Source organism: Hymenobacter sedentarius (genome assembly GCF_001507645.1).
GTDB lineage: Bacteria > Bacteroidota > Bacteroidia > Cytophagales > Hymenobacteraceae > Hymenobacter > Hymenobacter sedentarius.
This window is the reverse complement of the sequence record NZ_CP013909.1, coordinates 629,067-686,737: the sequence shown is the minus strand read 5'-3', so window position 1 is coordinate 686,737 and position 57,671 is coordinate 629,067. Positions and strand designations below refer to the sequence as shown.

The 57,671-nt window shown below is 62.2% G+C and carries 42 protein-coding genes and 1 tRNA gene (2 of these 43 cut by a window edge); 20 read left to right on the top strand and 23 right to left on the bottom strand.

Going from position 1 to position 57,671, the window contains the following annotated elements:
- The 4 genes from AUC43_RS02865 to AUC43_RS02850 form a co-directional block, all read left to right on the top strand.
- Positions 1–758 carry the 3' portion of a UDP-2,3-diacylglucosamine diphosphatase gene (locus AUC43_RS02865; protein ID WP_068189712.1) on the top strand. 25 nt of this gene lie to the left of the window's left edge, so 758 of the gene's 783 nt are visible here — the last part of the coding sequence; its start codon lies beyond the left edge, outside the window; its stop codon occupies positions 756–758.
- 81 nt (positions 759–839) lie between these two features.
- Entirely contained in the window at positions 840–1,796 is a 957-nt protein-coding gene (locus tag AUC43_RS02860; protein WP_157780901.1) for a hypothetical protein, read from the top strand.
- A 110-nt stretch (positions 1,797–1,906) separates the two neighbouring features.
- Positions 1,907–3,073: a zinc-dependent alcohol dehydrogenase gene (locus AUC43_RS02855; protein WP_068189705.1), complete on the top strand. Its 1,167-nt coding sequence runs from the start codon at positions 1,907–1,909 to the stop codon at positions 3,071–3,073.
- Between the two features lie 176 nt (positions 3,074–3,249).
- A complete protein-coding gene (locus AUC43_RS02850) occupies positions 3,250–5,925 on the top strand; it encodes a S8 family serine peptidase (protein WP_099092868.1) in 2,676 nt (891 codons plus the stop codon).
- Positions 5,926–6,059: 134 nt separating this feature from the next.
- Here the strand turns inward: AUC43_RS02850 and AUC43_RS02845 are convergent, their stop codons facing one another.
- Complete coding sequence (locus AUC43_RS02845; protein ID WP_157780900.1) at positions 6,060–6,563, bottom strand: M57 family metalloprotease; 504 nt, start codon at positions 6,561–6,563, stop codon at positions 6,060–6,062.
- 272 nt (positions 6,564–6,835) lie between these two features.
- Positions 6,836–7,651 (bottom strand): M57 family metalloprotease, encoded by an 816-nt coding sequence (locus AUC43_RS02840; protein WP_068189695.1) that lies wholly within the window; start codon positions 7,649–7,651, stop codon positions 6,836–6,838.
- A gap of 378 nt (positions 7,652–8,029) precedes the next feature.
- Between AUC43_RS02840 and AUC43_RS02835 the strand changes: the two genes are divergently transcribed.
- Both AUC43_RS02835 and AUC43_RS02830 read left to right on the top strand, forming a co-directional pair.
- Positions 8,030–9,772, top strand: coding sequence for a PSP1 domain-containing protein (locus tag AUC43_RS02835; RefSeq protein WP_082684867.1), 1,743 nt, complete (start codon positions 8,030–8,032; stop codon positions 9,770–9,772).
- A gap of 131 nt (positions 9,773–9,903) precedes the next feature.
- Positions 9,904–10,395: a gliding motility lipoprotein GldH gene (locus AUC43_RS02830; RefSeq protein ID WP_068189693.1), complete on the top strand. Its 492-nt coding sequence runs from the start codon at positions 9,904–9,906 to the stop codon at positions 10,393–10,395.
- Between the two features lie 317 nt (positions 10,396–10,712).
- Here the strand turns inward: AUC43_RS02830 and AUC43_RS02825 are convergent, their stop codons facing one another.
- On the bottom strand, positions 10,713–10,907 hold the full coding sequence (locus AUC43_RS02825; RefSeq protein WP_068189689.1) for a cold-shock protein: 195 nt from the start codon (positions 10,905–10,907) through the stop codon (positions 10,713–10,715).
- 246 nt (positions 10,908–11,153) lie between these two features.
- On the opposite strand from AUC43_RS02825, the gene AUC43_RS02820 reads away from it, so the two are divergent.
- Complete coding sequence (locus AUC43_RS02820; protein ID WP_068189686.1) at positions 11,154–12,485, top strand: hypothetical protein; 1,332 nt, start codon at positions 11,154–11,156, stop codon at positions 12,483–12,485.
- A gap of 77 nt (positions 12,486–12,562) precedes the next feature.
- On the opposite strand, the gene AUC43_RS02815 is transcribed toward AUC43_RS02820, so the two are convergent.
- On the bottom strand, positions 12,563–14,938 hold the full coding sequence (locus AUC43_RS02815; RefSeq protein WP_068189683.1) for a M1 family metallopeptidase: 2,376 nt from the start codon (positions 14,936–14,938) through the stop codon (positions 12,563–12,565).
- Between the two features lie 333 nt (positions 14,939–15,271).
- On the opposite strand from AUC43_RS02815, the gene AUC43_RS02810 reads away from it, so the two are divergent.
- The 3 genes from AUC43_RS02810 (at position 15,272) to AUC43_RS02800 (ending at position 23,174) form a co-directional block, all read left to right on the top strand.
- Positions 15,272–15,868, top strand: coding sequence for a DinB family protein (locus tag AUC43_RS02810; RefSeq protein ID WP_068189680.1), 597 nt, complete (start codon positions 15,272–15,274; stop codon positions 15,866–15,868).
- 227 nt (positions 15,869–16,095) lie between these two features.
- Positions 16,096–22,323: an alpha-2-macroglobulin family protein gene (locus AUC43_RS02805; RefSeq protein WP_068189677.1), complete on the top strand. Its 6,228-nt coding sequence runs from the start codon at positions 16,096–16,098 to the stop codon at positions 22,321–22,323.
- Positions 22,324–22,454: 131 nt separating this feature from the next.
- The gene (locus AUC43_RS02800) at positions 22,455–23,174 is read left to right on the top strand and encodes a hypothetical protein (RefSeq protein ID WP_068189675.1); all 720 of its coding nucleotides are present in this window, start codon (positions 22,455–22,457) and stop codon (positions 23,172–23,174) included.
- Positions 23,175–23,345: 171 nt separating this feature from the next.
- Here AUC43_RS02800 and AUC43_RS02795 read toward each other — a convergent pair whose 3' ends face one another.
- The 7 genes from AUC43_RS02795 to AUC43_RS02760 form a co-directional block, all read right to left on the bottom strand.
- Positions 23,346–24,896 carry a family 43 glycosylhydrolase gene (locus tag AUC43_RS02795; RefSeq protein WP_068189672.1) on the bottom strand — a complete coding sequence of 517 codons (1,551 nt, stop codon included), beginning with the start codon at positions 24,894–24,896 and terminating at the stop codon, positions 23,346–23,348.
- A 674-nt stretch (positions 24,897–25,570) separates the two neighbouring features.
- Positions 25,571–25,969: a hypothetical protein gene (locus AUC43_RS02790; RefSeq protein ID WP_068189670.1), complete on the bottom strand. Its 399-nt coding sequence runs from the start codon at positions 25,967–25,969 to the stop codon at positions 25,571–25,573.
- Positions 25,970–26,124: 155 nt separating this feature from the next.
- Positions 26,125–27,777 (bottom strand): sensor histidine kinase, encoded by a 1,653-nt coding sequence (locus tag AUC43_RS02785; protein WP_082684864.1) that lies wholly within the window; start codon positions 27,775–27,777, stop codon positions 26,125–26,127.
- A gap of 42 nt (positions 27,778–27,819) precedes the next feature.
- On the bottom strand, positions 27,820–28,236 hold the full coding sequence (locus AUC43_RS02780; RefSeq protein WP_157780899.1) for a hypothetical protein: 417 nt from the start codon (positions 28,234–28,236) through the stop codon (positions 27,820–27,822).
- A 42-nt stretch (positions 28,237–28,278) separates the two neighbouring features.
- Positions 28,279–29,328, bottom strand: coding sequence for a hypothetical protein (locus AUC43_RS02775; protein WP_068189662.1), 1,050 nt, complete (start codon positions 29,326–29,328; stop codon positions 28,279–28,281).
- A gap of 349 nt (positions 29,329–29,677) precedes the next feature.
- Entirely contained in the window at positions 29,678–30,139 is a 462-nt protein-coding gene (locus AUC43_RS02765) for a DinB family protein (protein WP_068189657.1), read from the bottom strand.
- A 229-nt stretch (positions 30,140–30,368) separates the two neighbouring features.
- Entirely contained in the window at positions 30,369–31,487 is a 1,119-nt protein-coding gene (locus AUC43_RS02760) for a WG repeat-containing protein (protein ID WP_068189653.1), read from the bottom strand.
- Positions 31,488–31,529: 42 nt separating this feature from the next.
- Here AUC43_RS02760 and AUC43_RS20780 point away from each other — a divergent pair, with 42 nt between their 5' ends.
- Positions 31,530–32,018 (top strand): HNH endonuclease, encoded by a 489-nt coding sequence (locus tag AUC43_RS20780; RefSeq protein ID WP_068189650.1) that lies wholly within the window; start codon positions 31,530–31,532, stop codon positions 32,016–32,018.
- A gap of 27 nt (positions 32,019–32,045) precedes the next feature.
- Here AUC43_RS20780 and AUC43_RS02750 read toward each other — a convergent pair.
- Positions 32,046–32,119, bottom strand: a tRNA-Arg gene (locus AUC43_RS02750).
- 56 nt (positions 32,120–32,175) lie between these two features.
- Positions 32,176–33,504 carry a Pycsar system effector family protein gene (locus tag AUC43_RS02745; protein ID WP_233254095.1) on the bottom strand — a complete coding sequence of 443 codons (1,329 nt, stop codon included), beginning with the start codon at positions 33,502–33,504 and terminating at the stop codon, positions 32,176–32,178.
- A gap of 251 nt (positions 33,505–33,755) precedes the next feature.
- Between AUC43_RS02745 and AUC43_RS02740 the strand changes: the two genes are divergently transcribed.
- The 4 genes from AUC43_RS02740 to ppk1 all read left to right on the top strand — a co-directional run bounded on the left by AUC43_RS02740 (position 33,756) and on the right by ppk1 (position 42,282).
- Positions 33,756–37,688, top strand: coding sequence for a metallophosphoesterase (locus tag AUC43_RS02740; RefSeq protein ID WP_233254094.1), 3,933 nt, complete (start codon positions 33,756–33,758; stop codon positions 37,686–37,688).
- A gap of 385 nt (positions 37,689–38,073) precedes the next feature.
- Positions 38,074–39,342 carry a M43 family zinc metalloprotease gene (locus AUC43_RS02735; protein WP_068189644.1) on the top strand — a complete coding sequence of 423 codons (1,269 nt, stop codon included), beginning with the start codon at positions 38,074–38,076 and terminating at the stop codon, positions 39,340–39,342.
- 209 nt (positions 39,343–39,551) lie between these two features.
- Positions 39,552–40,046 (top strand): SixA phosphatase family protein, encoded by a 495-nt coding sequence (locus AUC43_RS02730; protein ID WP_068189640.1) that lies wholly within the window; start codon positions 39,552–39,554, stop codon positions 40,044–40,046.
- A 121-nt stretch (positions 40,047–40,167) separates the two neighbouring features.
- Positions 40,168–42,282 (top strand): polyphosphate kinase 1, encoded by a 2,115-nt coding sequence (gene ppk1 / locus AUC43_RS02725; protein ID WP_233254093.1) that lies wholly within the window; start codon positions 40,168–40,170, stop codon positions 42,280–42,282.
- A 218-nt stretch (positions 42,283–42,500) separates the two neighbouring features.
- On the opposite strand, the gene arsS is transcribed toward ppk1, so the two are convergent.
- From arsS to AUC43_RS02700, 5 genes are read right to left on the bottom strand one after another with little or no spacing between them, the layout of a single operon-like run.
- Positions 42,501–43,547 carry an arsenosugar biosynthesis radical SAM (seleno)protein ArsS gene (gene arsS / locus AUC43_RS02720; RefSeq protein WP_068189635.1) on the bottom strand — a complete coding sequence of 349 codons (1,047 nt, stop codon included), beginning with the start codon at positions 43,545–43,547 and terminating at the stop codon, positions 42,501–42,503.
- Between the two features lie 46 nt (positions 43,548–43,593).
- Positions 43,594–43,926 carry an arsenosugar biosynthesis-associated peroxidase-like protein gene (locus AUC43_RS02715; protein ID WP_068189631.1) on the bottom strand — a complete coding sequence of 111 codons (333 nt, stop codon included), beginning with the start codon at positions 43,924–43,926 and terminating at the stop codon, positions 43,594–43,596.
- Positions 43,927–43,983: 57 nt separating this feature from the next.
- Complete coding sequence (locus AUC43_RS02710) at positions 43,984–44,874, bottom strand: SDR family oxidoreductase (RefSeq protein WP_068189629.1); 891 nt, start codon at positions 44,872–44,874, stop codon at positions 43,984–43,986.
- Positions 44,867–45,871, bottom strand: coding sequence for an NAD-dependent epimerase/dehydratase family protein (locus AUC43_RS02705; protein ID WP_068189627.1), 1,005 nt, complete (start codon positions 45,869–45,871; stop codon positions 44,867–44,869). The genes AUC43_RS02710 and AUC43_RS02705 overlap by 8 nt, the downstream gene beginning before the upstream one ends.
- Entirely contained in the window at positions 45,871–46,563 is a 693-nt protein-coding gene (locus AUC43_RS02700) for a TIGR04283 family arsenosugar biosynthesis glycosyltransferase (RefSeq protein WP_068189624.1), read from the bottom strand. Before AUC43_RS02700 ends, AUC43_RS02705 begins: the two co-directional genes overlap by 1 nt.
- 268 nt (positions 46,564–46,831) lie before the next feature.
- Between AUC43_RS02700 and AUC43_RS02695 the strand changes: the two genes are divergently transcribed.
- Positions 46,832–47,638 carry a DUF547 domain-containing protein gene (locus AUC43_RS02695; RefSeq protein ID WP_082685249.1) on the top strand — a complete coding sequence of 269 codons (807 nt, stop codon included), beginning with the start codon at positions 46,832–46,834 and terminating at the stop codon, positions 47,636–47,638.
- Positions 47,628–48,332 (top strand): DUF6134 family protein, encoded by a 705-nt coding sequence (locus tag AUC43_RS02690; protein ID WP_233254092.1) that lies wholly within the window; start codon positions 47,628–47,630, stop codon positions 48,330–48,332. The genes AUC43_RS02695 and AUC43_RS02690 overlap by 11 nt, the downstream gene beginning before the upstream one ends.
- 48 nt (positions 48,333–48,380) lie before the next feature.
- Here AUC43_RS02690 and AUC43_RS02685 read toward each other — a convergent pair whose 3' ends face one another.
- From AUC43_RS02685 to AUC43_RS02675, 3 genes are all read right to left on the bottom strand, one after another.
- Entirely contained in the window at positions 48,381–49,481 is a 1,101-nt protein-coding gene (locus tag AUC43_RS02685) for a hypothetical protein (protein ID WP_157780898.1), read from the bottom strand.
- Between the two features lie 165 nt (positions 49,482–49,646).
- Positions 49,647–50,957: a GTPase HflX gene (gene hflX, locus AUC43_RS02680; protein WP_082684862.1), complete on the bottom strand. Its 1,311-nt coding sequence runs from the start codon at positions 50,955–50,957 to the stop codon at positions 49,647–49,649.
- A 60-nt stretch (positions 50,958–51,017) separates the two neighbouring features.
- Positions 51,018–51,314, bottom strand: coding sequence for a c-type cytochrome (locus AUC43_RS02675; protein ID WP_068189613.1), 297 nt, complete (start codon positions 51,312–51,314; stop codon positions 51,018–51,020).
- Positions 51,315–51,471: 157 nt separating this feature from the next.
- On the opposite strand from AUC43_RS02675, the gene AUC43_RS02670 reads away from it, so the two are divergent.
- Both AUC43_RS02670 and rfbC read left to right on the top strand, forming a co-directional pair.
- Complete coding sequence (locus AUC43_RS02670; protein ID WP_068189610.1) at positions 51,472–52,635, top strand: glycosyltransferase family 4 protein; 1,164 nt, start codon at positions 51,472–51,474, stop codon at positions 52,633–52,635.
- Entirely contained in the window at positions 52,635–53,183 is a 549-nt protein-coding gene (gene rfbC / locus AUC43_RS02665; RefSeq protein WP_068189605.1) for a dTDP-4-dehydrorhamnose 3,5-epimerase, read from the top strand. Before AUC43_RS02670 ends, rfbC begins: the two co-directional genes overlap by 1 nt.
- A gap of 102 nt (positions 53,184–53,285) precedes the next feature.
- On the opposite strand, the gene AUC43_RS02660 is transcribed toward rfbC, so the two are convergent.
- Complete coding sequence (locus AUC43_RS02660) at positions 53,286–54,584, bottom strand: UDP-N-acetylmuramoyl-tripeptide--D-alanyl-D-alanine ligase (protein WP_068198120.1); 1,299 nt, start codon at positions 54,582–54,584, stop codon at positions 53,286–53,288.
- Positions 54,585–54,690: 106 nt separating this feature from the next.
- Between AUC43_RS02660 and AUC43_RS02655 the strand changes: the two genes are divergently transcribed.
- A complete protein-coding gene (locus AUC43_RS02655) occupies positions 54,691–56,985 on the top strand; it encodes a T9SS type A sorting domain-containing protein (RefSeq protein WP_082684861.1) in 2,295 nt (764 codons plus the stop codon).
- A gap of 362 nt (positions 56,986–57,347) precedes the next feature.
- On the opposite strand, the gene AUC43_RS20775 is transcribed toward AUC43_RS02655, so the two are convergent.
- On the bottom strand, positions 57,348–57,671 hold the 3' portion of the coding sequence (locus AUC43_RS20775; protein ID WP_157780897.1) for a hypothetical protein. The gene runs 249 nt beyond the window's last position; only the last 324 of its 573 coding nucleotides appear in the window; its start codon lies off the right edge, out of view; its stop codon occupies positions 57,348–57,350.

The window sequence follows — 57,671 nt, the reverse complement described above, 5'->3', positions numbered from 1 at the left end:
ACCTGGCGCTACCGCCCGGCCGCCGGGTGTACTTCGCCTCCGACTTTCACCTGGGTGCCCCCAATGCTGCGGCGTCGCTGGAACGGGAGCGGCGCATCGTGCGCTGGCTGGACGAGGCAGCCCAGGATGCCGCGGCCATCTACCTACTGGGCGACATTTTCGACTTCTGGTTTGAGTACAAGCACGCCATTCCGCGCGGCTTCATTCGCCTGCAGGGCAAGCTGGCCGAGCTGACGGATGCCGGCTTGCCCGTGACCATCTTCACCGGCAACCACGACATGTGGATGTTTGGCTACTTCACCCAAGAAATGGGCATTCCGGTGCTGCGCCAGGAAGTGTCGCAGCGCATCGGCAACCAGCTCTTTCATATTGGCCATGGCGACGGGCTTGGGCCCAAAGACTACAGCTACAAGGCGCTGAAACAGGTGTTTACGTCCTCCACGGCGCAATGGCTCTTTGCGCGCCTGCATCCCAACTTTGGCATCGGCATGGCCAACAAGTGGAGCCGCCACAGCCGCCTGCAAAACGGCGAGGCCGACGCCAAATATTTTGGGGAAGAAGAGTGGCTGCTGCAATACTGCCGGGAAGTCGAAACCCTCACGCACCACGATTACTACGTGTTCGGCCACCGGCACTTACCCCTCGACATTGCCGTAGGCCCCGGCAGCCGCTACGTGAACCTGGGTGAATGGGTCAATTATTGCTCCTATGGCGTGTACGATGGCAATGAACTGGCCCTGCGGCATTTTGAGAAGTAAATGAATAGCAAAACGAACGTCATGCTGAGCTTGCCGAAGCACCTCGCCCGTGTAAGTAATTTGATTACTAGCGCGGTAGAGATGCTTCGACAAGCTCAGCATAACTGGTTTGCGGACGGGCGTTTAGCTCAATTTTTTTCCCTGCTGGTACTGAGCGTAACCGTGGCCCACGCTCAGGTCACGGTGCCATCCGCGGGTTCGGTCGCGCCGCCTTCTAAAGTGATAGTGGCCCCGGTGCAGGCCCCGGCCGCGCTGCCGGCTGAGGCGACGCCGCCTCCCGCCGCTGCGACTTGGAAGTTCGTGCGCCTCATCAAGCTGCCCAACCCTGGGGCTGCCTCGCTGGACCGGCGCGGCGCGCTTTACGTGGCCGATGCCGACAACAACCTGCGCCAATACGGCCCGGAAGGGCTGCCCCTGAACACTTACGCCCCCACGCAGCCCGGCCACGTGGCACAGGTTGAAGCCTGGAACGTAACCAGTACGCTCGTATTCAACGACGACCGGCAGCAGCTGATATTGCTCGACCGGTTCCTGGCGCCCATCACCGAGGTGCGGCTGGCCGACGTGCTCGATGGCACCGTGCGCACCGCCACCCTGGCCCCCGACAACCGCATCTGGCTGCTCGACGAAAGCAACCTCGTGCTGCGCGAATTCGACCCCAACACCCAGCGCCTCGTGCAGAATACACCGCTGGACTTGCTCATTGGCCGTTCCCGGCCCGATTTCCGCTTCCTGCGCCAGTACCAAAACAACACCTACCTGGTAGACCGCAACACCGGCATTTACGTGTTCGATAACCTGGGCACCTACAAGAAGAAAATCCCCTTCGTTGGGCTGAATATGGTGGGCTTTCGGGGCGACGAGCTGTATTATTTCAACGCGGGGGCGGTGCACTTTTTTCACCTCTACAACCTGACCGAGCGCCGCGTGGCCCTGCCGGCCGGCGTGGAGCCGGGCGGCGTGCGGCAAGTATTGGTGGGAGAGTCCTTTGCCTATATTTTCACAACGCTGGGAGTGGCAGTGTATCAATTGAAATAGCCTTGGCTAAGGCCCAGGTTAATTCGCGGGTAAAGCCAGTCGAAGTAACCTCTGGAAAAGGGGAGCGTTAGGTTAAGGAGTTCTTCCTCCTCATTTCTTACCCCATTTCCATGAAAGCACTCCGAATTCACGGCGCGAAAGATGTCCGCGTGGACACTGTAGACGACCCGGAAATCCTGGACGCCCGCGACGCCATTATCCGCGTCACCAGCACGGCCATTTGCGGGTCCGACCTGCACATCTACAACGGCAGCATCCCGCAGCCGCGGCCCATGACCCTGGGCCACGAATTCATGGGCATTGTGGAGGAAGTGGGCAAGGGCGTGGGCAACCTCAAGCGCGGCGACCGCGTGGTGGTGCCCTTTCCCATTGCCTGCGGGCATTGCCTGTTTTGCAACCACGACCTGCCGGGGCACTGCGAGAACTCCAACCCCGAACACTACGGCCCCGAAGGCGGCCTGATGACCGAAAAAGGCGGTGCCCTGTTCGGCTACACTGATTTGTATGGCGGCTACGACGGCGGCCAGGCCGAGTACGTGCGCGTGCCCTACGCCGATTTCGGCCCCCGCAAAGTGCCCGACAACCTCACCGACGAGCAGGTGCTTTTCCTCACCGATATCTTCCCCACCGGCTACACCGGCATCGATTGGGCCGGGGTGAAGGGCGGCGAGGTCATTGCCATTTTCGGCGCCGGCCCGGTGGGCCTGATGGCCGCCAAATCGGCCTGGCTGCGGGGCGCCAGCCGCGTCATCATCATCGACACCCAGCAGTACCGGCTCGACAAAGCCCGCCAAACCTCCAACGCCGAAACCATCCTCTGGGAAAGCCACCAGCAGGTGGTGGACGAAATCCGCAGCATGAGCCGCGGCTACGGGGCCGACGTGTGCGTGGAAGCCGTGGGCTTCGAGCCCGACCGCAGCCTGGGCGACCGCGCCAAAGCCGTCATCAACCTGGAAAAGGGTTCCGATAAAGTGCTGCTGGCCTGCATGAGTGCCGTGCGCCGGGGCGGCTTTGTGTCGGTGCTGGGCGTGTACTCTTCGCCCTTCGACAACTTCCCCATCCACCAGTTCTTCGACAAAGGCATCACGTTGAAGGGCGGCCAGGCCCCCGCTCACAAGCACATCGACCGCCTGTTGCAGCACGTGGCCAACGGCGACGTGCGCCTCGACGACATCATCTCGCACCGCCTGCCGTTGAGCCAGGCGGCTCACGGCTACGACATCTTCCGCAACAAAAAGGACAACTGCACCAAGGTGGTGCTCAAGCCCGGCGCGTAAGCGCATCACGGTTGAGAAACGCTAAAGAACCCGCCGTGTGCGGGTTCTTTTTTTATATTGAGGTATGGCGGTAAACCAGAATTAGCAGACGGTTCTGGTTATCTTTGGCAACGGGCGAATTGAGCTGCTTTTTCTACCCGAATTGAGCTGATTTTTCTACCAAAATACTTGCATACATGGGGTTAACACGACTTGGCCACACGGGCCTTGCCCGGCCGTGGAAGCGGCTGGCGCGCCACTGGCAGTGCATGGCCCTGTTGTTGCTGCCCGCGGTTTCGCTGCCGGCCCAAACCCTGACGCCCCCAGCTGGCCCCCAGGCCAAGCTGGCGCCCGGGCTGCAGGCTGCCGGGGCCCAGCGGGCGGCCCGGGCCGTGCGGGTGAGCGTGGCCGACCGGCCGGCTTTTCAGCAATGGGTGCAGCAGCAGCTGCCCGCGGTTCGGGTGTCGCAGCCCAGTGCTTCGGCCCGCACGCTGGCCGTGTCGGGGCTGAGCACTGCGACGCTGGTGCAGCTAGCCGCCTGCCCCTTCGTACAATTTGTGGACGTACCCGACCGCCAGGCGCACGAGGAGCGACAGCTCAATAATTCGGACTTGTCGGTGAACGCCATTGCGGCGGTGCAGGCGCGTTTTCCGCAGCTGGCCGGCCAGGGCATCGCGGTGTCGGTAAAAGAACAGCCGTTTGACCCGAACGACATCGATTTAAAAGGCCGGGTGATAAGCGCGGGCACGTTTCCCGGGCCGCCTTCCAGCCACGCCACCGCTATGGCCACCCTTATCGGGGGCGCCGGCAATTCGCACCCGCTGGGCCGGGGCGTGGCCCGCGAGGTCCGGCTGGCTACCTCCGATTTTGCCCGCCTGCTGCCCGACAACGGCACGCAGCTAACCCAAGCGGGCATATCGGTGCAAAACCACTCCTACGGCGTGGCCATCGAAAACTACTACGGCGTAGAAGCCCAGGAGTACGACCGCCAGGTGCGGCAGTTTCCCACGCTGCTGCACGTGTTTTCGTCGGGCAACGTGGGCACCCTGGCCAGCCCAACCGGCACATACGCCGGCATTGCCGGCGTAGCCAACGTCACGGGGCAGTTCAAGATGTCGAAAAATACCCTGACCGTGGGCGCCACCGACCCCTCGGGCCAGGTGGCGGCGCTCAGCTCGCGCGGGCCTGCCTACGACGGCCGCATCAAGCCCGAGCTGGTGGCCTACGGCGAAGGCGGCTCCTCCGAGTCGGCGGCGCTGGTGTCGGGCATGGGGGTGCTGTTGCAGCAAACCTACCGCGACCAGCACAGCGGCACGCTCCCGCCCGCCACCCTCGTCAAAGCCGTGCTGCTGAACAGCGCCGACGACCTGGGCCGACCCGAAGTAGACTTTGTGAGCGGCTTCGGGCAGGCCGATGCGCTGGGAGCCCTGGCGGCCATGCGCGGCAACCAGTTTTTTAACGGAGCCGTTGCGCAGGGCGCCGAGCAGGTCTTTACCCTCACCGTGCCTGCCGGCCAGCAGCTGAAAGCCACCCTCGTGTGGGCCGACCCGGATGCGGCCGCCAACGCGGCCCGCGCCCTCGTCAACGACCTGGACCTGGAGCTGGTGGCACCGGCCACCGGCCAGCACTGGCAGCCCTGGGTGCTCAGCGCCTACCCCCACGCCGACTCCCTGGCGCGCCCCGCCCGCCGCGGCGCCGACCACCTGAACAACGCCGAGCAAATTACCCTGACCGTGCCCGCCGCCGGCACCTACGAGCTGCACGTGCGCGGCTTTGCGGTACCCCAAGGCTCCCAGTCGTTCAGCTTGGCCTACGAGGTGAATCCGGTTGGGCTGGAATGGATAAGCCCGCAACGCGCGGGCAACGTGCGGCCGGGAGCTGCCAGCACAGTGCGCTGGCACTGGAGCGGCCCCGCTACCACCGCCCGCCTCGAGTACCGGCCGGTGGGCCAGGCCCAGTGGCGCGTGGCCAGCCCAACCGTGGTTTTGACTGACAACCACCTCGCCTGGACTGCGCCCGATACCGTGGCCTTGGCCCAACTGCGGTTGGTGGCTGGCAGCCAGGCGTATGCTTCCGACACCTTTGCCATCGTGCGGGCGCCCACGCTGCAAGTGGGCTTTACTTGCCCCGAAGAAACCTTGCTGCAATGGACGCGGGTGCCCGGCGTAGCCAAGTACCAGGTGTACCAGATGGGGGCTACCGCCCTGGTACCCTTAGCGCTTACTACCGACACGGCCCTGGTGCTCAACCGGGCCCAAATGGCGGCCACCCGCTACTATACCGTGGCGCCCATCTTGCAGGGCAAGCTGGCCGAGCCCGGCGGCACCATCGACTATATGACCCAAGGCACGGCGTGCTACTTTCGGTCGTTCCTGCCGCGCCAGCTCGTCGACAACACCATCCTGTTCAATGTGGAGCTGGGCAGCGTGTATCGCCTGCGGTCGGCTACGCTGGAGCGCCTGGGGGCCGCGGGCTATGAGGCTGTGCAAACCCTCGCGCCGCTTACAAAGACCCAATTTGCGTTCACCGACTTGCCGCCGGCCGCCGGCGGCTACCTCTACCGCGTGCGGCTGGATAACCTGGCCGGGCAACCGTTTTACAGCCAGGTCCAAGAGGCGTATTACCTCCAGAAGGGGGCGGTCCAAGCTTTTCCTAACCCCGTATTGGCGGGCGAAACCCTGCGGCTGATTGCCGGTACGAGCAGCCCGGTGAGCATTCGCCTCTACGACATGCTGGGCCGGTTCCAACGCGAAACCACTATCGACGGCGTTATCAACCAGCTCAACACCAACGGCCTGAAGCCAGGACTGTATCTGCTCCGCGTGAAGCTGGAAAGCCAGGCCGAACAAACCATCCGTGTAGTCATTCAATAGCACCATCGACTATATGACCCAAGCCCCAGCCACCAGCCCCGGATTGCAAGGCACAACAAAAAGCCCCGGCTCAGTTGAGCCGGGGCTTTTTGTTGTCGTACTATCTTAAGACAGTATACGAGCAGCCGTAGCTACTAGTAGATGTAGTTCAAGGCCGTGAGGTCGTTGGCGGTGAAAGGGCGGTTAACGCCGCTGCCCACGCAAGCCAGCATCCAGGAGTTAGGCTCGGCCAGCGACGGCGTGCCGGGAATCAGAATAGCGCCTACGGTGCTGGCGCCTTCGTTGGATTTACCACCGCCGCAGCTGTACTGACGGTTGTAGTAGTCGGTGTGGCGCATGCCGATGCAGTGACCCATCTCGTGGGCCATGATGGTGCCAATGTAATTGGTGTTCGTGCTGTTAATCACGTTGGGCACCAGCGTGAAACCCGGTGCGGGGTTGCCGGCGCTGCTCGGGAAACCACCCGACTGGCCGAGCACGCCCGGGCCCAGGTCAGCCGAGTACTTCACGGGCAGGTCAGAAGCGGCGTCATTGGCTACGCGGGTGAAGTGCAGTTGCAGGTTGGCGCTGTTGTAGCGAAGAATGGCTTCGTCAATGGCCGCCGAGTACGCCGCGGGAAACTGGCTCGACAAGCTCACCAACGGCCGTAGGGGTGGCAGCGGCCTCCTCTTTTTTGCTGCAGGAGGAAAGCGCTAGTGCCGAAACGGCACAAAAGCAGTGGCGGACAGTAAGTTTTTGATTTTCATGAAATGGGTCGAAAGTGGGGTTGAAAAATGGTGGAAAATGCTGAATGTAAAATTTTTATTAAAGTGGGGCTAAATGCTGGAGGCACCGGCTGGAAAACAAGAGGTCCCGGGTCAAAAGACCCGGGACCTCTTGTTTTCTAAACGCTATCGGGGAGCGGTACCGGCTAGTACACGTAGCGCAGGGCCGTTACGTCGTTGGTGTTGAAGGGACGGTTCACGCCCGAGCCGATGCAGGCCAGCATCCACGAGTTGGGGTCGGCGGCGCTGGGCGTACCGGGAATCAGGATGGCGCCCACGGTGCTGGCACCTTCGTTGGAGTAAGCACCGCCGCAGCTATACGAACGGTCCATGTAGTCGGTGTGGCGGAAGCCAATGCAATGCCCCATCTCGTGCGAGAGGATGGTAGCAATGTATGTGCTGGCATTGGCCGTGCCGATGGCGCCGGAGTTAACCAGCACCTGGTAGTAGGGGTTGCCGCCCGAGGGAAAACCGGCCGAGGCCAGGTAGCTGGAGCCCGAAGGGGCTTGGTTCAGCACAATTTCCCCGCCCGACGTCACGCGGGTAAAGCGGATGAGCAAGCTCTGGGCATTGTAGCGGCGAATGGCTTCGTCGGTCGCCGTCACGTAGGCCGAGGGCAAGGCCGTGGAAACGCGCACGCTAACGGTGCGGCCCGAGCCCACGCTCACCAGGTTGGTGGTGCGGTACTGTTCTTCGCCGCCCACGCGCATCATCTGGTAGCTCGGCTTGTTGGCCAGGTTTTCGTCGGTCACCACAATGTCGCCTTCGACGAGGTAGCCGCCGGCAACCCGCTGGATGCCGGTCGTCGTCAGGCCCATGTCCTTAATCTGGCTCAGAACGGCCTGAGAAACCTTGGCGTTGTCGGCCGGGGCTACGGTCTCTTGCTCTTTCGAGCAGGAGGATATTGCCAAGACGGAGGCGGCGCAAGCGGCGGCAGCGGAAAGTACATTTTTGACTTTCATAGGTTGTTGGGGGTTTGGTAGGTGGAAAATTGGTTAAAGGATGGGCACAAGTAGAGGAGAATTATTGTAATCACCAATAGCGATTTCGCTCTATGACCGAAAATTATTGAAAATATTGCAATTTTGAGCAGTAGAGGCATTTGTGAATATCCCTAGATATTGAATTTGCCAAAATTTTACACAATTCTGTTAAAAATCATAAAACCATTATTTTATTGCACTCGTTATCACGGCGCTTCCTTTGGCTGGCTTCCCAGAGCGTGCGTGTATAGCCCAACTTCAGGCAGCCGGGGGTGCGCCTGTCGAATTTCGTATCTTTGCTAGGAACCGAATTTTCGTGGAAATTTTAATTTCCCTCAACTATATATTTTTTAGCTAGTGGCTTGTTCATCATGTTCTTCTGGCGGGGGCTGCGGCACCAAGCCGGGCGGCTGCAAATCCAACGGGGGCTGTAGCACCGGCGGCTGCAACCGCCTCAATGTATTCGATTGGCTGCAGGACGTAGAAGTACCCGACTCCTTTGCCGGGTTCGATATCGTAGAAGTCCGCTTTAAGGGCGGCCGTAAAGAGTTTATGCGCAACGACCAGCGCCTGCCGCTGTTCACGGGCGATGCCGTGGTGGTAGATGCCGCTGGCAGCGGCTGGCACCTGGGCCACGTGAGCCTAAAGGGCGAGCTGGTGCGCCTGCAGATGCGCAAAAAGAAAGTGCCCACCGACTCCAAGGAAATCCGCAGCATCCTGCGCATTGCCACCCCCGAAGACGTGGAGCGCTGGGAAGCCGTGCGCGACCTGGAAAACGGCACCATGTTCCGGGCCCGGGCCATGGTGGGCGAGCTGCGCCTGCGCATGAAGCTGAGCGACGTGGAGTACCAGGCCGACCGCACCCGCGCCCTGTTTTACTACTCGGCCGAAGACCGGGTCGACTTCCGGGAGCTGATTCGGCGCCTGGCCGACGAGTTCCGGGTGCGCGTGGAAATGCGCCAGATATCGCTGCGCCAGGAAGCCGGCCGCATCGGCGGCATCGGCGTGTGCGGCCGCGAGCTGTGCTGCTCCACCTGGCTGCAGGACTTCAAAACCGTGAGCACCACGGCCGCCCGCTACCAAAACCTGAGCCTGAACCCGCAGAAGCTGGCCGGCCAGTGCGGCCGCCTCAAGTGCTGCCTCAACTACGAGCTCGACGCCTACCTCGACGCCCTGAAGGACATTCCGCAGGTGCAGCGCCCCCTGAAAACCAGCAAGGGCGAGGCTTTCTTGCAGAAAACCGACATCTTCCGCCGCCGCATGTGGTTTGCCTTTAAAGGCGACAACAACTGGGTGATGCTGGATACGGCCCGCGTGCGCGAGCTGCTGGAAATGAACAAGCGCGGCGAAGTAATCGAAAGCCTGCTGCCGCCCCGCGAAGAAGCCCCCGAGCCCGAAGTATCGGCCATTGTGGAGGGCAACCTCGACCGCTTGGATGGCAAAATCAAGTCGGGCAGCAAGCGCCCCAAGCGCAAGAAAAGCCGCGGCGAAGCTGACGCCGAAAGCCGTGCTCCCCGCGAAGGCCGCGAGCCGCGCGAACCCCGTGCGGCTGCCGCTGAAGGCGCCGCCGCACCCCGCGAAGCCCGCCCGCCCCGCGAACCCCGGGAAGTTCGCGAAGGCCGGGTTCCGCGCGACGGCCGCCGTCCGGCGGGCGCCGCTCCCGGGGGCCCCCGCCCGCCAGAGCAAATGACCAGCCCCGGCCCCGGCGATATAGACAACCCGGTACCAGCCTTGGGTGATGTGCCCGAGCAGCGCGGCCGCCGCGGGGCCGCCGCCCGCCCCCTGAACCGCCGCAACGGCCGAGGCCGAAGCGACGCCCCCCGCCCCGAGGGCGAGGCCGGCGAGCCCCGGCCCGATGGTGGCCGCAACCGCCGTTCCGACTCTACGCGCCGCCCCGATGCCAACGCGACACCCCGCCCAGCTGCTGAAGGCGGCGGCGAAGCCCGGCCCCGGCGTGAGGCTGGGGCAGGAGAGCGCCGGGCCGAAGGCGGCGAGCGCCGCGAAGGCCGCGGTGGGCGCAACAACCGCCGCGGTGGCCGTGGACCGGCCGGTGACGGCAGCGCCGCTCCCGCGCCAGCTCCTGCCCCGGCTGGCTCCTGATTAGTGCCATTTGCTTGAACTGTCAATGGACCTGTTGGTCAGAAGGCAAAGTAGTAGCGCGGATGTAAGCGCTACCAAAGCTTTCTTTGCCTTCCGACAACGGCCCCTCGCCACTACTGACGACCTACTATATGAACCAACGCTTTGCATTCCGATTGGCCACGGCCGCCGGGCTACTGTGCGTGCTCACGGCCTGTGACCCCAATCGGGTGTTTGAGCAGAACATTGACTTCCCAAATTATTCCTGGGACGTGCAGCAAAAGCCGGCTTTCACCTTCGCCATTCAGGACACGGCGGCGCGCTACGACGTGTATTTCAACGTGCGCCACGCTTCCTCCTACGGGTTTTACAACCTGTATGTGAAGCACACCCTCACCGGCCCCACCGGCCGCGTAGGCGCACCCCTGCTACACCAAATGCTGCTGATGGACCCCAAAACCGGCGAGCCCAAAGGCAGCGGAACCGGCGATATCTACGACATTCAGCTGCTGGCTTTGCCCAAGCAGCACTTCGCCAAACCCGGCAACTATACCCTGACCCTGGAACAGTACATGCGCCAGGACCAGCTGCCTGGCCTCATGGCCGTGGGCGTGCGGGTAGCTAAGCACGTGGATAAGAAGTAGCCGTTGGCCCAACAAGAAAGGCCGGCTCCATAATGTGGAGCCGGCCTTTCTTGTTGAGCCAACGGCTAGTCATGATGACACTAGCCGGTCATGCTGAGCTTGTCGAAGCATCTCTCCCGCGAGAGTAATCTAATCGGCTGTCATGCAGAGCGCAGCGAAGCATCTTATCAAGTTAGAACAAATCGTTGGAGCGTGAGAAGATGCTTCGCTGCGGTCTACATGACAGCCGATTGGATTGGTGCAGAGAACTGGTTCTCTATGCACTGCTGATGAGCTTTTAGCTCAACGACGCTACTTCTAATGGAGTGGGCTTTCTGCTATTGCAGGCGGGTTACGTCCACCGCGTTAGGGCCTTTTTTGCCGGCTTTGATATTGAACTGAACCCGGTCGCCTTCCTGAATTTCGTGGATGAGGCCGGTTTGGTGGACGAATATTTCTTCCTGATTGTCGTCGGCGACGATGAAGCCGAAGCCTTTGGTGTCGTCGAAAAACTTAACGGTGCCGGTGAGCATGTGCGTGTAGAGGGGTAAAAAAATGAAGCGGGCGCTGCCATAACGGCCTCCGTTCGCGGTTGGTTGGCGGCCGGATTAAAAGGCGCGTAAGGGCGCAAGCTCCGCAAAGGTAAAATAGGGCGCCGAATGGTCCGGCCCTGGCCTGGCGAAGGGCGCGGGCGCAGCGCTTGGTAAAACAACGGCTTGGAGGGCGCGTATAGAAAGAGAGTTCACCCTTTTTACTGACTCAAAAGCGCTTCGCAGGCCATGGAAAACGAGGAAACAAACCTGAATACCGAGTCCAACGACATTGCGGGCAACCGCATTGACGGGCCAGTGGGTAACACGGCCGCTAAGCACACGTTACCTAACGCAGGCGTGGGCATCCCCGGCGGCCCGCCCGCGCGGCCAAGCGCCGCCCCTGGCAGCAGCTTGCGTGCTCATTTGCCGGAGACTCCGCCGTCGAGTGAAGAACTGGCGGAGGCGGAATTGAGCGTGGCAGAAGGCGCCCTAGGGGCCGAAAATGAGCAGGAAGAGAACCGGCCCGCCAACCCCGACGACCTCACGCCGCTGGGGACTTACGGCGGCAATTTCAGCAACAGCACCCAGGGCAGCTACCACGACCAGCCCCGCCGCGACAACCAGGACAGCGACCCGAACCGCGGCGAGTTTGGGGCCCAGGATTTGGGCGGAACCACCCACGGCGGCTTCGGCAACCAAAACCGGCTGGCCGATTACGAGCCGCACAACACGCCGGAGGACCGCTACTACGGCGGCCCCGGCCGCCCCGGGCACCAGGACAATGCCTACCGCGCCTACGACGGCCGCGACGAGCGCCCCGACCCGCGGCACGAATACGGCTTTGAACGCGGCACTCCCGCCGCCAATACCTCAGGCGCTGCCGCCGACCCCGGCCACTTGCAAGGCGAGCGGTACAACGGCCCCAACGCCGACAACCGAAACCAGCCCAACCGCGCCGACGTGAACAGCGCGTACCAAAACGACAACGGCTCGGCCCCCACCCGGGACAGCGGCTTTGCGGAAGACTACGGCCACACCTCCCTGCGCGGAGAAGCCGCCGCTGGTATCGCCACCCCGGCCCACGCCAGCAGCCCCACCAGTCCCGACCGCCGCAACCAGACGGAAGACTACCTGCCGGCGCAAGCGGGCTTCGACAAGCAAGGCCAGCGCGAGGAACAACACCCCGGGTATTCTACCAACGACCCCGAAGTACCCGACCAGCGCGGCCAGCGCCCCGCCAGTAGCCTGGGCTACGGCGACCGCGGCCGCGAGGAACCCCGGCAGTCCCCGAACTTCCGCACCGGCGACGACCGCAACGGCTACGTGCAGGCCAATGGCGGCGACTCGGACCAGGGCCACGGTTCGCGCGGGGGCTCCTACAACGATGCGTACGACGACAGCCGCCCCGGCAGCAAGGCTGGCTCACCCGCCCAAGGCGAGCAGCGCGCCGAAGACCGGGACGCGAATTTCGGTTCGGCTGCCCGCGAGGAAAACCGCAGCGCTACCGGCGACGACAATGCCGCCGACCACGGTGCCCCGCGCCGCAATGCCGGCCGCGACGGCGTAGCCGACGAGTAAAGCGTCTATCAAATCAGCTCAATAAAAAAGCCCGCCGGATATTCGGCGGGCTTTTTTTATTGAGCTGAAATTCGTAGCTATTTTGAGCCTCCGGTGGAGCTTTCCGGCTTCTGCGCATTGGCTTTGGGCGCGGCCTGCTGCATGGGGTTGGGCTGGGCCTGCTGCTGCTGCTGGAAGAGCTCGAAGCGCGAGGCAGCGGGCTGACGAGGGAAGGCGTTGTTGCTCAAATCCGTGTCGGCAGTCTGCTGAAAGGGGTCGAGCACGAAGCTGATGACCGGCTTTTTGGTCACAATCACCTTGCTCACCTGCGCGTTGTTCTTGCGCCAGATTTCGGCCGGGATGGTCTGGATTTCGGTCGAGTTATCGGCGTAGGTGAGCTGCACAATCACGGGCATTACCAAGCCCCCGACGTTGCGCAAACTCAGCTCGTAGAAATTCTGGTTGTCGCCGAGGCGCTGGCGCTGCTCTTCGCTGAGCGAGCCCAGGTAAGAGGTGTAGCGCTGCTGGTCGGCCGGCGTCACGGCCAGGGGATTATACTGGTTGTAGAAGTCCTTGAGCTCGGGTTTTTCGTCGACGAGCGTGCTCTTGAGTTCGGTGGCGTTGCGCTGGGCCGAGATAGAAGCCGGGGCCGCCGCTTGCAGCTGTTGCAGGCGTTGGTTTTCCACCGCTGGGTTTTTGGTGTTCACGTTGTAAGCCTTCACCGATTCCAGGGCGAGGTCGGTATAGTCGGTGGTGTAAAACCAGCCGCGCCAGAACCAGTCCAGGTCCACGGCCGAGGCGTCTTCCATGGTGCGGAAGAAGTCGGCCGGCGTGGGGTGCTTATAGGCCCAGCGCTGGGCGTAGGTCTTGAAGGCGTGGTCGAACAGCTCCCGACCCATCACCGTCTCGCGCAGGATGTTCAGCGCCGTGGCGGGCTTGGCGTAGGCATTGTTGCCGAACTGCAGCACCGATTCCGAATTGGTCATAATCGGCGTTTGCAGGCTTTTATCCGTTCGCATGTACTCCACGATGTTGGCGGGCTCGCCGCGGCGCGAGGGGTAGTTGCGTTCCCATTCCTGCTCAGTCAGGTACTGCATAAAGCTATTCAGGCCCTCATCCATCCACGACCACTGCCGCTCGTCGGAGTTCACAATCATCGGGAAGAAGTTGTGCCCCACTTCGTGGATAATTACCCCAATCATGGCATACTTGGTCTGGGCCGAGTAGGTGCCGTCCTTCTCCGGGCGCCCGCCATTGAAGCATATCATCGGGTACTCCATGCCGAAGATGGGGCCGTGCACCGAGATGGCGACGGGGTACTCGTACGGGATGGTATGCTTTGAATAGGTCTTGATGGTGTGGGCCACCACTTCGGTGGAGTACTTGCCCCAGAGCGGATTGCCTTCTTTGGGGTAGTACGACATGCACATCACGGGCTTGCCGTCCTGCTTGATTTGCATGGCGTCCCAGATGAACTTGCGCGAGCTAACCCAGGCAAAGTCGCGCACGTTTTTGGCGGCGAAGCTCCAGGTTTTGGTAGCAGTAGCGCGGCTGCCTTCGGCTTTTACAGCCTCCTCCTGGCTCACGATGAGCACGGGCTTTTTGGCGGTTTTGGCCTGCTCGAAGCGTTTCTGCTGCGTAGCCGTGAGCACCTGCGAAGCATTCTGGAGCGTGCCGGTAGCACCGACGATGTGGTCGGCGGGAGCGGTGATGCTCACCTTGTAATCCCCGAAGGGCAAGGTGAATTCGCCACTGCCCAAGAACTGCTTGTGCTGCCAGCCCTGGTTGTCGGAGTACACGGCCATGCGCGGGTACCATTGGGCAATTTCATAGAGGTAGTTTTTGTCCTCCGGGAAATACTCGTAGCCATTCCGGCGGGGCTGCTTGCCGTTGACATTGTAGTGCCATTTCACGTTGAAGGCGAAGGACTGGCCGGGGCGCAGGGGCGCGGGCAGGTCCACGCGCATCATGGTGTAGTTCGTCACCGTCTTCAGGGCCTTGCCGTCTTTGCCGGTCACGCTCTCAATCTTGAAGCCGCCGTCGAAGTCCGACAACAAGGCATCCAAGGCAGCGAACGACATTTTATCCTGCAGCTGGCTCACTTCCGTGGTCGCCGTGATGGAGTTTTTGGCCAGCACGTTCTGGTCGAGCTGCACCCACAGGTACGGCAGCGTGTCAGGCGAACGGTTGGTGTAGGTGATGGTCTCGCGGCCCGTGATGGCCTGCTTGGCGTCGTCGAGCGACACCTTGATGTCATAGTCGGCGCGCTGCTGCCAGTAGTCTTTGCCAGGCGCGCCGCTGGCTGTGCGGTAGGTGTTGGGCGTGGGCAGCACGGTTTCGAGCTGCGCAAATTTGTCGGTGCCCGAGTTCGTGGTTTGGGCCCAGGTGGCTGCCGAAGGGAGCAACCCGAGTCCTAACAGAGCAACCAGCCGGCGCGGGGGGAGGGCGGAGAGCAGTGAGCTAAAAATGACCATAGGGGAGGGGGTAAGGAGCGCTGCCAGAAAAATTGGCAAGCCGTATGGCCTGCCAAGCATCGCTCCCGCGAAAATAATTCAAAAAAGGGGCACCCCACTTTCGCCGGCTCCCTACGGTTGAGCACTGCCTGGGCCCAGGCCGTGCAAAACGCGGGTTTTAGCAAGGCTGCCAGTGCACTACAATTGCACTACAATTCAAAAATTATTGTTTTACCACGCAGCCCGGGACCGGCCCGGGGCCAAATGACGAGCTCAGCGGCCCATCGTGAGGGGTTTAAGAATTCGGAATCATTTGCTAAATTGTATGTTTACGGCTTGTTAATCCCCGCGACCATGCCTGCTGTCGTCCGTGCCACCGCTGAATTCTTTGACCAACTGACCAACGACCTGCTGGTGTTGCGGGTGGTGGCGCAACAGCGTTTCCGCCCCCTGAGCGCCGAAGACCTGAACCGTAGGCCGGGGCCAAGTCGCTGGAGTGCCGGGCAGTGCCTGGAGCACCTCAACATTGTGGGCGGCTACTACCTGCCAAGCATTGCGCGCCGCATTGCCAAGGCCCAGGCCCGGGGCTCGAAGCCCACGGCCACGGTGAAGCAAGGGTTTTTTGGCGGGCGGTTTATCAACGCCATGCGCACGCCGGCCAGCGAAAAATCCTACACCACGCCCCAGCGCTACGCCCCCACCGGCACCCGCCTGCCCCGCACGGTCGCGGAAGTGTTCAGCCGCCAAATCGACGAACTGCTGCGCCTGGTGCTGCTGGCCCGGCAGGTCAACGCCAACGCCGTGCTCATTCCCAACGCCGTGTTTCCCCCCTTGCTGCTGCGCCTGGCCGACCAGCTGGAGTTTCTGGTGGTGCACATTCAGCGGCACGTGGCCCAGGCCGAAGCGGTGCTCGCCGGCAATACGGTTAGCTCCAAGTTTTCAGCGGCTTAATTACAGGTTAGGGCTGGGCTTGGTAAAACGCGCCGGTAGCCTTTGTGGTCGAGGTTGCGCTGCCCGTTGAGCTGTTTTTTACTGGCGCCTTTTTGGGCAAATGAGTGGCTGATATTGAGCTGGCTACGATTTAAGCGAGCCACTAGGCGCAACAATACGGAAGGTGGGTGTGCAATAAAAGCCGGGCCGGCATCTTTAAGTCGCCAACCTAGTTCCGTGCCCCACCCATGCGCCTGTTTCTCTTTGCCTGCCTGTTGATGACCATGGTTTTCAGCACCGACTCGGCCACGCCCCGGCCCCCCGACCCGTACGCGGCCCGTTGGCGGAAGATTGACGCGCTGCTGGCCAAAAACCAAACTGCCACGGCCGCGCCGCTCGTGGAGGCCATCTACCAGCAAGCCCGCCAGGAGCAGAACACCCCGGCCTACGTGCGGGCCCTGCTCTACAAAACCCGCCTGCTGCAGGCCAAGGAGGAAGACGACACCGAGAAGGCTATCGCGCTGCTGGAGCAGGAACTGCGCACGGCCACCTTCCCCGCCCGCCCCATTCTGCACTCGCTGCTGGCCGAGCTGTACACCACCTACTTAAACCAGAACCGCTACCGCCTCTACCAGCGCACGCCCGGCGCGGCCGCCACCCGCGGCCCGGGAACCGCCACCGACGGCGGCACCGGGCTGGCCACCTGGGACATGGGCAAGCTGGGCGCCGCCATCGTGCGCCACTACTACCAGTCGGTGGAAGACGAGCCGCAAAAACAGCTCAAGACCACGCTGGCGGCCCTGGGCGACCTGGCCGTGGACGGCGACGCCGAAGGCCGGGCCCTGCGCCCCACGCTGTATGATTTGCTGGCCCAGCGCGCCATTGAGGGGCTCAAGAACCAGGAGCTGTACATCACTCGGCCCGAGCAGCAGTTTCAGCCCACCGAGCCCAAGCTTTTTGGCTCGGCGGCCGAGTTTGCATCCCTGCGCCTGCTGGCCCCCGATGCCGACTCGCTGAATGGGCAGCTGCACGCGCTGCACCTGCTGCAGCGCCTCACCGCCTCGCGCCTGCAGTTAACTCAACCAAGTACGACCCTCCCGGGTACGACCCCGGCGAACCTGGCGGCGCTGGCCGACGTGGACCTGACCCGCATCGACTACCTGCGCGGCCTCACTCAAAACACCGACCTGGCCCGGGAGTACGAGCCGGCCTTGGTGCGGCTAGCCGAAACGTATCGGAGCCTGCCCATCAGCACCGAATTTATGGCTCGCCGGGTCGAGCTGCGCCGCGAAACCGATGCCGTGGCCGCCGTGAAGCTAGCGCGGGAGGCGGAGGCGCGGTTTCCGAAATCGCGCGGCGCGGCCCGGGCACGGCAGCTGCGCGAGCAGATTGAGCGCCCGGAGCTGACGTTTTCGGCGGCCGACGTAACGGTGGTGCCCAACCAGCCCTGGCGGCTAGACGTGGTGGCCCGCAACGTGACAGAACTGCACGCCTGGGCCTACCGCATTACGCCGAAGCAAAAGCGGGAATTCGAGCAATTCGATGCGCGAAACCGGCCGGTCGCCCAGCGCTACGCGCAGGTGCTGAAAACAACGCCGGCTGCCTCGTGGACGGCCGCCCTGCCCGCGCACCCGCTGAACTACCAAGAGCAGAAGGTGGCCGTGGCGGGGCCCGCCTTGCCCGTGGGCCAGTACCTGCTCATCGTCAGCAACCAGGCGAAGAACCCCCTGGCCGAAGGCGCGGGCACCGCCACCAGCTACGCCCTGCTGGGCGCCAGCGAGCTAAGCGCGGTGAGCCGCCAGCTGCCCAACTCCAGGAAGCTGCAGCTGCTGGTACTGCAGCGCCAAAGCGGAGTGCCCCTGGCCGGCGTGTCGGCCCGGGCCACCTACCGCCGCTACGACCCCGCCCGCCGCCAGTGGGTGACCCGCCAGAGCGCTACGCAGCAGACAAATGCCGCGGGCATTGCCGAGCTGCCGGCCCCGGCCGAAGTAGCCCACAACGAGCCCGCCGAGCAACTCACCGAAGCCGCCATATGGCGGGGCACCGATACGCTGGCCCTGCTCAACCTGGCCGGGTATTACCAGCAGCCCGACGGCGATGCCGAGGCCGAAGCCACCTGCTTTCTCTTCACCGACCGCGCCATTTACCGGCCCGGTCAGACCGTCTATTTTAAGGGCATCTTGGTGGAGCGCCTGGGCGGCAAGGCCCGGCTGCTAACCCAGGAAAATCAGAAAGTGGACCTGATGGATGTGAACAGCCAAACCGTGCAAAGCCTGTCCTTTGTCACGAATGAGTTCGGCTCGTTTCACGGCTCGTTTGTGTTGCCCACCGGGCTGATGAACGGGGAGTTCAACTTGAGTGCCGACGATGGCCGCCTAGGCTTTGCGGTGGAAGACTACAAGCGCCCCACCTTCCTGGTTACCCTCGACCCGGTGGCCGGCCAGCCGCAGATGGGCCAGCCGCTTGCCGTGGGCGGCCGGGCCCAAGCCTACGCCGGGCAGCCCACCGACGGCGCCGCGGTGAGCTACCGCGTGACGCGGCGGGAGCTGTGGCCGATGTTCGCCTTTGGCGGCCCGCGCGGCAGCTTTCTGCCTGGCCGCGGCAGCACCCAGGAAATAGCCCACGGCACTACCACTACCGATGCCGAGGGCCGCTTCAGCATCCGGTTTACGCCGCCGCTGGTGCCCCGGGCGCGGGGCTGGAAAGGTTGGGAGCCGGGCTACCTCTTCGAAATCACGGCCGACGTGACCGACGCCGCGGGCGAAACCCGCACCGGCACCCGCGGCGTGGTCATCGGCCACAACCCGCTCAACCTCAGTCTGACCGGCCCCGCGCTGGCCGACAAGCAGCAGCTGCCCCTCTTCACACTGCTGAGCACCAACGCCACGGGCGAGCCCTTACCGGCCGCGGGCACCCTGCGCCTGCTGGCCCGCCGCTTCCGCCCCAACCCGCCCGGCGTGCCCGGCCCAGCGCCCGAAACCCCGGACAACGAAGCGCCGCCCACGTTGGTCAAAACCCAGCCCTTCGATACCAAAGCCAGCTCCCGGCTCGACGTGGCCGCCCTCCTCGGTGACGTGCCCCCCGGCCGCTACCGCCTCGAAGCCCTGGCCGCCGGCGCCGACTCGGCGCGGGCGCAGCTGGATTTTACGCTCTACAATTCGCAGGCCCGCGAACTGCCCTTTGCTACGCCCGACTGGTTTGTGGCGCTGGCCGACACCGTGGCGCCCGGCCAGCCCGCCACCGTGCTGCTGGGCAGCAGCGAAGCCGGCGCGCGACTGCTGCTGGAGGTAGAGCGCGACGGCCAGCTGCTGCGGCAGGAGTGGCTGACGCTGAACGCCCACGAGCAGCGCCGCCTGACCCTGGACAGCGGGCCTGCCAAGGCCGGCGGCCCGCTCTACATCCACACTATGCAGGTGCGCGACAACCACCTGTACCGCCACGATGCCACCGTGCAGGTAGCCGAAAAGCCGCAGCCGCTGCAGCTCAGCATCAGCACTTTTCGCGACAAGCTGCAGCCGGGCCAGCAGGAAACCTGGCGCGTCGCCATTCGCCAGGCCAACGGCAAAGCCGCGAATGCCGAGCTGCTGGCCACGCTCTACGACCAAAGCCTGGACGTGTTCCGGCCCCACGGGTTTATGGAGCTGAACGCGGGGGGCGGGTATCTTCCGCCGCGGTTTCAATGGCTGCAGTACGCCTTGGGCCGGCCGCTAATTCCTATGGTCCTGCCGCCGCCCGCCGCCCGAATGCCGGCACTATCCGACGTGAATTATCCCCGGTTGAACACCTGGAAGGGGGTCCCGGGGAACGCACTGGCGGGAAGAGCGTCTGGGATAAGGATACGCGGGGCCGCCAGCAGAGTCGCCCCTGAAATGATGCGCAGAAAGGCCGCTGCAGCGCCCGCCATGGCCGCCATGGCAGGGGAGGGCCAGCAGCTGAACGAAGTAGTGGTGGGCTATGGCGCCCAACAGCAAGCGGCCGACGCAACCGCCATCTCAACGGCCACCCCCCGGCCCGCACCGGACCTTTCCACCGTGCCCACCCGTACCGATTTCCGCGAAACGGCCTTCTGGCAGCCGGCCCTGCGCACCGACAAAAATGGCGACATCGTGCTTGAATTTCAGATGCCGGGAGCTGTGACGCGCTGGCAGCTGCTGGCCCTGGCCCACGACCGAAACCTGCACAGCGGCCAGCTGGCCCGGCAGCTCGTCACCCAAAAGCAAGTGCAAATTACGCCCAACGCGCCGCGCTTCTTCCGGCAGGGCGACACGTTCACCTTCCCCGCCAAGTTCTCGAACCTGACCGACCACGCCACTAGTGGTACCGCCCAGCTGTTCCTGCTCGACGCGGCCACCGGCCAGGACCTCACCAGCCAATTGCTGAAGGGCCCGGCCCAGCAAGGCGTTGCGGCCGCCGCGCACCAGAGCGCCGCGTTGGGCTGGGAAATCAGCCTGCCCGCCGACTTCGGCCCGGCAGCCGTGACGTACCGGGTAGTTGTCAGTTCTTCGTTGGCGGTTGTCAGTGATAAAGACGGCAAAAAAGCCAAGGGCAAAAAGCAGCGAACAACTGACAACCAACAACCGACAAATACCTTCTCCGACGGTGAGGAAAATACCCTGCCGGTGCTGCCCAACCGCCTGCTTTTTACCGAGAGCCTGCCGCTGCCCATCGTGGGGCCCGGTACCCGTACGTTTGAGCTGCAGAAGCTGACCAGCACCAGCAGCCCCACGCGCCGCAACTACGGGCTCACGCTGGAGATGACGGCCAATCCCGCCTGGTACGCCGTGCAAAGCCTGCCCTACCTGATGGAATATCCCTACGAGTGCTCCGAACAGGTGTTCAGCCGCCTCTATGCCAACCTGATAGCGGCCCAGATTCTGCGCTCTAACCCGCGCTTCAAAACCACGCTGGCGGAGTGGACGCGCCAGGCCCAAAGCGGCACCGCGGCCCAGAAAAACGCCCTGGCCAGCAAACTGGCCCAAAACCAGGACCTCAAAAGCCTGCTGCTGCAGGAAACCCCCTGGGTGCGCGACGCCCAGGGCGAGACCGAGCGCCTGGCCCGCCTCACCGAGCTGTTCGACGGCGCCCGGCTGCAGGGCGAAACCACCCGCGCCCTGCAGAAACTGCTGCGCATGCAGTTGCCCAGCGGCGCGTTTCCCTGGTTTGAAAAGATGCCCGATGACCGCTACATCACCCAACTCATCGTGGCGGGGCTGGGCAAGCTGCACAAGCTCGGCGCGTTCGATGCCAGCACCGACCCCGTGGCCAGCCAGATTTTGCAAAACGCCCTGCGCGCCGTGGATGCTGGCCTGGCCCGCGACTACGCCGACCTGCGCCGCCAGAAGGGCGTGAAGCTGGCCGACAACCATCTGGGCGACCTGCAGATTCAGGCGCTGTACGCCCGCAGCTTCTGGCCCAACCTGGCCGGGCCCGGCCAGGGCCGCGCCGCCGCAACCTACTACCGCCAGCAGGCGGCCCGCTACTGGCCCAGCCAGACGCGCTACCTGCAAGCACAGGCCGCGCTGGCGCTATTCCGCGACAATAAAGCCGCCCCGGCCGTGCAGGACATTCTGCGGGGCCTTGCCGAAAACGCCCTGCACTCGCCCGAGATGGGCATATACTGGAAGGAAGTGCGCGGCGGCTACTACTGGCGCGAAGCCCCCACCGAAACCCAGGCCACGCTTATCGAGGCATTCGACGAAGTCAGGAACGACGCAAAAGCCGTGGACGAGATGAAGCTCTGGCTGCTCACGCAGAAGCAGACCCACCACTGGCCCAGCACCCGCGCCACCGCCGACGCCTGCTACGCCCTGCTGCTACGCGGCTCCGACTGGCTGGCGCCCGCCCAGCCGCTGCAGCTCACCGTGGGCGGGCAGGCACTCACGCCCCTGCCGGCCCAGGCCGGCACGGGCTACTTCAAAACCAGCTGGGCCGCCGCCGAGGTGCAGCCCGCCCAGGGCAAGGTGACCGTGGCGAAGGCCGATGCGGGCGTGGCCTGGGGCGCCCTTTACTGGCAGTACTTCGAAGACCTGGACAAGGCCACGCCCGCTGCCTCGCCCCTCAGCCTGGAGCGCCAGCTCTACCGCGAAACCCACACTTCCGGCGGGCCGGTGCTGGAAAAAATAAGCGCCACCACGCCGCTCAAAGTGGGCGAGGCCCTGGTGGTGCGCCTGGTGCTGCGCACCGACCGCGCCCTTGAATACGTGCACCTGAAAGACCAGCGCGCCGCCGGCCTCGAGCCCATGGCCCAAACCAGCGGCTACCGCTACCAAAACGGGTTGGGCTATTATGAGTCGCCGCGCGATGCCGCCACCAATTTCTTTTTAAGCGAAGTCCCACGCGGCACGCACGTATTCGAATACCGGCTGCGGGCGGCGCAGGCGGGCGATTTTTCCGGGGGGCTCAGCGAAGTGCAGTGCCTGTACGCACCCGAATTTCGGGCCCATTCGGCGGGAATTCGGCTTCGGCTGACGCCATAAAGCGGCTGGCTCGGCGAAATAGGCCATTGGGCTAAGCAAAGGCCTTTTCCGACGTTTAAAACGACTTTGGCCTTGCATTTAACCGGGGTGCTCTGTAGCTTTGTCTTCTGTCGGATTTATATTAATCATCTATGAAGCACCTATTTGTTCTCTTTTCGCTGCTCCTGACGTTCAGCAGCGCACAAGCTCAAACCGAGAAGCAGACCATAGTATCGAAGCTGCCCGGGGAGGAGAACCTCAGCCTGCGCGAACGCGCCGAGCGGGATTTCCTGATGCCGGTGCGTCGGAAGAAAGTCGTAGCTGAGGCGCCTAAAGCCAATGCCGAAGAGAACACCGCCGCCCCCGAATCCGACGCCACCGCCCACTACAGCGAAAGCGCCGAAGAAGCCAACAGCGCCGCCGTGCCGGCCCACACCACCCGGAGCTACGAGGCCCGCCACACCGAAGCCTTAGCCGCGCGCCGCGCCGCCCGCCGCGAAGAAGCCCGCGCCGAAGCCAAAGCCGAGGCCAAAGCCGAGGCTCGCGCCGAAGCCCGCCGCGCCGCCCGCCACCACTCCTCCTCGCGCAGCCACAAGTCCAAATCGCACAGTAAAGCCGAGTCGCGCAGCAGCAAGTCGAAATCCAAAAGCAAGTCGGGCACCCACGCCAAAGCCAGCAAAAGCTCCAAGAAGAAAAGCGCTTCGAAAAGCGAGAAAAGCAAGAGCAGCAAATCCAAAAGCAAGAAGCACGACACGCACAGCAGCAAAAAGAGCAGCGCCAAGAAAAGCAGCTCGCGCGAGCACAAGTCCTCGAAGAAGAGCAGCCCTTCGAAATCGAAGTCGAAAAGCAAAACCAAGCATCACCGCCGCTAAACCAGCCGCGTGACGCGAACCACACGGGCAGCGCCCGGCACGGAAGTGCCGGGCGCTGTTGCTTTATAAGCAGGCAGAATTGGGCTGCGTACCCGGCGGCAGCTCATTTACCCAAAAAGGCCAGGCCACCCGTTGGGGCAGCCTGGCCTTTTAACGGTTCGCAACCACGACTTAGCGCTTGTTGAGGATGATGAAGTTATTGAAAATGGCCGAGTTCCCTTCGTCGCCCTGGGCCACCAGCGCCACGCGCACGCCCCGGTCCCAGGGCGGCAGGTAGGTGCCGTTGAGGCTGAAGTTGTCGGTGGGCAGGGCCAGCCAGGTGGCGCCATCGGTGCTGTAGGCGAAACGGTAGCGCTGGCCGCCCCACACTTCGAGGCGCAGCGTGATGGTATCGCACGGGTCCACAAACACCTGCACCAGCGACTGCTGCTTGCCGCTTTTCACGTGCCAGATTTGCACCTTGCCGTTGCCCGCCATAATGGCCAGGGCGTTGTAGGGGTCGCCCACGGCGGCCAGGCCGGCGTAGGTGTCGGCGGGCAGCTTGGCCAGGTCGAGCGTGGTAGCGGCTTTGTAGGTGGCCACGTGCGAGCGCCGGGCCACCACGGCCCCGAGGCGCGAGCCATCGGCTTGCAGGTGCAGCTGCCCGTTGCGCACGGCCGCAACCGGCTGCTGGCCAATGGGCCACTGCCATTCCAGCCCAAGCCGGTCCCCGCCGAACTCGTCGGCAATGTTGAGCCGGGCCAGGTCCCTGATGGGCGCGGCCTGGGGGCTGCGGCGCTCAAACTCGGGCCAGTTGTCGGCGTTCCAGGTGAACTCGCTGAGGATGCCCTGCCGGCCCACAAACTCGTGGCTGTCGGCGAGGTAGGCGTGGTGCAGCAAAAACCAGCGGCCATCCATCTGGGTCACGGTGCCGTGGCCGGGGCACTTCCAGGTGGTGTTACGGTCCAGGATGGGGTTCTGGTCGTACTTCTCCCAGGGGCCGAGCAGGGCCCGGGAGCGGGCCACGCCGGTGGCGTAGTTGCAGCCCTTGCCGCAGCAGCTGTTGCCGGCGTAGAACATGTAGAAGTAGCCGTTGTGGTGCACCAGGGCCGAGCCTTCCACGAGCGGGCCTTCCCAGGTAACGTCGTTGCCAAACAGCTCGGTGGCTTCGCCGATGAGGGCGGTGCGCTCGTCGTTGAGGCGCTGGGCCCAGATGGGCGTGTCCTGGTAGCAGGAGTTGCCGTCTTCCTTCCAGATGAGGTAGAGGTCGCCGTTCTCGTCGGGCATGGCAAAGCCGTCGATGGAGCCAGCTTCCTGGCCCACCAGCGGGCCGTGGTCGGTGTAGGGGCCGGCGGGGTGGTCGGCGCTGGCCACGGCCACGCACAGCATGCCGCCTTTTTTGCGGGCCGTGTAGTACATATAGGTGCGGCCGTTTTCGCAGTGGAACTCGGGCGCCCAGAAGTTCGAGCCGGCCCAATCGGGCAGCTTGTTCGGAAACACGTGGCCGACCAGCTCCCAGTCAATCAGGTTTTGAGACGTGAACAAGGGGAACACGGCGCCCCACTCGGCCGAGGTGGCGCTGGCCCAGTAAGTATCGCCAATCTTGGTGACGGTGGGGTCGGGGAAGTCGCCGGGCAGCACCACGTGGTCGTAGGAACGACGGGTGACGGCCGGGGCAATTTCTGGCGAAAAGGCCAAGGCGTGGGGGGCCAGATGGGCCGCCGATTCTAGTTCGATTGACACGGTGGGAGGTGCAAGGAGTTTAGAAAGATAGGCCAACCCTAACGCGGTTCAGCTTACCACACTACCAAGGTACATAATCGGAATCGATTCCGGAAGATGAAGTATGATTATTTCGGATAAATGCCCGAAAGTAACCGACCAACGAACGCTCGCACTTGGTGAAAAACACGGGGATAAATACGGATTATTTGCTTTCCTGAATTCTGGCAAACAACCATTATCCACTATGTTTGGATGATTGCTGGTTGATAAATACGGAGAGCAGATTTCGGGCCATACTGATGGCCGCTGAGGTAGCCAGGTTGGTTATAATTTGATTTTACCCAGAAAACACGAGTGTAGGCTTACGGATTAGGAAAAATCACAATGCAGCTGGAAGGGCTGAGTACACAGCAGCTTGCGCGTAACGAATAGGAAAAATCAGCTCAAGCGTGCCACTTTATATATAATTTAGCAATTCCGGCGCCACTTTTTTCATCCTTCATCCATTGAAAAAAAGAAAACCGCCTGCTTCTTAAAAAAAGAAGGAGGCGGCAGCGGGGGAAATGGCAATCGGGAACTGCCCGGCGGGCATCCCCTAAGCGGGATGGGTGTGGGGATGGCTCGCGCGAGAGCGGTGCTTAAGCGGCAGTGGTAAGGGGCGAAGGCAACGCCAAAGACGGCAGTGGCGCGGCTTACACGTGCCGCAGCCATTCGGCCGCCGTGGGCAGGTCGTGGAACGTCATGATGCCGATGCCGGACAGCGTGCGCTGCACGGCCAGCTCGGCCGAGAGCTGGCTGAACCGCTCGCGCGAGAATACCCAAGCGAAGTGGCGGCAGCCGGCTTCGTAGAGCTGCGGAAAAAATACTTCGCCGCCCCACATGGCGGCATCGTCCCACAGGCCGGTGGTGCGGGTGTTGTCGTTGAGCACCTTGGTGCAGCGCTCTTGCTTGAGCAGCTCCAGCAGCTTGAGGGCCCCGCTCATCACCGTCTCGTTGTCGAGGTTGCCATGCCAGTCGAGGTACAGCCAGTCGTCGGTGTAGTCGTAGGCGATGGTGAGGGTGGGAACGTCGTAGAGAATGCGCTGGGCCATAGTGCGCTGAAAATAGGTGCGTTTACGTTGGTCGTAGTCGCAAGTTAGAACGCAAGAAGCCTTGGAGCGCCAAGAGCGCGCAGGGGAATTGAGCTACCGAAGCGCCGGCTATACGATGGCTACGCCCAGCTCAATCTCTGCCCACGCCCAAGCCATCAACCCACGGGCACGGCGGCTGCGGTGGGCAGGTTGATGGTAAAGGTGGTGCGCACGTCTTGCTGGGTCTCAACGGTGATGTGTCCTTTGTGGGTCCGGACAATATCCTGGCTGATGAACAGGCCCAGGCCGGTGCCTTTGGAGGTGGGCTTGGTAGTGAAGAAGGGAGAAAACAGCTGTTCTTTTTCGACGGGGGAGATGCCCGCGCCATTGTCGTGCACCTGGATGGCTACGCCGGCCTCCTGAAAGACCGTGGCAATGGTGAGCATGGGCTGGAAATCCGGGTCGCGCAGGGACTTCTCGTACACCGCGTACATCGCATTGTTGAGCAGGCTGAACAGGACCGTGCTCATCTCCGTGGGCACAATTCGAACGCCGATATTTTCCGGGTTGCGGCCTGCAATCAGCTCCAGCGTAACCCCCCGGTAGGCTTCGTCCAGCTCGTGGCGGTACGCCGCCAGCTGCTCGCCCACGAACGAGTTGAGGTCGACTTCGACAAATTGAGCTGATTTGACTTGCAGGAGTTTGTCCATGCTGCGGACTATCCGGGTGAGGCTGGAGCCGTGCTCTTTGATTTTGCCGGTGTTGGTTTCAATCATGGCGAGCAAGGACACCAGTTCCGCCTGCAGGGGCTCGTCGTGCGCGTAGGCGCCGGAGGTGAGCAGCTCCTGGCACTCCGCCAGCAGCTCGGTCGACACATCGGCAAAGTTGCTGACATAGCTCAAGGGGTTGAGCAGCCGGTCTACCAAGCCTTTGGTGAGCTGGCCGATGGAGGCCAGCTTCTCCTGCCGGATGAGCTGCTCCTGGGTTTCGCGCAGGTCGGCCAGCGTGCGCTTGAGGCCTTCGAGTAGGTCATCCGACTTGCGCTGCTCGACCAGCAGCTCGCTGGTGCGGGCTTCGAGCTCCTGGCGCGTGGTGGAGAGGTCGGTCACCATTTTGTTGAAGGCCGTGCCCAACTCCCCAATCTCATCCCGCGAATTGCTTTGCACGCGTTGGGTGAGGTCGCCCCGGCCCACTTTGGTGGCGGCATCGCGCAGCTTGAGGACCGGCACGGAGATGTTTCTGGCCAAGCCAAAGCCAATTCCAATGCCGATGCTGAATACCAGGAAGCTGAAAAACAGCGAAGTGACGCGAATCTGCCTTTTGCTTTGCACAATTTCCCGGGTGGAGAAGGCCAGCATGATTTCGCCGGTCATCATCGGCGTCTGGAAAGGAGCCCGCTGCACCACCGTGGAGTCGGTGGAAGTGGCGTCGACGTTTATCTTTTTTCGCTCGGGGTAGGTCCTGAAAACCGTTCGCCTGATGCGGTACTGGGTGCGGGTGGCGTTCCAGGTGGTATCGGTCTGGAGCAGGCTCACGAACTGCAGGAGCGGGTCTTTCTTCACAAAGTCCATGGCGGTTTGCACGCCCTGGAAATTTTGTTCGGTCATGGCAATTTTCACCCCCAGCGCCACCGTATTGGCTTGGTTTTGCACGTCCTTGTTGAAGTTGTTCAGCAGGCTGCGCTCCTGAATGACGGGCAGGTAGAACAGCACGAAGAAGGAGAACAACACGACAATGCTCGTCACGGCCAACCAGATTTTGGTCTTGACCGTGAGGCGCAAGTGGCGGATGACTCGCAGGAAGGACGAATGGCGGGGGCTGTGTACCATACCAGGCAGGCCCTGGGGTAGCAGGGCAGATGGGGGCGAGTGTTATAGATATTTCTTCCCGTCGATGGTAATGGTTTTGCTGTTCGGCCCGGGCTGATTCACCACGCCGATGGCGCCGGTGGTTTGCGCCACAAAGTCGGCCAGCTCGGCTTCTGAGTTGAAGAAGTTGGGCGCGTCGGCTTTGCCCTGGAACACCAGCGCCAGCCAGTATTTATTGAGCTCGTTGGCGCTCATGTTGTAGATTTTTTTGCTGGTGTTCTGGCCAATGGGCGTGGTGGTTTTCAGCAGGGCAATCACCACTTTGCTGCCGTCGGGCCAGCGCAGCTTTTCCCCTTTCAGGGTCGCTCTGAGCTGCGCCAGCTTCATTTCGGGCGGCACCCCTTTGCCGTTGCCAATCACCGCCAAGTTCTGGTCCTGCGCCTGTGCCGGGGCGGGGCAGCACCCGAGGAGCAAGAGCAAACAGAGTGTAATTCGATAAACCAAAGCCATATGCATAACGGATTAAAAGCCAACGGCAATCTGGAAGGTGACCTTGTCGGGGGTGGGGTACAAGGGGCTGTTGGCGTGCTGGTATTCGAGCTTCACGACGGCCAGGTAATTTATCTCATAGCGCAGCCCCCCAACGAAGGACCGGGTGTTGTTTGACATGAAGTACACCTCCCGGCTGGTGGTGAAGCGAATGTCATCGAAGCGCACGTAGGGGATGAGCTTGTCGGTGAGGCGCAGGCCGGCGTACACGTAGGTGGCTACCGCGCGCTGCGTGCCGAGGCTATCGGAGCGGCTGTTGACCACGCTGCTCTCGGCCAGCAATTCGAACTTCTTGGAGAACACCGAGTCGTTGTAGGAGATGGAGCCCGTCACAATGTCCTGGTTGATGCGGGTGAGGGCCACCGGCATTACCCCGCCCGAGTGGTTGTGCGCGGTACTGCCCTTGGAGATGGCATCGTGGTAGAGGGAGGCCCCCAGCCGCATGCCGTCGGTGGGCTTGATGTGCACGGCCAGCGTCGCGGACTTGAGCGGGTTGTTGTCCATCACATCTCCCGAGCCGATGCCGTTGCCCACCATGGCGTCGTAGCCGAAGCGCAGGCGGCCCAGGTTCTGGCCCTGCAGGCTCACACCCGTGGTGTGGAGCGGGATGATGCCCTGCGCAAACAGCAGGGGCCGGTCGATGGTGGGGAAGAACACCCGGCCGTGGTGGTAGGTGTCGTTCCAGTAGTTGATGGGCGTGTGGTGCTTGCCCAGTAAGACGCTGTGGTTGCCGGCGTAGTTGTATTTCAGGATGATGCGCTCGACGCTGATATCGAAATCGGTGGGCGAAGCGGGCGAGAACTTGAAAACGGTTTCCCCCAGAAAGGACAGGCGCTCCGTTATCTCAGACGTGATAAACAAGTCCTGTTCGCCCAGCCCAAAGTTGACTTTGCCGTTTTGGTAGTAGGCCAGCGCGTCCACAAACCCCCGGATTTGGGTTCGTTGGGCTGCGGCGCGTGGGGCGATGCCCAACAGCAGGCCAAGGAGCAGGAGCGTGACAAGTGCGTAGTGGGTTATTTTCATGCGTACTGCTCCGTTTTCTAAGGCGTCCTGGCTTGGGTGCGTGGTAGGGTGAGGTCTCCATCAGCAGCCTCGCGCCGTTGCGGGGTGAATGCCGGCAGAAGCAATGCTTCTATTAGAAACGCTGCGCGATGGAGTTTGACAGGTGCTATAATAATTGCAATGAAAAATATTACAATATGAGCCTGCCAAAGGTAATTCAAGTTCAGCGTCTTTTAGTCCTGAAAGAGCATAAGTCGAAGAATATTAAATACAGCAATACCAGAAGGCCCCAAATGCTTTTGCTGCAAAGGCAGCAAAAGCATTCGGGGCCTATGGAGGCGCGCTGACAGCGCTACCGCCAACCCTCACGCTAGCATGCGGCTACGTTCTTGTCCAGCAAGCGGCGGTGGTAGTTGATTTGGCCCAGGTGGTAGGTGAGGTGGGTGGCGAGGTGCATCAGCATGTAGCCCACAGACGTGGGCGCGTCGAACACCACCACGGGGTATTCGGCGGCGAGCTGCTCGTCGGCCAGCGCCGTAAGCGCTGCCTCCACCACGCGCCGGGTCGCGGCGATGCCGGCGAGTAGTTCGGTGCGGGGAACATCCCGGGCCGAAAACTCCAGGTCGCGGTGCCGGACGTAGCCGCTGTGGCCCAGTTCCGCGCCGATGTAAGTGTTGAGGTTGCCGAGCAGGTGCAGGCAGAGGTTGCCGCCCGAGTTGCTAATGCCCGACTCGATGCGCCACAGGGCCTGCTCGTCCTGATACGCTTCGATTTCCTGGCGCAGCTTGTTCAGGTCGCGGTCGAAGAGGGTGTTGAGGACGGCTACTAGCATGGCGGGGGTAGGGAAGTTGAGCTATTAATGGAAGAACGCCGGGAGCCGCCCTCCGCCACGACCTGCTGCGCGAGAAACGGCTGTGTGAGCTTTTGCCTGTTTAGAGCGACTGGCTGCACGTAGACGTTTTTTAGAGCCATGGTTTTTGACCGGAATGGTGAACCTGACGTGGCCCCTGCAAGGGCGCTCCAAAAGCTCGGAGCCACGGCAGCAATGGAGTTTGCATGGGCTACATGGTTGCGCTGAAAAGCCGGTATCCTTCCGCTGTGCGGATAAAGGCGAAACGCTCCTGATGCTCAAAGCCGCTTTTGGTGGCTGCATTGACCTGATTTATAACGACATCGAAAACCGGGTATTTCTCCTGAAAATGCTCCCCGCAATCGTTGAGGAAGGATTTGAAACGTTGGCTTTCGAAGATGAGGATGTCCAGGTCTTCGGAGAAAATGTTGACGTTGGTGGCGCCGTAGCGAAGGCCGCTCAGCTTCGGGCGTAGCGCGGGTTGGTAGAACTTCTGCACGAAGGCGGTTCGCTCAAAATGCGGCCAGCCCCGGAAAGGCTGCCCGGATACTGCCAATTCGAGGTAGCACAGCGGAATCACTTTATCGGCCGAGCCGGTGCGCACGGTGGGCACAAATACTTCATAGAACCAATGGGTAAACTCCTTTTCGTAATCCGTGAACGTGTACCGGTCGCCATTCACGGCGCGGAAAGTGCGGGTAGTGGCTGTGTCGAGGGCCGTGGCATTGATTCGCAGCGAATACCAATTTAGGTGGTTCAACTGGTTCCGGGGCAGGTTGTCGGCCAGCACTTCGTTGCGCTCACTGATAAGCACATTCCGGCCACCAACCCAGCTGGGATGCTCGCAGTGCATCGTATCCTTTTCCCCGCTCCAGCATTTGCTGCGGGCTCCAATGAGCGCTACTGCTAAACCGTTATAAAACGGCTCGGCGTAGTTATAGATGGCCGGAATAATGGCGGTTCCTGAATGATTGAAAAAGCCCACTCGGTCTTTTGTGCGGTCTCGGAATCGGATTTTGCCTTCGCTTTCACAGTCGAACGTGTAATCGAACATATACACGCTGTCGCGCCCCACCTGCCGGCCATTCTTTAGCAGATAATACTGGCGCGGGGTAGCGCTTTCGCTCACGGCCATGATGTGCCGGAACTTCTGCGCATTGGTGAAATTGCCGAAGCGAGCGGGGATTCGGATGTGGCCAGCGGCGTCTTTGTAGCCGTATTTATAACCTTGCTTATCCTTTTGGGTAAACTGCGTCCACACCGTATCGGACTGGGTTTGGGCGGAGGCGGAAACTGCGACGAGGACCAGCAGAGGCAGGAGTTTCTTCATGCAGCGGGGCAAATTGACTGGCAATATCCAGTAATTTGAGTTATGAATAACTGCCTGCACTGCGGCGCCCGCACAGCTAACCCCAAATACTGCTCCCGCTCGCATGCTGCGATTCATACCAACCAGCAGGCTCCCAAGCGACGGCTGACCTACAAGTGTGCCGAGTGCGACACGCTCATTCCGGCAAGCCGACAGTTTTGCGCGGTACATGGCAAGCGCAAGGCCGATTATCGGCTGCTAACCGTGGCACAACTTAAAGCCAAAGATGCCATTAAGCACCCCAGCTATTACCGCGGCTACCTCAACAGCATCACCCGACTGCTGAATGCGCACCGGCCCCGCATTTGCCAGGTGTGCGGCTATGACAAGCATGTAGAATACTGCCACAAGGTTCCCATCAAGGCTTTTCCTGATTCCGTGGCGGTGCAGGTTGTGTCCGGGCCGGATAATATTCTAGTTCTATGCCCGAATTGCCATTGGGAATATGACCATAGCTTGCTAACAATAAATTCCGCCCCATTCAGCACGTAAAGGCCAAAGGGGACGGAATTTATGGAGTGAGCCTGACAGGAATCCAACCTGTACTCTAGCCCTTAGGAGAGGCTTGCTTTATGCAGTTAAGCTACAGGCCCAGGTAATAACAGTGCTTGACAAAGATAACGCAAGTCCGCCAATACGAGGTTCAGACCTACGACTTATACAGCAGGGCGATGGCAAACGACAGGGCCGTGAGAATCAGCCCCACCATGAAGATGGTGTAGCTGGTGCGCAGCAGGCCGTACTTGCGGGCCAGTACCTCGCCCAGGTAGTACACGTCGGTTATCATGTTGGTGTAGATGGCTTCTTTCTGGCGCATGAGCTCGCGCATGCCGCCCTGGAAGTTGTCGAGGCTGAGCTTGGTGAAGTTGCCGAAAAACAGCAGGTTCACGCGGCGGTTGGTGGCAATCTGGGGGCTTTTCTTGAGCCACTTAAACGCCGTAACATCGGGCTGGGCCGAGAGGATGGCCGTGGTGACCGAGCCCAGCGCCGTGGCCAGCAGGATGCTAATGGGGATGCCGAGCACGGGGTTGCCGCTCATCATCGGGCCCAGGGCGCCGGCCTTGCCCATCTTGGCGCCGAGGTAGGTGATGATGACCGAGATGAGCACGGCGTTGAGCTGAATCATCATGCTGGCCTTTTTGTCGGCCATGTCGCTCAGCTTCATGTGGTTGCTGTACATGGTGCGGAACATGGTCTCGATGCCGCGCTTGGGCTCGGCAAAGGTCTCGTTCTGCTCCTTGGCTTTCTTCTTGTTCTTCTTTTCGGTCTTCTTGAGCTGGTCGCGCTGCTCGTCGAGGTTCTTTTTGAAGGACTTGCGGTACCGCTCCTTGCCGGCGTCGGAGTGGTACTTGTGCTCCAGCATGAAGTTGAGCTGCAGCTCGGCCCATTCGGTGTTGGAGTAGGTTTTGCCCAGCACCAGCTCCCACTCGGTGCGCAGTAGCTCGGCGGCGCTGCGGAAGTCTTCGCGCGCCAGGTTACTCATGTCGGCGTCCACGAGTAGTTTTTGCAGCTCGGTTTCGCAGGTCGTGTCGCGGTGCGTGCTCTTGATGAGGTCTTTGATAAGCTGCACGCGGCTGGCGTCCACGCCGTGCTCGGCGAGCCATGCGCCGGCGCGCTCCATGCTCCGGAACTCGTGGCCGTCGTACACGTCGAGGTAGCCGGTGTCGTGAAACCAGGCGGCCAGCAGCAGGGCTTCGGTGTCGTCGGGGCTCAGCTCGGCCGCGGTGGCCAGGATGCGGCACTCCTTCACCACGGCCTCGGTGTGCCGCAGCGAGTGGTAAGTGAGTTTGGCGGGCAGCTCCCGGGCAAAAAGCGCGGTGACGAACTCCTGGGCTTCTTTTACCAGTGGCGAGGCTTTGGCTTTGGCCGGCTTGTCGGGGGCGTCGGCGGCGGGAGCGTCTTTTTCGGCGGATTCTATCGGGGCAACCGCCGCGGCCGCGGGGGTAGTTTCGACAGTATCGGGGGCAAGTTCTTTCATGTCAGGCGAAGCTACGGCCGGTTCATCCGGCGGGCTTGCCGGCTTTGAACGCGAAGCGCTGGGCGGAAGTTAAAAAAACGCGACCTAACCGCACCGCCGCGCTTTGCGTAACGGGCCTTAACCGGCCGCGCTGGCGGCGGTTGTACGTTTGCTACAGTGCCCGGAGAAGGGGTGCAACTGCCCCGCCCATTTATTGATTTATGCCTCTACTTTTTCGCTTTCGACCCGCGCTGCTAACGCTTTGCGCGGTTTTGGCGTTCCCATTCAGCAGCCTGGCCCAGGGCGAGTCCAGCCAGAACCCGCTCGTTTCCCGCCCCAACTACCGCCGCGGCGGCCTTGACTGGAAAAGCAAGGTGCCGCCCGACAGCGCCCACATTCGGTACACGGTGTTTTTGATTGGCGACGTGGGCAAGCCCGCTTCCAAGGCCAACGGGGGCGAGCCCTCGTTGAATTTCCTGCGCAAGAAAATCATGGAGGCCGGGGCCAAGAGCACCACGATTTTCCTCGGCGACAACGTGTACGAGTTCGGCATGCCCGAGGAAGGCGCCTACGACCGCAAGGCGTCGGAGGAGCGCCTGCGCGACCAGATAGACGTGCTGCGCAACTATAAGGGCGAGAAGTACATGATTCCCGGCAACCACGACTGGAAGCAGGGGCTTAAAGGGGGCCTGGAGCAGGTGCTGCGCGAGCAGCGCTTTGCCGAAAACTACATGGCCCAGGACTCGGCGGCCTTTGCCTACACCGGCGACTTCATCACGCCGGCCAACGGCTGCCCGGGCCCTTATGAAATCCGCCTGCAGGACGACCTGGTGCTCATCACCATCAACTCGCAGTGGTTTCTCACCAACCGCAACGAGCGGCCCTACGGCGCCGACGGCGGCTGCGGCGTGGAAGACGAAACCGATTTCATGGCCCAGTTGGAGGACATCATTGCCCGCAACAAGGACAAGAACATCATGGTGGTGGGCCACCACCCGCTGTTCAGCGACGGGGTGCACGGCGGGTACTTCACGCTCGGCGACCACATCTTCCCCATCAGCATCGTGTACAAGTACGCGTTTCTGCCCTTGCCCATAATCGGCTCCATTTACCCGTTTGCCCGCAAGTACGGCGGGGTGAGCCAGGACGTGGCCTACCCGGCGTACCAGGCCTACAAAAAGGGGCTGATGGATATTTTTGATAAGTACCCCAACATCATTTACGCAGCCGGGCACGAACACAACCTGCAGTATTTCAAGGAGGGCACCACGCACTGCATCGTGAGCGGCTCGGGCTGCAAAACCCAGCACGTGAAGCCCGGCGACGGCGGTGGCGCCCTGTTTTCGGACAAGGAGAAGGGCTGGGCCCGCGTGAACTACTACGACGACGGCCAGGTCTGGACCGAATACTTCGTGCCCGAGGGCAAGGGCGATAAGGCCCGGCTGGTGTTTCGCACCCCGCTCTACGCCAAGACTACCTTCGACGTAGCCACCACCGAGGCAGCCCCCGTGACGCCCGTGGAAAAGCAGCGCCGCAAAGAAAAAGGCAGCGTGACCGTGCCGGCCCTGCCCACGACCCGGCCCAACTTCCGCGACAGCAGCGTGGTGGTGGCCGTGAACCCGCGCTACGACAAGCACGGCAAGCTGCACAACTGGCTGCTGGGCGAGCACTACCGCAAGGAGTGGGCCACGCCCGTGAAGTTTCCGCTGCTGGACCTGGCCCACGACAAGGGCGGTCTGGTGCCCTACAAAACCGGCGGCGGCAAGCAAACGGCCTCGCTGAAGGTGCGCAACGAAGAAGGCCACAACTTCACGCTGCGCGGCATCGACAAAGACCCCGCCGCCGTGCTGCCCGAGGCCCTGCGCACGGGCTTCGCCAAAGACATCTTGCAGGACCAGATTTCGGCCCAGCACCCGTATGCCTCGTTTGTGCTGCCCCCGCTGGGCACCGCCGCGGGCATCCTGCACACCAACCCCGTGCCCGTGTACATCCCTCAAGACCCCTTGCTGGGCCAGTACTACAGCACCTTTTCGAACCAGCCCGCCGCGCTTGAGGAAGACGCCAAAGACGACCAAAGCAACGTGCCCAGCCTGGGCAACGCCAAAAACCTGGTGGGCACCGACAAGATGCTCGAGCGCCTGCTCGAAGACAACGACAACAAGATGGACCAGGTGGCCTTTGCCCGCTCGCGCCTGTTTGACATGTGGATAGGCGACTGGGACCGGCACGAAGACCAGTGGCGCTGGGCCGAAGTGAAAGACAAGGACGGCAACCGCACCTTCACGGCCGTGCCCGAAGACCGCGACATTGCCTTCTTCAAGGGCGACGGGGTGCTGCCGTTTCTGGTCAGCCGCAAGTTTGCCATCCGCAACTTCCAGAACTTCGGCTACGACTACGCCGACTACAAGGGCCTGAACCAGACCGCGCTCAGCAACGACCGCACCTTCCTGAGCGGCGTGACGCGCGAGCAGTGGGTGGCCCAGGCCCAGTACATGAAGGAGCACCTCACCGACGAGGTCATCGAAAAGGCGTTCCGCGAGAAGTGGCCCGCGGAAATCTACGCCCTGCACGGCCCCGAAATCGTGGCCAAGCTCAAGAGCCGGCGCGACCTGCTGCCCGACCTGGCCGGCAAGTACGCCAACGTGGTGGCCCAGATTGTGGAAGTGCGCGGCACCCAGAAAAACGAGAAGTTTGTGGTCGACCGCCTGCCCAACGGCGACACCCACCTCACGGTGCGCAAAATCACCAAGGAAGGCAAGGTGACCAAGGTGCTCTACGACCGGGTACTCGAGCACGGCGTCACCGACGAGGTGCGCCTCTACGGCATCCGCGGCAAGGACGTGTACGAGGTGAAGGGCGACGTGAAAAAGGCCATCAAACTGCGCCTGATTGGCGGCACCGACCGCGACACTATCACCGACGTGAGCCGCGTGGCTGGCATCGGTCACAAAACCCAGGTGTACGACGCCGATACCGGCAACGTCATCAACGTGGGCAAGGAAGCCCGCCTGCGCCTGGAGCCCGGCGTGGACGTGAGCCGCTACGACCACCCCAAGCGCTTCGACCTAAAGGACTACCGCCTCAACTACACCGGCCCGGCCCTGTTTTTTGGGTATAACATCGACGACGGCATCTTGCTGGGCGGCGGCGTCACGCACCGCCGCTACGGCTTCCGCCGCGAGCCGTTTTCGTCCGAGCAAAGCCTGGCGGCCAACTTTGCCCCCGCCCGCGATGCCTTCAACCTGAAGTACACCGGCCAGTTCACGCGCCTCATTGGCAAGTACGACCTGCACGTGGCCTCCCAGTTCTACGGCCCGCAGCTGCTCTACAACTTCTTCGGCATCGGCAACAACACCGCCAACCTGGCCACCGAAGACGCCAACCGCGGCGTGGTGACGGCCCGCACCGTGAACTCGGCCTACCGCGTGCGCTTCACCAAGTTCAACGTGGCGCCCACGCTCGAACGCAACCTGTTCAGCTTCCTGAAGCTGGGCGTGGGCCCGCAGTACGAGCAGTTCCGGGTCGAGCAGGACCCCATCGGTACCATCATCAAGGACAGCCTCACCGCCAAAGACGGGGGCGTGACGTACGAGAACCGCCGCTTCGGCATTCGGGCCTCGGACTTCCAGACCAATCAATACCTCGGCGGCCTGCTCTACCTCAACCTCGACGCCAGCTCTTCGCCCAAGAACCCGCGCATCGGCATTCGCTGGTACAACGAGGCCCAGTACAACTTCCAGCTCAACGGCGAGCAGCTGCAGTTTGGGCGCTTCACTTCCGAAATCCGGGCCTACCTCACGCCCAACCTGCCGTTTCAGATTACCTACGCCGGCCGCCTCGGCGCCACGCGCAACATCGGCGACTACCGCTTCTACCAGGCCAATACCCTGGGCGGCACCACCAACCTGCGCGGCTACCGGCGCACGCGCTACGCCGGCCGCAGCAGCGTCTACGGCAACTTCGAGGCCCGCCTGCAGCTTTTGTCGTTCAACGCCTACCTGTTTCCCGGCAAGCTCGGCATCCTGGGGCTGGCCGACTTCGGACGGGTGTATTCGGACTACGACAAGACCAACGGCATCTCGGCCTTTCACTCCGGCTTTGGCGGCGGCATCTACGTCGACGTCCTCAAGCAAGCCGTTATTAACGCCACCTACTCGGTAGGGGAGGAGAAGCTGGTGTTCGTCGGGTTCGATTTCCTCTTTTAAGCGTTTGGCAGGCCATTCCTGCTGCCAACACGCCGAAACGTCCTGCGGGCATTGTCGACCATTGGTCCGGCACTGCCCGCAGGACGTTTTGCTTTTTCTAGCTTGCCCGCGGCAACTGTTTTAGCAGCAGCGGCTAGTGTATTATTTTGGCTTTTTGCCAAATGAGGAAAGCTGAAGCAAAAGTGCGCTCATTTAATCCATTCGGCAGGGCAGCAGTATCCGGTTGCTGATTAACTGATTTAAGTGCAATTGATTTGGAATAATTTGAGCCAATCCTTTGATTATTAGGAGATGCATAGGTGCAACTTGTCGAATATTTCTTTAAATTGGCATACCCTTACCGGCGTTTTCAACCTCCTTCCCCAACCTTATTCCACACTACTACATGAACAAACTGTACCTCTCCGCGCTGGCCCTGTTGGGCAGCGCCGCTCCTCTGCTCGCGCAACAGCGCCTCAACCCCGAGGCCACCATCGAGGCCGCCACCCCCAACAGCCGCGCCTGTGCCACCATGGAGGTGCTGGAAGCCCAACTGGCCGCCAACCCGGGCCTGGCCCGGAGTATGGAAGCCATTGAGGCCCACACCAAGCAGTTCCTGGCCCGGCCCGCGCTGATGCAGCGCGGCCCCGCCGCCACCACGGTGACCATTCCGGTGGTCGTGCACGTGGTCTACAACACGACGGCCCAGAACGTAGCCGATGCCCTGATTACGGCCCAGATTCAGACCCTGAATGACGACTATGCCAAGATGAATGCGGATGCCAGCAAAGTGCCTTCAGCGTTTGCCGGGGCTGCGGCGGCTACCAACGTGCGCTTTGTACTGGCCACGGTAGACCCGACCGGCAAAACGACCACCGGCATCGTTCGCCGTTTCACCAAAACCCGTTCTTTCAGCACCAACGACGCGGTAAAATACACGAGCAAGGGCGGTGATGACGCGTGGCCCAGTGACAAATACCTGAATATGTGGCTGTGCAACCTGGGCCAGAGCCTGCTCGGCTACGCCCAGTTCCCCGGGGGCGCCCCCGCCACCGACGGCGTGGTGTGCCTGTATTCGTCGGTGCCCGGCGGCGCGGCCACCAACTACAACCAAGGCCGCACGGCCACGCACGAGGTGGGCCACTGGCTCAACCTGCGCCACATCTGGGGTGACGCCACCTGCGGCAACGACCAGGTGGCCGACACCCCTACCCAACAAACCAGCAACGGCGGCTGCCCTGCCTTTCCCCACGTAACCTGCTCGAATGGGCCGAACGGGGACATGTTCATGAACTACATGGACTACACTTATGACCAGTGCATGTACATGTTCACCGCGGGCCAGTCGGCCCGGATGGATGCCTTGTTCACGGCCGGTGGGGCGCGGTATTCCCTCCTCACTTCGCCAGCCGCCCTGCGCCAGGCTCCTGCTACTGCTACGAGCGTATCGGTTTACCCCAACCCCGCGCTGGAGTCGCTGACTTTGTCGATGCCCGCCGGCGCCGACGCGGCTCAATACGCCGTGCGGGTGTACGACATGCGCGGCCACGAAATGACTGCCGCCCGCTACGACGGCCGCGGCCAGGTGAGCCTGAGCAACCTGCCCAAGGGCCTGTACTACGTGACCATCGCCAACGGTGCCGAAACCACCCGCCAGCGCTTCGAGAAGCAATAGCCTCCCGCGGCGCCCGCTCAAACAAAAACGCCCTGCCCTTCCGGCAGGGCGTTTTTGTTGTGGGTACCAGCTAAAGCCGTAAGGCTTGGTGCGCGCGATTTCATCGGCTGCGCCTACGGCCGTGGGCCATTGGCATTCCGGTTCAGCTGCTTGCTCATATAACCTTTTCACAATACGGCGGGTAAGCAAAACGCCGTTAGCTTCGCCATATGAAAACCCTGTACCTCCTTCGCCACGCCAAATCCAGCTGGAGCTTCAACGAGCTCAGCGACCAGGAACGCCCCCTCAACGACCGTGGCCGCGACGATGCCCCCGCCATGGGCAAGGCCCTGGCCAAGCGCCACATTCGGCCCGACCTGGTGGTGAGCTCGCCGGCGGTGCGCGCCATGAGCACGGCTGTGCTAGTGGCCCGCGAGGTAGAGTACCCGCACGATAAAATCGTGGTGGAGCCTGGGATTTACGGGGCGGATGTGGACGGCTTGCTCGACGTTATCCACCACCTGCCCGATACGGCCGCATCGGTGCTGCTGGTGGGCCACAACCCCACCATCACTGAAACCGCCAACGCCTTGTCGCCTTCCTCGCTAAACGAGATGCCGACCGCTGCCGTGGTGTGCCTGCGTTTCGACTGCGACCATTGGGCCGACGTGAGCAAGGCCAACGCCGAATTCTACTTCTACGACTACCCCCGGAACGTTAAGTAACGGTTAAAAGCCGGGCGGTTAAAAGCTCGGCTGTGGCCATGCGGCTGGGGATGCCGTAGAAGAAGCCGCGCCCGGTGGGCATTCCACCGCCGGGAGTTTACCCGCTAATTCTTTGTCTGCTTTGAAAACCCTCTCCCGCGACTTGAGCTGGCTTCGCTTCAATGCCCGCGTGCTTCAGGAAGCGCAGAGCCCCGACGTGCCGCTGCTGGAGCGGCTCAAGTTCCTGGCCATTTTCAGCAGCAACCTCGACGAGTTTTTTAAGGTGCGGGTGGCCACCCTGCGGCGGCTCACCAACCTAAAGAAGAAAACGCGCGCCAAGCTCGGCGACAGCCCGAAGCGCCAGCTGCGCGAGGTGCTGGTCGAGGTATCGCGGCAGCAGGAGGAGTTCGGGGCCACGTTTCGGGAGCAGCTGCTGCCCGAGCTAAACCGCCACCACATTCACCTGCTGAACGAGGCCGACCTCACCGACCAGCAGCGTGCCTGGACGACCCGCTACTTCGAGGAAAAGGTGCGCGACCTGCTCTCGCCGGTGGCGCTGGACGACACCCTGCACCACCTGTTTCTGAAAGACCAGGCCGTGTACCTCACGTTCTTTCTCAGCCAGCCCCGCGAGGCCCAGGCCGGCGCCCACGCCGAGCGGGTGCTGGTGATGGAGCTGCCCACCAAGCGCCACGGCGGCCGCTTTGTGCGCCTGCCCGACGAAGGCGAGGAGCGCTACGTGCTGTTTCTGGACGACGTGATTCGCGTGGGCGCCCCCGCGCTGTTTCCGGCCTACGAGCGGGTGGAAGTCAACGCCATCAAGCTCTCGCGCGATGCCGAGCTGGACATCGAAGAAGAAGTATCGGGCGACCTGATGGAGAAAATCCGTAGCAGCCTGGCCAAGCGCGCCACCGGCTTCCCTGCCCGCCTGCTCTACGACCCCCGGATGCCCAAGGAAACCCTGCGGGCCATCAAGCAGAAAACCGGCATCACCGACGACGCCTTGGTAGAAGGCAGCCGCTACCACAACTTCCGCGACTTTTTTGGCTTCCCCCACTTCGACGAGCCCAGTTTCCACTACCCGGCCCGGCCGGCGCTGCCGCATCCCACGCTGCCGCGCACGGGCAGTTTGCTGGCCGCCATCGGCCAGCGCGACCACCTGCTGCACCCGCCCTACCAGTCGTTTGACTACGTGACGCGCCTGCTGCGCGAAGCCGCCGCCGACCCGCGCGTGTCGGCCATCAGCATCACGCTCTACCGCGTGGCCAGCAAAAGCGCCGTGGTGAAAGCCCTGATGAAAGCCGCCCGGCACGGCAAGCAGGTGACGGTGGTAGTGGAGCTGAAAGCCCGCTTCGATGAGGAGTCCAACCTGTTTTGGGCCGATAAGCTGCAGCGGGCGGGCGCGCACGTCATCTTCACGCCGCCCGAGCTGAAGGTGCACAGCAAGCTGCTGCTCATTGCCCGCCGCGAGGCCGACGAAACCACCCGCCAGTATGCCTATTTCAGCACCGGCAACTTCAACGAAAGCACCAGCCAGCTCTACACCGACCACGGCCTGTTTACGGCCCACGAAGGTCTGACCCGCGAAGCCGCCGCCGTATTTGGCTACCTGCGCGACCAGCAGGCCGTGCCGCAGCTCGAGCTGCTGCTCGTAGCGCCGTTTGGCCTGCGCACCGGCCTCAACGCCCTGATTGACTACGAAATCAAGCAAGCCAAAAAAGGCAAGGAGGCCTACATTATTCTCAAAATGAATGCCCTGGAAGACCGCGGCATGATTGCCAAGCTCTACCACGCCAGCGAAGCCGGTGTGCGGATTGAGCTAATCGTGCGGGGCATCGGCTGCCTGGTACCGGGCCAGGCGGGCTACAGCGAAAACATCAGCCAGCGCGGCCTCGTGGACCGGTACCTGGAGCATAGCCGGGTGTACGTTTTCGCCCACGGCGGCGAGGAAAAAGTCTTCGTTTCATCCGCCGACTGGATGACCCGCAACCTTGACCGGCGCGTGGAAGTAGCCTTCCCCATTCTCGACGCCGGTCTGCGGGCCGAGGTGCGGTATCTGCTCGATTTGCAGCGCCAGGACAACGTCAAGGCCCGGGACTTTGAAAACTGTTTCGTGCTGCCCGAGGAAGGAAAGAAGCCGGTGCAAGCGCAGGTGGCTACGTATGCATGGCTGAAAGGGATGAAGCGGCGGGCCCGGGCGGCTGCTCAGCCTGCGGCGGTAGCCAAGCGCGGCCCTGTTTCGAAGAAAAAGGGCTAATAGCTCCTGTCGTTGCGAGGAGGCACGACGAAGCAATCCGTCCTGTGTCCTGTAAAAGCCAGACACTTTCTAAAGCGACAAGCCCCGGTACTGCACAGTGCTGGGGCTTGTCGCTTTAAAAGCGTTTGTCACACTTCGGGGTTGGTCGCAGTGTGAGGACGGATTGCCACAGCCTGCGGCCTCGCAATGACAGAACCGTTTCAGGCGCTCCCTCTTGCCTACGCCACGGCCCCGCCACAACTGGAACCGCTGCCGGCCGTGCAGCCATAGCAGTGCTGGTTCACCACAATGCTCCGCTGAGCCAAGGCCGCGGCATCGAAGTCGCGGATGTGCTTGCCTGGGCTGGCCACATACAAATCCAACATCTGGTTGAAGTCGCAGTCGTACAGGCCGCCGTCCCAGCCCACCGAGATGGTGTTGCGGCACATCACGCCTGCGGCGGCCGCGGGGTTGAAGGCATTCACCAGCTTCTCCATGTAGCCGGCGTAGTTTTTGGACTCAATCAGGTAATCGAGGTAGCGGCTCACCGGTATGTTGGTGATGGCAAACAGCTCGTTGAATACGATGCCGAAGTCCTTGGCCAGGGCGCGCTTAAACTGGTCCTGCAGGGCCTTTTGCGAGCCGGGCAGAAAGGCGCCGCTGGGGTTGTACACCAGGTTGAGTACCAGGCCGGTGCCTTCCTGGCCGTAGCCCACGGCATTGAGCATTTTCAGGGCCTTAATGGAGTCGGCAAAGACGCCGTCGCCGCGCTGGCGGTCGGTTTTGTCGGCGCTGTAGAAAGGCAGGGAGCTGACCACTTCCACGCCGTGCAGCTTAAAGAAGTCGGGTAGGTCGTAGTACTTCTTGTTAGCCACAATGATGGTGAGGTTGCAGCGCACCAGCACCTTGCGGCCCAGCTTGCTGATTTCCTCCACAAACCACCGGAAGTCGGGGTTCATCTCGGGGGCGCCCCCGGTCAGGTCCACGGTCTGGATGTCGCTTTGGGCCAGCGCGTCCAGGCACAGCTGCATGGTCTCGCGGGTCATGATTTCCTTGCGGTCGGGGCCGGCGTCCACGTGGCAGTGCTTGCACACCTGGTTGCACATTTTGCCCACGTTGATTTGCAGAATGGCCGGCGCAAACGACTGCAGCGGAAACAGGTCCGCCCCGCGCATCTTTTCGTGGAACAGCGGCAGGTGCAGCGTTTCGGCTACTTCGGTGCGCAGCACCGTGAGCTGAAAGGCGGAATCAGCCAGTTGGTGGCCCGTGGCCTTGAGGGATTTCATCGATTGCAAGGAAGTAAATAACAACTGGGGCCGCAGCCTCAGGCAATTACATAGACAGGTCTTTGGCTTTGTTCATCATCTGCACGCTGTGCACCAGCGTGGCCCCGCCCCGAATGGCGGCGGCTACGTGCACGGCTTCCATCATTTCCGGCTCGGTGCAGCCCTTTTCCAGGGTATCCGAGGTGTACGCGTCGATGCAGTAGGGGCACTGCACGGCGTGCGCCACGGCCAAGGCAATGAGCGACTTCTCGCGGGCCGTGAGGGCTCCTTCGGCGAATACGGAGCCGTAGTAGGAGAAAAATTTCTCGGCAAATTCCGGCTGGAATTCGGAGATGTTGCCGAATTTCTTGAGGTCGCCGGGGTTGTAATAAGTATCCATTGGATGGGTTGTTGAGAACATACGAAAAATAGTGAAGGTCCGGGTTTACGGCCGCGGTTATTCGTAGAAATGCCGCAGGCGCCGAATTGTTGTGAGCACCACCCAATCGCCTAGGCGGGGCAGGTAGGTATGAATCAGCACAATCAGGCGGCCTAGGGCCGAAATTACGGTGCGCTGCCGCCGCCGCCGAATGTGTTTCAGGATGATGCCGGCCACCTGTCCCTGCGATTTTTGCCAGCGCGGCGGGCGGTGCGCAATGGGCACGGGCCGCCCGGCCGCATCCAGCACGCGCTTGTCGGCGTCGTTTTGGGTGAAGCCGATGTGCACCACGCCGAAGTGAATGCCGGTGTGGTCGAGCTCGAGCCGGAGCGTGTGTGCCAGGTTGGCCACGGCCGCTTTTCCGGCGCAGTACGCTGACCCGCTGGGCATGCCGTTCAGCGCCGAGATGGAGGAGATAAACGTGACGCTGCCCCGGGTTTTGGTCAGGTGCGGCAGCGCGGCCTTGAGCGGGTACACGGTGCCGTACACGTTGCTGTCGAGCACTTGCCGGAACACCTCGGGCTGCATATCGGCAAAGTAGGCCCGCATCGAAATGCTGGCATTGGTGATGAGGATATTGAGCTGACCAAACTCCCGGATAGCGGTATCAATCAGCCGTTCGCAGTCGGCATAGTCAGTCACGTCGGCCTGGCAGCTGGCTACAGCCAGTCCGGCCTGGGCAAAGGCCAGCCGGGTCTGCTCCAGGCGCTCGGCGTTACGTCCGTTGAGCACCACGGCGGCTCCGTTTTCGCAGAGGGCCCGCGCCGTTTCGCGCCCAATGCCCGATTCGGAGCCGGTGACGATGGCCACTTGGCCCGCAAACGGCCCCGTGCGCACCACCGCGGGCGGCCGTGACAACGTGGGGCTAGCCGTGAGCAAGGTGCCCGCCATGGGATTCGTATCAAACATAATGATTGGTTTTAAACCAGTCGAAGGCTTCCTGAACGGCTTGCTCTAAAGCGGTTTGGGGCATACTAAGTTCGACAATAGCTTTCTGGGCGCTGAAATAGTGGCCATCGTTGGCCACCGCCACCATGGCCGAATTGAGCTGGGCCGGCTGTCCGCTCCAGCGGGCTTTCAAGTCGCAGGCCGCCCCGTAAGCTCGGGCTACGGCCGCCGGGATGGGCCACCGCGCCGGCGGCACGCCCATGACGCGCGCCATCAGCCCAAAAGCTTCCCGGTAGCTTAGGTTCTGGTTGCCCAAGATGTAGGATTCTCCAACCTGGCCTTTGCTCAGGGCGTTGACGGTGGCCACGGCCACATCCCGCACATGCACGTAGTTTTTGCCGCCGGGCGGGTAGCCCAATAGTCGGCCCCGGTGCAGCTCCAGCAGCAGGGCATTGGAGGTGGGTTTTGCATCGCCGGGACCCAGCATGAAGGTGGGGTGAACCAGCACGGCGGGCAGGTTCCATTCGGCTACGGCGCGTTGCACGCGGACGGTGGCGGCGCGCTTGCTGTCCATGTAGTCCAGGCCGTAGCGGGTGCCGGAGAAGGGACGGGTTTCATCGCCGGGCTGCGAGACGCTCCCAAAGCCGAAAACGTTGGCGGTGCCCACGTACACGAATCGTTCAACTTTAGCCTCTTGAGCTAGCTGCAGCACGGTTTCGGTGCCCGTGTCGTTCACGGCCCACACGGCCGGGTTGCGGGCCGGGTTCACCTGGGCCAGGGCGGCGGCGTGGATGATGGCCATGCAGCCATCTGCCGCGCCGGCCACCGTGTTGGGCTGGCCAATGTCGCCCTCGCGGCACTCGATGGGCAGGCTGTGCAGCGGCGGCAGGGCCGAAGAGGTCGTGCGGTTTTGGGGCCGTACCAGGGCCCGCACGTTGTAGTTGCGCCGCAGCAGTTCGGCTACGATGTGGCGCCCCAGGAAGCCGTTGGCGCCGGTAACGAGAACGGTGGGCGGCATCAGCGGTAGTTGAGCATGGCTTTGTAGGTGCGCGCAATGCGGGTGGGCGGCACCTTCAGGAAAAACAGCGAAAGCGCCGTTAAATTGGCTATTTGCACGCGCAGCCAGCTGTTGGTTTCGTACTTGCGGGCCGACACGCGCACGTCTTGGGGGATGATGAAAAAGGAGGCCAGCTTCCGGATGCGGAGGATGATTTCAAAGTCCTCCATGATGACGAACCGCTCGTTGAACCCGCCCAACCGCTGAAACAGGTCGCGCGTGACGAACAGCGTCTGGTCGCCGCCGCGGCTCATGATGCCTGGAAAGCGGGTGCCGTAGCTGTTGATGCGCAGCAAAGGGTGCTTGGAGTCGAACCGAAACCGGTAGCAGCCCGCTTCGTGCCCCGCGGCCACGGCTGCCTCAATGGTGGCCACGTAGTCGGGGTGAATGCCCACGTCGGCGTGCACGAAGTAGAGGATGTCGCCGGTGGCCTGCTGCGCTCCGTAGTTCATCTGAGCCGCGCGGCCGGGCTTGGGGGCCAGCAGCACGGTGGCTCCGGCCTGGCGGGCGGCTTCGGCGGTGCCGTCGGGGCTGTGCGCGTCCACTACCAGTATTTCGACCAGGTGGGCGGGGGCGTGGCGGCGCAGGTCGGCTACGAGTTGGGCGATGTTAGCGGCTTCATTGTAGGTGGGAATGATAACGCTAAGAGCCATAACGGTTGAGTTGGTAGGAGGTGCAAATTCCTTACTTTTTGCCATACTTACGAGCTTCACCCGCTAAAAGACTTCGCTAGTAGGCACTGTGGGCGTAAGACCGCTGAAAGGAGAAGCACAGCAACTGCCGCCTGGCCAGCAGTGCAGTGGTCAACAACATCGGAAAAGGGCGTTTCGGAAGCTTACGCAAGGGCGGCTCCGGGCAGTTTGGCGCGGCAGAAATCTTTATTGGGCCGGTGGCACGTATATGGCCCTGATGACCAATTTCATGAAAATAACCCGCTTACCGGCCGTAGCCCTGCTGGCCCTCGGCCTGACGACGCTCACCGCCTTCCGCACGCCGGCTTTTTCTTCGCATTCGCCTGAGCACAAGGCGCTGGCCAGCCATGCTGCCACCGCGGTAGACCACAGCGCCTACGACCGGCTGCTGAAAAAATACGTGAACGAGAAGGGCCTGGTCAACTACAAGGGCCTGATGGCCGACCAGAAAGACTTCAATCGGTACCTCGACCTGCTGAGCAAGAATCCGCCGGCCGCCAGCTGGAGCAAGCACGAGCAGATGGCCTACTGGATTAACGCCTACAATGCCTACACCATGCGCCTGGTGCTGGACCACTACCCGGTGCAGAGCATCAAGGACATTGGCTCCAAAATCAAGATTCCGTTTGTGACCACGCCCTGGGCAGCCAAGTTTTTCAGCATCGGCAGCACAAAGATGAGCCTGGACAACATTGAGCACGGCACACTGCGCAAGAAATACAACGACCCCCGCATTCACTTTGCACTGGTGTGCGCGTCCATTTCCTGCCCCCGGCTGCGAAACGAGGCCTACACCGCCGACAAGCTCGAGCGCCAGCTCGACGACCAGGGCCACGACTTCCTGAACAACCCGGCCAAGAACAAAATCAGCCAGGATGCCGCCCAGCTTTCCAAGTACTTCGACTGGTACAAGGGCGACTGGAGCAACAACAGCCAGTCGGTGGTGAGCTGGGTAAACAAGTACTCCACCGCCAAAATGAGCAACAGCACCAAGGTCACGTACCTGGACTACAACTGGAACCTGAATGAGCAATAAGGCCGCCGAGCCAGAAGCCGAACGCCAAGTTGAGCTGGCCGGAAGCCCCGCGCTGCGCTATTCTCTTCCTACTGTCCTGCGGCGCCTACTAACCGTTGGTAGCCTGTGTTTACTGCCGTCGGCTGGGCAGGCCCAGACGCTGAAAGCTGCGGCGGTAGAAACCCGCCGGTACGCCATCGAAGTGGCCGGCCTGCGGGTGGGCACCATGACGGCCACCCGCCAGCCCCAAGCAGGCACCGACGTGCTGTACACCTTGGTGAGCGATGTGAAGGTCAACTTCCTGCTCTACCATCTGAAAATTTATTACCAGGTGAGCAACCGCTTCCGCAACGGGCAGCTCCTGCTCTCGACGGTGGAGGCCCATACCAACCAAGGGGATTTCTCCTCCCGCACCGAGTGGAAGGGCGACCATTACGACATCGTGGCCGACCAATACAAGCACCACTACCGCGCCACCGAAACCCAGCCGATTACCTACGCCGTGACCAACCTCTTCTTCGGCGAGCCCGGCGCACACCGCAAAGCTTTCGCGGAATACTTTGGCGACTATTTTAGCCTGAACAGCACCGCCGCGCATACCTACCAGGCGCAGCGCGACGGCCGCGAAGACGAGTACCAGTACGCCAACGGCCAGCTGGTCACCATCATCAAAAAGAATCCGCTCAAAAACTTTATTATCCGCCTGCTGCCCTGAGCCCGGCCGGAAATTGAGCTAACAGTCGCCCCGTTCCGGGACGGCGAACTAACGCGGGCGCTGCGCTTTCTGCAGCAGCTTGCGGGGCGGCACAATAAACAGGTCGAGGCTGACGTAGGGCGCGCTGCCGAGCTGGCTGTCGATGATTTGGTCGCGGCCGTTGTTGCTGCGGTCGTAGGAGTTGAGCTGGTAGTTGTAGCGGTAGCCGGCCTCGGCCCCCGCCCACAGGAAAGACAGCAGCTCGTGCTCGTAGCGCAGGCGGAATTTCAAGTCAATCTTGCGCAGCTCCAATGACGTGACCGCGGGGTTGTTGGGCGAGGCGAAGGCGTTGCGCAGCTTCAGGTTGTAGTTGGCGCTGGCCACTTCGTAGCCGGCAAACAGCAGCGACTGCGGCGAGAGGTTGCGGCGCACCAGCACCCGGGCCGGGGCCAGTGCCTCGATGCCCCAGCGCGGGTTGAACGTGCGGTTGTACACCACCACGGGGTAGATGCTCTGCCGGCCCAGTATGTAGCCCAGCTGCACGCCCACGCCCCAGGCAAACGTGGGGCTGCGCTTCCAGCCGTAGATAAACTCGGTGGTGACCTTCAGGTAGTCACTGATGCTGAGCTCATCGGAATTGTAGTCGCCATTCAGCTCGCCCTTGGTCCGGAACAGGTACCAGTGCACCGCATCGACGGGCCGAATCACGGCCAGCTGCGTGCCAATGGTGGTGAGGCCTTTGTTCTGGATGTTGCCATAGAGCCCGTACAGGTCGCTGGCCGCCGGCTCACTGAATTGAAACTCCTGGCGGTCGTAATTAAGGCCCAGCACCAGTTTTAGGTGGGGGTGGTTGAGCAGTGGAGCGTAGGCCTTCACCACCAGGTTGGCGTTTTTGGTCACGTCCATGTGGTAGTCGGGGGCGCCGTTCACGCCGGTGCTGCGCAGGCTGAAGTTGCCCGGTATCCGCTCGTACTTCACGATAAGGCCCTTGCTGGGGCCCATGCCCACCACCTGGGAATTGGCAAACGCTTGGGCATCGGTGGTGCCCAGCCCAGCAGTATCGAGGGGCGCGGGCGGGGGATATACGGGTGCATCCTGGGCAATGGCAGCGCGGCTCAGGCCCAACAACAACACACCAAGAACAGAGCGAAATGAGGAGAAATGTCGCATAGGAAAGGAGGCGTACCTAGTAGCACGCCTCCTTTCCTTACGAAAGCCTTTATTCAAAAGCTGCTAGAGACGTGCTTCAGCAACAGTATGTTAACGCCCAGCAGTGAGTAAATGAGTGAAACGGCGAGGTTGCGAACCCCACCGTTTCCTCACTCCTTGGCACTGTTAGTAATTCGCAGCCTGGTACGGGTACCGCTGCTGGTGCAGGGCGGCTACGCGCTTGGCCAGCAGCTCGCGCAACTCCTCCAGGTTGGTGCGCTCCTGGGCCGACACGAACACCACCGGGTCGTGCAGCTTGGCCATGTAGGTGGCTTGCAGCTGGGCCAGCGGCGGGCGCGGGGCGGTGCCGTCGTCCTCGGCATCCAGCACTTCGCCAAAGGGGTCGTGCTGGGCATCGTCCTGCTTGTACTGGTCTATCTTGTTGAACACCAGCAAAACCGGCTTGTCGGCTGCGCCGATGTCCGACAGCGTGTCGTTCACCACCTGAATCTGCTCCTCAAAGCCGGGGTGCGAAATGTCCACCACGTGCAGCAGCAGGTCGGCTTCGCGAATCTCATCGAGCGTGCTCTTGAAGCTCTCAATCAGCTTGGTGGGCAGCTTGCGGATAAACCCAACCGTGTCGGACAACAAAAACGGCGTTTGGTCGAGCACGATTTTGCGCGTCGTGGCGTCTACGGTGGCAAACAGCTTGTTTTCGGCAAACACGTCGGCCTTGCCCAGCACGTTCATCAGGGTGCTTTTGCCCACGTTGGTGTAGCCCACTAGGGCCACGCGGATGCTGCCGCCCCGGGTTTTGCGCTGCGTGTGGGCCTGCTTGTCGAGGTCTTCGAGCTTTTCCTTCAGAAAGGCAATCCGGTCGCGCACGATGCGGCGGTCGGTTTCGATTTCGGTTTCACCCGGGCCCTTCATGCCCACGCCGCCGCGCTGCTTGTCCAAGTGAGTCCAGAGGCCGGTGAGGCGGGGGAGGAGGTACTGGTACTGGGCCAGCTCCACCTGCGTGCGCGAGGTGGCCGATTTCGCCCGCAGGGCAAAAATGTCCAGAATCAGCAGCGAGCGGTCCACGATTTTCACCAGCAGCTCGGCTTCGAGGTTGCGCAGCTGCGAGGGCGAGAGGTCGTCGTCGAACACGACCATGCTCGTACCCTCGTGCTGCACCCAGGCCTTGATTTCGGCCAGCTTGCCCTCGCCCACGTAGGTCCGGATGTCGGGCTTTTCGAGGCGCTGCACAAAGCGCTTGGTGGCGGTGGCGCCGGCCGTTTCGATGAGAAAGGCCAGCTCGTCGAGGTATTCCGTGGTTTGGGCTTCCGACTGGCGGCGCGGGGGTACGCTCACGAGCACGGCGGTTTCCTGCTCTTTGGCCGTGTCGTAGGCGCCGCCCGATTTGGTGGCGACGAAGCCGGCTTTGGCGTTGTCGGTGGTGAAGTGGCGCGTGCTGCCGCCGGGTTTGCGGCCGCCGGATGTGGGTTTGTTTGCCATAGGGAAGTTATCAGTTAGTCTCCCCTACGCGGGGGAGGAAAAAAGGTGCCCGCTGCTGCCTTAGCGCAGCGTAAGCGAGTAAGCCACCACCTGCTGCACCTGCGCCGGGGTGAGCACCTTGCCAAAGGCCGGCATCTTGCCCATGCCGTTGGTCACCAGATAGGTACGGCCAAAGGCGTTGAGGTTGCTCTTGGTAAGGTCGTGGGCGCCGTTGAGCCCTTTTTTGCCGTTGGGGCCGTGGCAGCGCACGCAATTTTTCTGGAAAATAAGCTGGCCCGGCAGCACCGGCGGCGTGGCCAACACCGGGCGGGCGGAAAGCAAGGGCAACAGCAGCAAGGCCGCAAAACGAAGGTTCATAGCAAGCACAACACACAAATGGGCCACAAAGTACCGGCTTAGCGAGCGAATGCGTGGCCGCGCGAGGGAGTAGCGCAGACAACCAGACGAGTAAAGCCCCGTAGGCCCGACCTTTGCTCCTCAATTTACTCCGCCACTCCCTCACTCCGTCACTCCCTTGCGCGTCGCTATCGTTATCAATACCAGTTGGAATATTTGGAATTTCCGGGCCAGCCTCGTGCGGGCCTTGCAGGCCGCCGGGCACGAGGTGATGGCCATTGCCCCGCCCGATGACTATTCGCAGCGGCTCGAAACCGAGCTGGGCTGTCGCTTCGTGCCCATTCTCATGGAAAACAAGGGCACCAACCCGCTGCAGGACGCCGCCCTCACCCGGCGCTTCTACCAGATTTACAAGCGCGAAAAGCCCGACGTGGTGCTGCACTACACCATCAAGCCCAACATTTACGGCAGCATCGCGGCCCGGCTGGCCGGCGTGCCCAGCATCAACAACGTGAGCGGCTTGGGCACGGTGTTCATCATCAAAAACTTCGTGAGCAAGGTGGCGCTGGGCCTCTACCGCTTCGCGTTCCGCTTCCCGCACAAGGTGTTTTTCCAGAACGGCGACGACCGGCGGCTGTTCCTCGACAACGGCCTCATTCGCCCCGAAATCACCGGCCTGCTGCCCGGCTCCGGCGTCGACACCGACCGGTTCCGGCCCGCGCCGCAGTTTCGGCGCCAAACCCCGTTTGTGTTTTTGATGGTGGCGCGGGTGCTGTACGAAAAAGGCGTGGTGGAATACTTTGAAGCGGCCAAACTCATTCGGGCGGCCGTGCCCGGCACCCGCATCCAGCTGCTGGGCGGCCTCGACGAGGCCGGCGGCGTGGGCGTGCCGCGGGCCACGTTCGAAGAGTGGTTGAAAACTGGTGATATCGAATACCTGGGCCGTTCCGACGACGTGGCCGCCCACCTGCACCGCGCCGACTGCGTGGTGCTGCCCAGCTACCGCGAAGGCACCCCCAAAACCCTGCTCGAAGCCGCGGCCGTGGGCAAGCCCCTTGTCACCACCGACGTGCCCGGCTGCCGCGAAACCGTAGTCGATGGCCTCAACGGCTACCTCTGCCAGGTACGCGACGGCCATGATTTGGCGGCCAAAATGCTCCAGGTGCTGCAGCTTTCAGAAGCCGATTTGCAGCGCATGGGCCAGGCCAGCCGCCACCTCGCCGAAACCAAATTCGACGAGAAGCTGGTGCTGGACAAGTACATCAGTGCTGTCGCGGAGGTGAAAAATAAAGCCGTGCTCCCCTCAACTCCTGCCAAAGTCCGGTCCCTACCTTTGTCCTGATGCAAGCAATACCCCACGCCCTGCCGGGCCTCATCGAATTTGTTCCGCGCTTGTTTGGCGACCCGCGGGGCGTGTTCTACGAAACCTACAGCGCCCGCCTCATGCAGGAAATGGGCCTGCCCGCCGACCTCGATTGGGTGCAGGACAACCAGTCCAAGTCGCAGCCCGGCGTGGTGCGCGGCCTGCACTTCCAGCATCCTCCCCACGCCCAAGCCAAGCTGGTGCGCGTCGCCAAGGGCCGTGCCCTCGACGTGGTGGTGGACATTCGCCGCGACTCGCCCACTTTCGGCAAGCACGCCAAGGTTGAGCTAAGCGAAGCCAAAGGCAACATTCTCTTCGTGCCGATTGGCTTTGCCCACGGCTTTGTTGCGCTGGAAGAGGACACGCTTTTTCTCTACAAGTGCTCGAACTACTACGCGCCGCCCGCTGAAGGTGGCTTGCAGTGGAACGACCCGGCCCTGGGCATCGAGTGGGGCATTGCCGACGCCCTGGTGTCGCCCAAGGATGCGGTGTTGCCCACTTTTGCCGAGTTGGACAGTCCGTTTTAGTCATTTAACATTTAGCATTTAACAAGTAACAGCCGTTCTGAAGGACCACATGGGCCCGTCGGAACGGCTGTTACTTGTTAGATGCTAATTGTTAATTGAAAATCAAAGCAGCTCCACCAGGGTCTCTAGGGCCATGCCGCGGCTGCCCTTCACCAGAACCTGCTGGCCGCGCACCGGGTGCTGTTTGAGCCATTCGGCGGCCTCGGCCTTGTTTGCAAAATGCTGGACCTGGCCTGCCGCAGATGCCGCGGCGCTCATTTCCGGCCCAATCAATAGCACGGCGGGCAGGTTTAGCTCCGCGAGCAGCTGGCCCAGCTGGCGGTGCTCGGCGGCGCTATCGTCGCCGAGTTCGAACATGTCACCCAATACCGCGAGCTTGGGTTGCCCGGCCGCGGCCGGCCGCGCCGCGAAGCTGCGCAGCGCCGCGGCCATGCTGCTGGGGTTCGCATTGTAGGCATCCAGAACCAGGTCGTTGCCGGCGGCGGTACGCAGGAGCTGCGAGCGGTTGTTCTGCGGGTTGTAGTGCGCCAGGGCGGTAGCTACTTTCTCAGCGGCGATGCCGAAGTGCAGGCCCACGGCGGCGGCAGCGGCCAGGTTCAGGAAGTTGTAGTCGCCGGTGAGCTGGGCGACGACGTCGGTGCCGTCGGCCAGGCGCAGGGCCACGGCTGGGTCGGCCGAGAGCAGCGTGGCGGGGTAGGTGTCAGCGGGTCCGGGGTAGGTGAGGCGTGTGAGCACGGCAGCGGCCAGGGAAGGCAGGCGGGCGTCGAGGGTATTGACGAACGCCGTGCCGCCGGTGCGGGCCAGGTAGTCAAACAATTCGCCTTTGCCCAGCGCCACGCCTTCGGCCCCGCCAAAGCCTTCGAGGTGGGCCTTGCCGATGTTAGTGATGAGGCCGTGCGTGGGCAGGGCCAGTTCGCACAGTTCGGCGATTTCGCGCCGGTGGTTGGCGCCCATCTCAATCACGGCGAAGTTGTGCTCGCCGGCGCGCAGGCGCAGCAGCGTGAGCGGCACCCCAATGTGATTGTTGAGGTTGCCAATGGTGGCCAGGACCTGGAATTTCTGGGCCAAGACGGCCGTGAGGAGTTCTTTGGTGGTGGTTTTGCCGTTGGAGCCCGTGATGGCCAGCACCGGAATGTCGAACTGCTGGCGGTGGTGCCGGGCCAGCTCCTGTAGGGCCACCAGCGGGTCGGGGGCGAAGGTGTAGCGGTTGGGGTCGGTGGCGGCCAGTTCGGCATCGTCGACGACGGCGTGGCGGGCGCCCTTTTCCAGGGCTTGCGGCGCAAACGCGGCGCCCCGAAAGCTGGGGCCGTTCAAGGCAAAAAACAAGGTGCCGGGCTGGGGCTGACGCGAATCGGTGCTGACGTGGCCGCTGGCGGCCAGGTAGTGGGAGTAAAGCAGCATGGGGCGGACGGTAAGGGCAAACCGGGTGTAAATTGCTGCAAAGGTGGGCGTGATTTTTGTTCCAAAAGCCATCCGGCCGCCTCAACTGTCTTGCCGACCAGCGCCCATGCTTCGTTCATACGTTTTTTTGCTGGCGCTGCTGGCGTTTTCCTTCGCTGCAAAAGCACAGACCGGCGCCGGATTTGGGTTTGAATACCGGCCCGCCGCTAAGGTGGTGGAGGGCATGGATACCCTCCGCAATGCCTGGGCCGGCGGCTTCAACACGCCCCAGTTCAGTACCATCGACCTGAACAACGACGGGCAGCCCGACCTGTTTGCCTTCGACCACGAAACCAACCGCTGCTACACGTTTTTGAGCGTGGCCGCGCCGGGCACTGCGCCCGGCCGCCGCTGGCGCTATGCCCCCGAGTACGAATCCCTCTTTCCCGCTGACCTGCAAAGCTGGGCCCTGCTGCGCGACTACGACTGCGACGGCCGCCCCGATTTGTTCACCTACATCAACGGCGGCGAAATCCGGGTGTTTCGCAATGTGCTGGCCAACGGCCGGCCCAGCTTCCAGCTCACCACCAACCAGATACGGTTTTCCGGCACGTTCTCGGGCACGGCCAACCTCACCATTGGCGGCTATAACCTGCCCGCCATCCAGGACGTGAACGGCGATGGCAAGCTCGACATCATGAGCTACGATTTCATCAGCGCCTCCTTTATTGAGCTGTACCTCAACACCAGCCCGGGCAGCTGCGGCGCCGCCCTCACCTTCACCCTGACCACCGATAACTACGGCGGCATTCAGGCCTGCGGGGGCTGCGCCAGCTACATGTTCAACGGGCAGCAGTGTTTCTTGGCACGCCCTAACCACACCGGTGGTCATAGCCTGCTGCTGCTCGACCTCGATGGCGATGGCGACCAGGACCTGCTCGACGGCCGCGACAACTGCCCCGAGCTGGTGCGGCTGCTCAACCAGGGCACGGCCCTGGCGCCCGTGCTCACGCAGGCGGGCATCAGCGCGAGTTTTCCCTCGGCGGCCACGCCGGTGCACGTGCCGGTTTTCCCGGCTGGCTACTCCTTCGATGCCAACTTCGATGGCCGCCCCGACCTGGTAGTAGCACCCAACATGCTCAATAACCTCGCCGACTTGGTGAGCTTTCGCAATTCGGTGCAGCTATTTGAGAACACCGCCGCCAGCGGCCCACCGGCCTTCGCGTACCGCCCCGCCGGCTTCCTGCAAAACGAGATGATTGACGTGAGCGAAGGCGCCGCGCCCACCCTCGGCGACCTCGACGGCGACGGCCTGCCCGACCTGCTCATCGGTAACCTCGCCGACCGGGTCAATAATGTGTACCGGGCCACGCTCACGTACTACCGCAACGTGGGCACGCGCACCCAGCCGGTGTTCAGCCTCGTCAGCCGCGACTACCTGGGCCTCTCGGCGTTGAACCTCGAGGGCCTCAAGCCGGTGCTGGTGGACCTGAACCGCGACGGCGCCCCCGACCTGGCCTACAGTGCCTGGGACCGGGGCACCAACCTCATTTACTACATTCTGAACACCGCCCGGGCGGGCCAGCCGGTGGCCTTCAGCGCGGCCAACGCCGTCAGCTTAAAGCCTCAGGGCGCGGCTACCACCGGCGTGCTGCCGTACGCCAAAGGCGACATGCCCTGCTTCACCGATGTGGACAACGACGGCTTCGTTGACCTGCTCATCGGCACCAACGAAGTGCGGGAGCCGGGCATGGCCCTCCGCTACTTCCGAAACCGCGGCCAAGGGTCTTTAGACAATGCCTTTGTGCTGGTGGATAACGATTTCGGGCGCATTCGCGACGCCACCGGTGCCCGGCCGTTCAACCTCAACCCCACGGTGGCCGACTTCGACGGCGACGGCCAGCCCGACCTGCTCACGGCCGATGCCACCGGCCTGCTGCGCTTCTTTTCCAACTACCGCGCCCAGGCAGGCTTATTCTCGGAGCGCACCGATGTGCTTTACAATCCCCTCACCAGCCAATACGAGCCCACGCGGCTGGGCCAGGAAATTTACGCGCACTACGGCCTGGCGGCCGCTGACCTGAACGGCGACGGCGCGCCCGAACTCTTCGTCGGCACCGAAGCCGGCGGCATCCTCAGCTACGGCACCCGCAACCGCACCGTCACGGCCACCCAGCCCGCCGCAGCGCGTGCCTTGGCCTTGAGCATCTATCCAAACCCTGCCACGGCCACGGCCACCGTCGAGACGGCTACTGCCACGCGCGTCACGGTGCTCGACCTCACCGGCCGCGTGGTGCAAACCGTGGGTGCCGCCCAACGCCGTCACTCGTTGAATCTGGTTGGGCTGGCTCCTGGCGTGTACCTGGTGCGGGCCGAAGGAGCCGATGGGTCGGCTGCCGTGCAGCGCCTGCTGGTGCAGTAAGGGCAGCCCGCACAGCTACTTCACAGTGGTGTTCAGTTCTAACATTCAGAACAATCAACCCGATGGAATTTAGCGCGGGTTGATTATGATGATTTCCCTCGTTTTGATTTATGGGAGGTTGTGAACGCCCGGTTATAGCAGTTCACGAAACTCATCTTCATTTTGAGTTTCGTGAACTTTGATTAGTGAACGAGTTTCTTAAACTCAATCTGAACCTTAGGGCCACTTTGCCAGTCCGGTAAACGCCGATGGGCAGTGGTTCAAGCAAAGGAGCCTTTTATTGCTCTCCCTGGGGTCTCTGCTCCCCGCTCCCCCGAGGTAAAAAGGCATTGAGCTAAGCCGCCTGCTCATCTTCCTCCCGCCTATTGTTCACCATCCCAAGTCAATATTTTATTCGGCACGTTTACCACACCTTGAAAACGTCCTTGCGTCACCTTGAACATGGTGGGGGCCCCACTGGTCGGTGGCATGAGTTGGGTTGCCGGGCAAGTAAGCTCAAATGTACCCGTGATGCGATTGCCTGCTATTTCGGTTATCTCGACATAGCCACTGGTGGCATCCGCTCGATAGGTTGCCTTATCTGGGGCGTCAAAATAAAAATCCGCTTGGCAATAGTTCTGTTTGGCGTTAGTTGAGCCCGAATTGATAGCGTGGCGTCCAACTTTCGGCAAATACGAGAAAGAGAT

Excerpts from the sequence above, each read along its gene's own strand:
- AUC43_RS02860 (WP_157780901.1), top strand. The coding sequence starts at position 840 with ATGCTTCGACAAGCTCAGCATAACTGGTTTGCGGACGGGCGTTTAGCT.
- AUC43_RS02855 (WP_068189705.1), top strand. The coding sequence starts at position 1,907 with ATGAAAGCACTCCGAATTCACGGCGCGAAAGATGTCCGCGTGGACACT.
- AUC43_RS02850 (WP_099092868.1), top strand. The coding sequence starts at position 3,250 with ATGGGGTTAACACGACTTGGCCACACGGGCCTTGCCCGGCCGTGGAAG.
- AUC43_RS02840 (WP_068189695.1), bottom strand. The coding sequence starts at position 7,651 with ATGAAAGTCAAAAATGTACTTTCCGCTGCCGCCGCTTGCGCCGCCTCC.
- AUC43_RS02830 (WP_068189693.1), top strand. The coding sequence starts at position 9,904 with ATGAACCAACGCTTTGCATTCCGATTGGCCACGGCCGCCGGGCTACTG.
- AUC43_RS02825 (WP_068189689.1), bottom strand. The coding sequence starts at position 10,907 with ATGCTCACCGGCACCGTTAAGTTTTTCGACGACACCAAAGGCTTCGGC.
- AUC43_RS02820 (WP_068189686.1), top strand. The coding sequence starts at position 11,154 with ATGGAAAACGAGGAAACAAACCTGAATACCGAGTCCAACGACATTGCG.
- AUC43_RS02815 (WP_068189683.1), bottom strand. The coding sequence starts at position 14,938 with ATGGTCATTTTTAGCTCACTGCTCTCCGCCCTCCCCCCGCGCCGGCTG.
- AUC43_RS02810 (WP_068189680.1), top strand. The coding sequence starts at position 15,272 with ATGCCTGCTGTCGTCCGTGCCACCGCTGAATTCTTTGACCAACTGACC.
- AUC43_RS02805 (WP_068189677.1), top strand. The coding sequence starts at position 16,096 with ATGCGCCTGTTTCTCTTTGCCTGCCTGTTGATGACCATGGTTTTCAGC.
- AUC43_RS02800 (WP_068189675.1), top strand. The coding sequence starts at position 22,455 with ATGAAGCACCTATTTGTTCTCTTTTCGCTGCTCCTGACGTTCAGCAGC.
- AUC43_RS02790 (WP_068189670.1), bottom strand. The coding sequence starts at position 25,969 with ATGGCCCAGCGCATTCTCTACGACGTTCCCACCCTCACCATCGCCTAC.
- AUC43_RS02785 (WP_082684864.1), bottom strand. The coding sequence starts at position 27,777 with ATGGTACACAGCCCCCGCCATTCGTCCTTCCTGCGAGTCATCCGCCAC.
- AUC43_RS02775 (WP_068189662.1), bottom strand. The coding sequence starts at position 29,328 with ATGAAAATAACCCACTACGCACTTGTCACGCTCCTGCTCCTTGGCCTG.
- AUC43_RS02765 (WP_068189657.1), bottom strand. The coding sequence starts at position 30,139 with ATGCTAGTAGCCGTCCTCAACACCCTCTTCGACCGCGACCTGAACAAG.
- AUC43_RS02760 (WP_068189653.1), bottom strand. The coding sequence starts at position 31,487 with ATGAAGAAACTCCTGCCTCTGCTGGTCCTCGTCGCAGTTTCCGCCTCC.
- AUC43_RS20780 (WP_068189650.1), top strand. The coding sequence starts at position 31,530 with ATGAATAACTGCCTGCACTGCGGCGCCCGCACAGCTAACCCCAAATAC.
- AUC43_RS02745 (WP_233254095.1), bottom strand. The coding sequence starts at position 33,504 with ATGAAAGAACTTGCCCCCGATACTGTCGAAACTACCCCCGCGGCCGCG.
- AUC43_RS02735 (WP_068189644.1), top strand. The coding sequence starts at position 38,074 with ATGAACAAACTGTACCTCTCCGCGCTGGCCCTGTTGGGCAGCGCCGCT.
- AUC43_RS02730 (WP_068189640.1), top strand. The coding sequence starts at position 39,552 with ATGAAAACCCTGTACCTCCTTCGCCACGCCAAATCCAGCTGGAGCTTC.
- arsS (WP_068189635.1), bottom strand. The coding sequence starts at position 43,547 with ATGAAATCCCTCAAGGCCACGGGCCACCAACTGGCTGATTCCGCCTTT.
- AUC43_RS02715 (WP_068189631.1), bottom strand. The coding sequence starts at position 43,926 with ATGGATACTTATTACAACCCCGGCGACCTCAAGAAATTCGGCAACATC.
- AUC43_RS02710 (WP_068189629.1), bottom strand. The coding sequence starts at position 44,874 with ATGTTTGATACGAATCCCATGGCGGGCACCTTGCTCACGGCTAGCCCC.
- AUC43_RS02705 (WP_068189627.1), bottom strand. The coding sequence starts at position 45,871 with ATGCCGCCCACCGTTCTCGTTACCGGCGCCAACGGCTTCCTGGGGCGC.
- AUC43_RS02700 (WP_068189624.1), bottom strand. The coding sequence starts at position 46,563 with ATGGCTCTTAGCGTTATCATTCCCACCTACAATGAAGCCGCTAACATC.
- AUC43_RS02695 (WP_082685249.1), top strand. The coding sequence starts at position 46,832 with ATGAAAATAACCCGCTTACCGGCCGTAGCCCTGCTGGCCCTCGGCCTG.
- AUC43_RS02690 (WP_233254092.1), top strand. The coding sequence starts at position 47,628 with ATGAGCAATAAGGCCGCCGAGCCAGAAGCCGAACGCCAAGTTGAGCTG.
- AUC43_RS02685 (WP_157780898.1), bottom strand. The coding sequence starts at position 49,481 with ATGCGACATTTCTCCTCATTTCGCTCTGTTCTTGGTGTGTTGTTGTTG.
- hflX (WP_082684862.1), bottom strand. The coding sequence starts at position 50,957 with ATGGCAAACAAACCCACATCCGGCGGCCGCAAACCCGGCGGCAGCACG.
- AUC43_RS02675 (WP_068189613.1), bottom strand. The coding sequence starts at position 51,314 with ATGAACCTTCGTTTTGCGGCCTTGCTGCTGTTGCCCTTGCTTTCCGCC.
- rfbC (WP_068189605.1), top strand. The coding sequence starts at position 52,635 with ATGCAAGCAATACCCCACGCCCTGCCGGGCCTCATCGAATTTGTTCCG.
- AUC43_RS02660 (WP_068198120.1), bottom strand. The coding sequence starts at position 54,584 with ATGCTGCTTTACTCCCACTACCTGGCCGCCAGCGGCCACGTCAGCACC.
- AUC43_RS02655 (WP_082684861.1), top strand. The coding sequence starts at position 54,691 with ATGCTTCGTTCATACGTTTTTTTGCTGGCGCTGCTGGCGTTTTCCTTC.